The following is a 57276-nucleotide window of genomic DNA, read 5'->3' on the forward strand; positions in this document are numbered from 1 at the left end:
GGAAAGGATAACCGCTGAAAGCATCTAAGCGGGAAGCCCCTCCCAAGATTAGTTCTCACTAGACTCTTGAAGTCTCTGAAGGTCCGTCGAAGACTACGACGTTGATAGGCCAGGTGTGGAAGCACAGCAATGTGTGTAGCTAACTGGTACTAATTGACCGTGCGGCTTGACCATATAACACCCAAACAACTTTATGTTGTGTGTTATGTCGCGTCAAAGATGCAACATTAACTTTATTACAGCATTCAAATTGAGGTTTGAAGAAGTACGGGGACAGTATACTTAATTCCAACTGTCCTCCGTGGTCATAAGGGTATTAGCGGAATTAAGTATACTGTCCCCGGATTCTTCAGATCATAACCGAATTGCTTGGCAACCATAGCGTTCTGGACCCACCTGATCCCATCCCGAACTCAGAAGTGAAACGGAACAGCGCCGATGATAGTGTGGGGTCTCCCCATGTGAAAGTAGGTCATTGCCAGGCATTAAACTTCAAAACCCCAGCCGACTTCGTCGACTGGGGTTTTTTCTTTTTTGGTTCAGTGGCAATGACCTACTTTCACAGTAAGGAAGGTCAGACCCAAAGCGTTCGCTACGCTCACGGGGCCGGCCCTTGCCAGGCATTAATTCGAAAGCCCCGTACCGTTGGTACGGGGCTTTTTTTATGCAGTGGCCGCACTGCCAGTTTCTGATTATCACGAGACTTCTAAAGGCTGGATGAAGTCAGCCGACATGATAAAGCCGGCGATGTGGGTTACGCTTGGCCAATCTTATTTGACGAAGATAACCAGCAGAGAGAGTAATGGCATACGTATTGGCGGTAACCTGGACCGCGAAACCGGGTCACGAGGCGGAAATCAGTGAAATCTTGCAACAGCTCGGTGAAGCGTCGCGCGAGGAAGCAGGCATTATTACCTACACGACGCACGTTGATCCGGATAATCCGCGAGAGTTCTTTATCTACGAAAAGTATCACGATGCCGATGGGTTGGCCGCCCACCAGGAAACCGCGCATTTCAAGGAACTCGTGCTGGAAAAGGCAATCCCCTTACTCGAATCCAGGGTTCGCAGGCAATTTGTTGATTTTTAAGGGCGGCACGGGCCAGGTCAATCAGATCCGATCGAGCGCATCGGTTAAACCGGTAATTGACCAACGTGGCTGGAATTGAACGTAATCATTGTACCGCCCGGCTCGCGCAGTTCGAAGTAATCGTGAATCTGGCCGTGTTCGATTTCGCCTGGCTCGAGGCCCAGTTGGGTATAGTGCTTGTGAGTAGCGTCGAGGTCTTCGACCATAAGGTCAAAGCTTCCCCTTATTAGTTTTGATTCCGCGTCCGTCGTCAGTACCAGGTGCGTGCCGCCACGCATTTCCAGTATCGCATATTCATCGCCACTGGCGATCAGGCGCATTCCCACGAGTTGCATGAACTCGCTGGATTCGCGCAGGCTTGAGGTGTGCATGGCCACGTGCCCAATCCAGACCGGGGGCCGTTTTTCAGTCGTATTCATGGGCCGATTTATCCTGTGTTTTATGTGGGACCAGCAACTGCCTTATGAATCAGGGGCACCAGGGTCTCGGGCAACTTGACCGCCCCGGACAATGCGAACTGGTGTGCATTGTCGGACATCTTGTGCCAGGTTTTCTGGATAATCTCTATCCACTTTTCCTCGCTGTAATCGGGGTGCTTGTCAACAAATTCGAGCATGTAGTGCTCCATGAAGCAAAGGTCCGTCACGTCCTCCAGTAGCTGCGTGTCCGGGTTACCCTTGATGTTTTTCTTGGCGACCGCGTTTCGAACCCGCTCTACATCCTCGTCGCCATATCCTGCTTGCTGCAATAATTCGGCGGCAGTATTCGCCTGGATCTTGTACAGGTCCTTGCGCCACTTCAGGTAGCCGATGCGATCCATGGGGTAAGCATTGCGTGGTGATTTCCAGCGCTCGATATGCTGTGCCCGTATGGCGAGCTTCATCGCGTCATCGGCATCGGGTCTGTAGCGCTTCAGCATGTCTGACATGCGTTCGGAGTAGAGGAGTTCCTTGGGCCATTCTTTACCGTCAACGGATACCTGGTTGGGGTCTGCGCTGTTAGCGGCATCGATTAACGCCCTGGCCTTTTCGTAGGTTGATTGATTTTGAGACATACAGTTATTTTCGATCAAGCAAATAGAATGTTATTAAACGAGCTCCGGTTTTCGTCCGCGCAAGTGGGTCGGGCGCAATTGCCCCTGGTCGATGGCAATGATCATCTTGTCCCAGACATCAATTTCGTGCTCCAGAAATTCGGTTCCGACCTTTGATGCCAGGCCATCGTACAGGACGCCGCCCATTTGTTCGCGTTCCTCGCGGGCCTGTTGGCGATACCAGTCATTGCGGTCGACAATTTCGATATCGGTAAATCCGGCGCTCTCCAATGCATCCAGATAGGTGTTGGCGGATGCGAGTCCGAAATCCAGGCCCTCCGCAATGAGATATTCCTGCATTTCCCGCGATGGTTCGCCATCATAGCCAGCCAGCCAGTCGCTGGCGACAAACCAGCCATCCGGCTTGAGCACTCGATAAACGTCGACGGCCAGATCATGTTTATTCGCAATGTGAATGATCGAATCCTTGCTGGTGACGATGTCAAAGCTCTCGCTATCAAACGGTAACGGACCAGGATCGACGCAAACGAACCTTGATTGAGCCACGACATTATACTTTTGCGCCAGTAGATTGCAGCGCTCAATCAGAGCCGGGTCGACGTCAATGCCGGTTACCAATGCTGCCCCATGCTGCTGCACCAGGTGAATGTCAATGCCACCGAGACCGCAGCCGATATCGAGCACAGATTTTTCATCGAGACTAATCCCGGCCAGGTAGCGATCAACCTCATCAGTACCACCGGGTGACATGAAGCCTTCCCCCCAGACGGCTTCCAGAAAAGCCATCAAATTTTCATCATATTCCTGGGTTGGCGGTTCGCTCATTACTTTAAATCCTCTGGTGTGATCGTAACTATAAAATTTCAGTTCCCAATATGAAAGCAGGTTTTCCATTAAAGACGCATAGCCAGTGGCAGATTTCCAGATTAGACATAATTATTCAGTCACGCCAAATATTCGCACCACTTGCCACGGAAGTTCGGCGCATTTTCCTCGAACAGCAACAAGCAGATATAATATGCGATTCCTGACAGCACACTAAAGTAGAGGATTAATTTGAAACCGGTTTTGTTGATACAGGGGGCAGAGCAGATTGAAGATGTGCCCCGTCTTGGTGAACTCTGCGAGCAGGCTGAACTGCGATTTGCGACAACTACCGATGAATTGCGTGCAGCGCTCTCCGGGGCTGAAGCCATGTTGGGCTGGAACTTTCGCGCTGACAGCCTGCGCGAGGCCTGGGATAGTGCAACCGAGTTGCGCTGGATCCACTGGGCAGGCGCGGGTGTGGATGCCGCGATGTTTCCAGAACTGGTTGACAGTGACGTTCAATTGACCAATGCGCGCGGTATTTTTGATGTGCCGATTGCCGAATGGGTGCTTGGGATGATCATTTGCTTCGCCAAGCAGATTCCCGAGACACTCGAGTTCCAGGCGCAGGCGCAGTGGCGGCATCGACTGACCGAAATCGTTGCGGGCAAGCGTGCCCTCGTGGTTGGAGTTGGTTCGATAGGGCGCGCGATCGGCCGCCTGCTGCAGGCGGCAGGCATGGAGGTTGAAGCCATTGGTCGCAGTGCGCGCGATGGTGGAGCGGATTTTAGCCATATTCACGCGGTGGATGATTTGCATGCGCACCTGGCCGGTGCAGATTACGTGGTACTGATCACCCCTTTGACTGAACACACCCGCAACCTTTTTGGCGCTACAGAATTTGCCGCCATGGCCTCGCACGCGCGCTTCATCAACGTTGGCAGGGGCGCGCTCGTGGTCGAGGATGCGCTGCTCAAGGCCCTGAACGAGCAACAAATTGCCGGCGCTGCACTCGATGTTTTCGTGGACGAGCCACTGCAGCCGGACAGCCCGTTCTGGAGCGCGACCAATTGCCTGGTTTCGCCCCATATGTCAGGTGACTATATCGAGTACGAGGCGGCGATGGCGAAACAGTTTTTAGATAATTGGACGCGCTACGCGGCCGGTAATCCGTTAAACAATATCGTCGATAAGAAGCTGGGTTTTGTGCCGGGATCCGCCGTCTGACCCGGCTAGTTTATGCTTAGCCACGACCAACCGTCGGGCAAAATTCGGGTGGCGCCCCAGATGCCGATTGCACCGCTTAAGTAACTTGGGATATGCTTGCAGCCATAAGGCGCAGCCGATTAATAATTAAACTGAATAAGACATTCCGAAGAGGAGGAGTCACAAGTGAGATCCAAAGACGATAAAAAAGTTGATCTGAGCGCGGGCGTGTCCGATCTCGAGGTCGCGGATAAAATCAAAGATATTCAGCAGTCATTCGAGTCGGGAAAACTGTCCCGCCGCAGTTTTATGACCGGCGCCCTGGCGATGGGTGTGTCGTTGACCGCGGCATCGGCCATTCTCAACAAGGTCGAAGCGGCAACCCCGAAAAAAGGCGGGCGTCTGCGGGTCGGCCTGACCGGTGGTGCTACCACCGACACCTTGGATCCAGGCCAGATTCTCGACCTGTACATGATTCATCTGCAGTTTGGCCAGTTGCGCAACAGCCTGACCGAGGTTGCCGCCAACGGTCAGCTGACGCCTGAACTGGCGGAAAGCTGGGAAGCCAGTCCGGACGCCAAAAACTGGCATTTCAAGATCCGCAAGGGCGTCGAGTTCCACAACGGCAAGAGCCTGACCTCGGAAGACGTGATCGCGTCGATCAACCATCACCTGGGCGAAGATTCGAAGTCGGCCGCCAAGGGCATCATGGCTGGTGTGGTTTCGGTCAAGGCCGACGGCAAACATGCGATAAACGTTGAACTCAGCGGCGGCGACGCCGATTTCCCGTTCCTGCTGACCGATTACCACATGAATATCTGCCCGGCTAATAGCGATGGCACGATCGACTGGGCATCCGGGATCGGTACCGGTGGGTACGTGTTGAAACAGCATGATGCAGGGGTACGTTCATTCACCACGCGCAACCCGAACTACTGGAAAGAAGGCTTTGCGCATTTCGATGAAGTCGAAATCACGCAGATCGCCGATGCAACCGCGCGCAGCCAGGCGTTGCAGGGTGGTCAGCTCGATGTGATCAACAACGTGCCGACCCAGACTATACACCTGATGAAGCGGGTTCCGGGAATCAAGATCGAGGCGACCACCGGTAACAAACAGATTACGCTGCCGATGCGCACCGACACGGCGCCATTCGACAACAACGATGTGCGCACCGCGGTCAAGTACATCGTCGATCGCGAAGAATGGCTGAGGAAGGTGGTGCACGGTTTCGGTCAGCTGGGTAACGATCATCCTATCGGCCCGGCCAATATCTACCGCGCCACCGAGGCCGAGTTGCCGCAACGCCAGTACGATCCGGACAAGGCAAAGTTCCATCTGAAGAAGGCCGGTTTGAGCAAGCTCGACATCGATTTTCATGCGGCCGAAACCGGTTTTGGCGGCGCCCTCGATGCCGGGCAATTGATGGCCGCTTCGGCCCGTGCGGCCGGTATTAACATCAATGTTGTGCGCGAGCCGGACGATGGATACTGGAGCAACGTCTGGATGAAGAAGCCTTTCAGCGCCTGTTACTGGAGCGGCCGCGCCACCGAGAACTGGATTTTCTCGCAAATTTATGCTGCGGACGCGAGCTGGAACGATACTTACTGGAAGCATGATAAGTTCAACAAGCTGTTGGTGTTGGCCCGCGCCGAACTCGATCCGAACAAGCGGCGGATACTCTACGTCGAGATGCAGCAAATCGTGCACCATGAAGGCGGCGTCTGCCTGCCATTGTTCCGCAGCGATGTCATGGCATATAACGAACGCCTGCACGTGCCCGAAGTGATCGGTAACAACTGGGAGCTCGACGGTGCCAAGAACTCCGAGCGCTGGTGGTTTGCCTAGATACCGCGACCGTTAAAACGCAACGAAAAAGGGGTAGCATTGCTACCCCTTTATTTTATGTATAAAGACCGGCTGGTTTAATTGCGGTAGCTATCCGGCAGCGCGTAACTGTCGCCCTTAAACTCACCGAACATCTCAGGGACCTGAGGGTGATTAACGGGTTCGCCGCTTTCGTCGCTTAAAAGATTCTGTTCAGACACGTAGGCTTCGTAAGCCATGCTCTCGTTTTCCGCCAGCAGGTGATAAAACGGCTGGTCCTTGTGAGGCCGTAGCTCTTCCGGAATCGATAGCCACCATTCCTCGGTATTGTTGAATTCGGGATCGACATCGATGATGACGCCACGAAAATCGTACAGTCGGTGTTTGACGACCTGTCCGATTGTAAACTGTGTATTCGTTATGCTCATAGAGTGTATATATATGCAATACGAATTATATCAAGGGTGACGTGTTTCGCATTTCCCTGGAATTCTCCATATTGCGGCTAGTTTAGCCCCAGTTTGGCTCGCGCTGCGCCAGGGCCCAGTATCCGGGCACCCATACGCTCGATTATTTCAACCGCCCGTTCGACCAGCATGCCATTGCTGGCGAGCACTCCGCGATCGAGATAAATATTATCCTCCAGTCCAACGCGGACATTGCCACCCAGCAGTACCGCCTGGGCCACCATCGGCATTTGCATTTTGGAGATCCCGAAACCAGCCCAGACTGCATTCTCGGGGAGAGCCTGTTTCATCGCGGCCATGGTTTCGGTGTCGGCGCCGGCGCCCCAGGGTATGCCGAGACAGATCTGGAACATGGGTGGTGCATCGATCAGGCCATCGTCAATCAGGCTGCGCGCGAGACGGATCTGCCCCAGGTCGAAGACTTCCAGCTCCGGTTTAACGCCCAACTCCTGTGTGATTTTTGCCATTGTGCGCAGGTAGGGCGCGGTATTTATGTAAGTGTAGTTGCCACCAAAATTCATAGTGCCGCAGTCGAGGCTGCAAATATCGGGCTTGCATTCAACCACGTGCGCCAGTCGGTCTTCGGGCCCGATCATATCGGTTCCCGGTCCCGGCAGCGACGGGTCCCCGTCGCTCGGCACCCAGTCACCACCCATGCCGGCGGTCAGGTTGATAATCATATCGACCCTGCTGTCGCGAATCATGTCCACGGTCTCCTTGAACAAAGCGGGATCGCGGGACCCCTGGCCGGTTTCCGGGTCACGCACATGCACGTGGACCACCGCGGCGCCGGCTTTGGCGGCCTCGATCGCCGAGTCCGCAATCTGGCGTGGCGTTACCGGTACCAGGTTACTGCGGCTGGTGGTGTCGCCGGCGCCCGTTACGGCGCAGCTGATGATGACGTCGTTATTCATAGATCAAGTTCTCCCGGTTGGTAATAGCATTACTGGTTTTTTAATTTTCGTTTCATTTTCGCAATTTCGACCAGCCCGTCATTCATCTTTTTGCTTAAACTCGCAAAATCCTGGCCCGCGGTCATCTCGACGCAACCGTCGATCATGGCTTTCCTGAGATCATCGGTCAGTTCCGGCGCTATCAGGCGCGTCCACGGCAGCTTCAGCGCGGGCCCGAACTGATCGAGGCAGTAGGCCATGCCGCCCTCGCCACCGCCGACATGAAAGATTTCGCAGGGTCCCATCAGGGCCCAGCGTGGTCCCGGGCCGTTGACCACCGCCTGATCGATCTGCTCGACGGTAGCTTCACCATTGGCAACCATGTGCAGCGCCTCGCGCCAGATGGCTTCCTGCAGGCGCGTGGCGATGAATCCCGGGATTTCCTTCTTCATGACCAGTGGTGCCTTGCCGGCATGTCGGTAAAATTGTTCGGCCCATTCGACCGTGTGCGGACTGGTTTTTTCGCCGCCGATCATTTCAACCAGCGGTAACAGGTAGGGTGGATTGAAGGGATGCGCGACCACGGTGCGTTCTGGTGTCGCGCATTCGGCCTGGATATTGGTCATCGACAGCCCGGAGGTGCTCGACGCGATTACTACGTTGGCGTCCACTATTTCACCCAGGATCTTGTACAGGCCCTGTTTCAGCGTCAACACCTCGGGCACGCTTTCCTGGATAAACTCGGCCTTTTCGGTTGCCTTGCCGAGGTCGGTCGTCCAGCTGAAGTTGTCCATCGAGGCGCCGTCGGCGAGACCAACTGCCTCGAGACTCGACCACGCGGTTTCGAGCAGCCGCATCAATGCATCGTACTCGGATGCATCATGCAGGTAACTGGTGACAAGGTATCCCTGGGCCAGGAAGTGCGCAGCCCAACCGCCACCAATCGGGCCGGCGCCAATACAGGCGATTCGACGCACGTTTTCGGGTGCCTGGTTTAACATGTTAACGACCCTTGAACTTAGCGTCGCGCTTTTCCACGAAAGCCTTGACTCCCTCGCCGGCATCCTCCGAAGACAGCATTGCGCGGTAGGTCGGAAGATCTTCGTAACGCATTTTGTGAAACGCTCGCTCGGTCGGTTCGCATTCGATAGCGCGCAGTACTTCTTTAACCGATTGCAACGCGAGGGGTGCAACCTGTGACAATTGGTCGGCCCAGTCGCGCGCCGAGTTCATCAATTGATCCGCCGCGACGACCTTGTTGATAAGGCCGTAATGCATCGCTTCGCTGGCGCTCATGCGACGACCCAGGTACAGCATTTCGAGCGCGATATTGTAGGGCAAGCGTTTCGGCAGGCGCTGCACGGCACCGGCGTCGGGGATCAGTCCGAGCGGTAACTCCGGCAGCGCAAACTCAACATGCTCGGCCGCGATGATCAGGTCGCAGGCGAGCGCTATTTCGAAGCCTCCACCGATAGTCAATCCATTGAGTGCGGCGATGACGGGTTTGTTGAGGTTCCACATTTCGGTGATTCCGGCAAAGCCGCCCAGTTCCGGGTCCTCGGCCTCCCACCAGTTCTCCAGCGGCGTATCGCCGCTGTCCAGCGCTTTCAAATCCCAACCCGCGCAAAATATCTTTTCACCGGCACCGGTAACGATGGCTACCTTGAGCTCAGGATTATCGCGAAAGTAGACAAATGCCTCGCCCAGCTTGCGGCTGGTAGGTAGATCGATTGCGTTTGCCTTGGGGCGATCGATGGTGATCACCATCACCGAATTATCGACGGTAACCCGTACCTCGTCATCACCTGGAATCATCGTTATCCTCAATCAAAGCCTTGCTGTCGGATCCACGCAGTTTAGTAGACTCGAATAACAAATGGTATAAGATTGGCAGCGTTTGTTAGTCCACCGGGACCAGGCTTTATGAATTACAATCTGACCGCCGAGCAGGACATGATCATCCGTTCGCTGCGTGCTTTTCGCGAGCAGGAACTCGAGCCGCACGAGGCCGAGGTAGATCGAACTGGCGAAGTACCCGAGGAACTGGGTCGGCATATCAAGCAAAAGGCCATTGAAATGGGTTTTTATGCACCCAATCTGCCCGAAGAGATAGGCGGTGGCGGTCTCGACTATAAAACCTTGGCCCTGTTCGAACGCGAACTGGGGAAAACCAGCTATGGCTTGCACGGGTATATCCACCGACCCTCGGAAATCTTGATGGCCTGTCGTGACGACCAAGTTGAGAAATATTTAAGACCCTGTGTCACTGGCGAAAAGAAAGAGGTTTTTGCGCTAACCGAACCCGGCGCCGGCTCGGATATTCTGTCGATGGCAACCACCGCCAAACGCGATGGCGACGATTTCATTATTAACGGCTCTAAGCACTTTATCAGTAGCCCGGTAATTCCGGATTTCGCGATACTGTTTGCCTGGACCGGGGTGCAGCAAACCAAGCGCGGCGAACGCAAACTGGTTACCGCATTTCTGATCGATCAGGGTGCACCCGGCTTTGAGATCCAGCGTGGTCCGCGCTGTGCGGCCCAGCGTGCCTACCACACCTGGCAGTTGTCATTTAACCAGTGCCGGGTACCCCGGAGCCAGGTCCTCGGTGAAGAGGGTCAGGGATTCGATCTCGCCGACAAGTGGCTCAAGATGGGGCGTGTCTGGGTGGCTGCCGCCGCCTGCGGAAAAATGGAACGCCTGCTCGAACTGGCCACCCGCTATGCCACGGAGCGCAAGCAATTCGGTCAGGCGATCGGTAAATTCCAGGGAACCTCGTTCAAGCTTGCCGATATGGCAACCGATCTGCAGGCCGCCGACCTGCTGGTGATGCATGCTGCCGCTAAAGCCGACCAGGGTATCATGGAGCCTGACGATGCGGCCATGGCCAAGCTGTTTGCGTCGGAGGCAGTCGGGCGAGCGGCCGACTGCACGATCCAGATTTACGGTGGTATGGGATTGATGGAGGAGTTGCCGATCGAACGTCTGTGGCGCGACGCCCGTCTCGATCGGATCTGGGACGGCACTTCGGAAATTCAACGCCATATTATTTCACGCTCATTACTGCGCCAGTATGAATCCTGATGCCGGGATTGCCTGAGAACCTGCGCCGGCTGCTATCTCCGAGGCATATCGCCTTTATCGGCGGCAGCGATGCCGATTTCAGCGCACGCCAGTGCGCGGCGCAGTTCGATGGCCCCGTATGGGGTGTTAATCCCCGGCGCAAGACGCTCGGTGGCGTGCCCTGTTACCCCAAGGTCGAAGATCTTCCGCAAGTGCCGGATGCAGTGTTCCTGGCGACGCCGCGAGCGGCGGCGACCGAAATCGTTGAACAACTCAGTCGTATCGGTGCCGGTGGCGTGGCCTGTTTTACCGCGGGCTACGGCGAACTTGGCAAGGCCGGTCAGCGTGCCGAGGCTGAACTGGTGGCAGCGGCCGGCGACATGGCCCTGGTCGGACCGAATTGTTACGGCCTGGTCAACTATACCAATGGCGCCGTGCTATGGCCTTTTGGCGCCGGCAATCACCGTTGCCATCGGGGTGTTGCGCTAATCATGCAAAGTGGCATGCTGCCGGCGAACATGATCATGAACGATCGCTCGGTGCCGATTACACACGTGATTTCTGCTGGTAACCAGGCTTTGCTCGCAATCGAGGATTACATCGACGTGCTGGTGGATGACCCGGCCGTGGTCGCGATCGGCTTATACATCGAGGGGATACGCAGTATCAAGAAATTTGCCGATGCCGCGATCAAGGCGATCACCACTGGAAAACCAATCGTAGTGTTAAAGGCCGGTAAGTCGAGCCTGGGCGAGCAAATTTCGATAACCCATACCGGTTCGCTGGCTGGCACCGATCAGGCGTTTCAGGCGCTGTTCGACCAACTGGGAATGATCCGGGTCGGATCGCCGGTTGAGATGATGGAAACACTCAAGTTCCTGTCGATTTCGGGCGCGCCAAAAGGTAACAAGCTCGCGGCTTTTACCTGTTCCGGTGGTGATGCAGCGCTGGTCGCCGATTATTGTGATCGAGTCGGTCTTGCCCTCGTGCAACCCTCGAACACGGCTAAAAGTGCGCTGGTGGAACTCTTGCCCGATATCGCTACCGCGTCCAACCCGCTCGATTACACAACACCGCTTTGGGGCAATACCGAGGTCATGCCCGAAGTTTTCCATACCATGGTCGGTGATGGTTACGATGCCGCGGTGGTGATACAGGATTTTCCACCGGCACATATCCATGCGGACAATAGTTATTATCGTAACGATGCCAAATCCTTTATCAAGGCTTGCCAACCGCTCGGCGTTCCAGCCGCTGTTTGTAGCGATCTGCCCGAAAATATCGACCGCGAATCGCGCGAGATCATGATCGCAGGCGGCGTGACCCCGCTGCAGGGTCTCGATGCCGGTCTCGATGCAATCTCAAATGCGTGTCGCTTCGGATTGATGCGCGACCAGGTTCTGTCGGATGTGAGAACCTTTGATTTCGGAGTTATCGAAGTCCCGGGCAGAGAGGACGCTACTCAAGTCGTCGACGAGTGGCAGGGCAAGCAGAGGCTGAGAGAGTGGGGGATCGAAGTACCGACAGGACAGATAATTGATATTGATGCTGTCGACGGGATAATTGAAGATCTGCAGTATCCGCTGGTAGTGAAGGCTGTTTCAGCAGAATTGCCGCATAAATCGGAGTCGGGGGCGGTTAAAATCAATTTGCAGGATGCTGCGCAGCTTCGCAATGCAATCGAGGAAGTGCAAAATTCGGTTTCGAAAACTGTTCCCGGAATCGTGCTCGAGCAGGTCATGGTCGAATCCATGATCGAGGATGTCATCGCCGAGCTAATGATCGGCATCAATACCGATCAGCAATTTGGTCAACTGTTGGTGATTGCCAGCGGTGGTGTGTTGGTTGAGTTAATCAGTGATATAAAAACCTTGCTCTTGCCGACCAGCGATACACAAATTCTTAACGCCTTGCAGGGCCTCAGGTGTTTTAAATTGTTACAGGGTTTTCGCGGTAAACCGGCGGTCGATATCGACATGCTAGTCACCAGCATTCGCGCGCTGGTGAATTTTGCGGCTGCCCAGAATCGTAGCCTGGTGGAAATGGATATTAATCCGTTGATGGTGACCCTTGATCGATGTATCGCCGCCGACGTGATGATACGAGAGGTCGACGACCCGATTTAATTACGATAGTCGCCGAGAAATTGCCTGATATCGGCCAGCAAGGGCACGATCTTCGAGATTTTATCTTCTGCAAAATGCTTGCGCACCGCGTCGAGGTCCGGGGCAATATCGGCGATCGCCTGGTCGCGAAACGCGCGTCCAGCCGCGGTGATGAATACGCATTTGCTGCGTTTATCTTTCGGATTAGGCCTGATATCAATTAACTGGTGTCGTTCCAGTACCGTCAGGGTATGCGTCATCGTCGTCTTCGGTACCTGGAATGCACGTGCAATGACCAGCGGTGTCTGCCCGTCTTTTACGCGGATCAAATGATTCAGTACGCTGAAGTGAGAAACCAGGAATCCGCGCGGTAATTTTGCTTCCAGCGTTGCGCGGCTGTGTCGCTCGATAATAGCGATCTCGTTGAAAAAAACGAAGTAAGGCCCGAGGTCTGGATTATTCATTGAGCAGTTTGGTCTCCGGCGACTAACGCAATACGGGATTTGCTGATGCGAAAAATCGGGTGATCTTAGCCCGGCTATTGTCTCGCTGGAAGTTCAGATTGGATGCCGATATTGCGTAAAACAGCACCTTATTAGTGGTTTTTTCGAATTTTCCGGCATTTTTCGAGGCTTTCATTGCAGTATAGAGTCTCCTGGCGGTGACAAAGACGCTTGTACCAATATCTGCCGGGGCAATAAAACCAGCAGCGGATACCGCTAGTATTTAACGAAAAAATATTCTCATGAATATTGTCAAAAATAGTACGATTTCGCACAATATAATGTGACATCAAAATGAAATCAATAAAATGTTCATCTCATTATCACATTGATTAGTAATCGCCCAGCGCGAAAATTATTGTTACGATTATGCGAGCGTAATCCAAATCAAAGAAATTAAAAGCGCTAGATCAATAATAAAGGAGGACTAATGTCAATGATCCACAAAATAAAACCACAATTACGGCACCTGTTAACGATTCTTTTTGCCAGTTTTATAAGCATGGCCTTGATTCTACCTAGCGGCCAGGCAGCGCCAATGATCGACTCAATTCATTTTCTAATTCCAGGTGGCGCAGGTGGTGGTTGGGACGGTACCGCACGCGGCACCGGCGAAGCTCTAACCAAATCCGGTCTGGTCGGTACGGCTTCGTTTCAGAACCTGTCCGGCGGTGGTGGCGGAAAAGCAATCGCTCATATCATCGAGACTGCCGATCAACAAAAGGGAACCCTGATGGTGAATTCAACGCCCATCGTGGTGCGTTCCCTGACCAAGGTTTTCCCGCAATCATTTCGTGATTTGACCCCTGTTGCCGGCACAATCGCGGACTACGGCGCATTCGTGGTGCGTGCAGATAGCCCGATTAAAAGCTGGAAAGATGTTGTAGCCGGATTCAAGGAGAATCCCCGAAAAATGAAATTTGCCGGTGGATCTGCCAAGGGTAGCCTGGATCACCTGGTGCCGGCTGCTGCAATCAAGGCCGAAGGCCTGGATCCGAAGACCCTGCGATATATTCCCTATGATGCGGGTGGCAAGGCGATGGCGGGCCTGCTATCCGGTGAAGCCCAGCTACTCTCAACCGGTTTGGGTGAAGCGCTCGAAATGAGCAAGGCGGGCCAGGTTCGTATTCTTGCGATCACCGCGCCGGAACGGGTCAGTGATGCACCCGATGTTCCGACGCTGGTGGAAATGGGTAATTCGACGGTGTTTGCCAACTGGCGTGGATTTTTCGGCGCACCCGGGCTTTCCAAGGCCGAGGCTAATGCATATGCGGAGGTACTCGGCAAGATGTATGAAACTCCGGAATGGGAAACTGTGCGTGCCCGAAATGGATGGGTAAACCTCTACAAGCCAGGCGCCGAGTTTTACAGTTTTCTTGAAGAGCAGGAGAAACTGGTCGGCGACTTGATGCGCGAGCTGGGATTTCTGTAAGCGGGCAAATTCAGACTGCTTAATGCGGCCGTCGCTCTCGTAATCAAAGCCCGTTTGGCAGCGCCTGGCTTAGGCTGTTGTGATCGAGAGCGCCCGGCCCCCAACTAATCGGAATCGCATTATGATCCTTTCCAAAGAACGTATCGGTGCGCTGTTTTTTCTCGTCGTTTCAATTACTTATGGCTATTTGGCCAGCGAGATAAAACTATACCCGGGTGATGAGCTTGATCCGATGACGGCTCAGACTCTGCCTTATGTGTTGGCGGGGATGGGCGTCGTTTTGTCGCTTTTCCTGCTGGTTAGTGGGGATCATAAAGCAATTGAATCAGGTGGCGCGCGGCTTAACTGGAAGCCGGTGATTTTGCTGATGTTGCTTACCCTGTTCTACGGATTTTCACTGGATTGGCTCGGCTTTCTGATTTCGACGACCGTTTTTCTGATCGCCGGGTTTCGTATTCTGGGTGAAAAACGCATCAAGGTATTGTTACTGGTCGCGGTCCCGTTTGTTTTTATTTTCTGGTTTGGTTTAACCCAGCTGCTTGATATCTACCTGGCACCCGGGCGAATATTCGGGAGTTAAAGATATGTTAGATGGCATTATTACCGGTCTGCAGACTGCTCTGCTACCCACCAATTTATTCATGGTGGTACTGGGTTGTTTCGTCGGGACCTTTATCGGCATGCTGCCGGGGCTTGGCCCGGTTTCGGCGATTGCGCTAATGATACCGATCACCTACGGGATCGATCCCGCGTCTGGCATTATCCTAATGGCCGGTGTTTATTACGGCGCTATATTTGGCGGCTCGACGTCATCGATTCTGATTAATGCACCCGGTTGCTCGGGTACTGTTGTCACAGCCTTTGACGGTTATCCGATGGCTGCCAAGGGGCAGGCGGGCAAGGCACTGGCACTGGCGGCTTATTCTTCGTTTTCAGGTGGAACCATATCGGCGATTTTCCTGCTGTTGGCGGCGCCGACGCTGGCGAAGGTTTCGCTTAGCTTTCAGTCTGCCGATTACTTCGCGTTGATGGTGCTAGGACTCTCGGCCGTAGCAGCCTTTAGTGGTAAAGGCCAGATCCTCAAGGCACTGATCATGACGGTTTTCGGGCTGATGCTTTCAACCGTTGGCACCGATCGAGCGACCGGCGTCGAGCGCTTTACCTTTGGTTCAATCGACCTGCTGGACGGCATCAGTTTCCTGCTGCTGGCAATGGCTACCTTTGCGCTTGCCGAGGCGATGATGTCGGTGCTGGAACGGGTTGACGAGGGTGCGGAAACGCAGGATATGACACAGCTCGGCAGTATGAAACTGAGCAAGGAGGAAGTGAAGGAGGTCGCACCGACGGTCGCGCGCTCCTCGGTACTGGGCTTCCTGGTGGGCGTACTGCCTGGCGCGGGTGCGACGATAGCCGCCTTCCTGGCATACGGGGTTGATCGTAACCTGGCCAAGGGCGACAAGAAAGACGAGTTTGGCAGCGGGTCGTTACGCGGGCTCGCTGCTCCGGAATCTGCCAACAACGCTGCCTCGTCCGGTTCCTTCGTGCCGCTGCTGACCCTCGGTATTCCGGGCTCCGGAACCACTGCTATCATGCTGGGCGCGTTGATTTCATACGGCATCCAACCGGGCCCCAGGTTATTTGTCGATAATCCCGAAGTGTTCTGGTCGGTCATCATCTCGATGTATGTTGGTAACGTGGTGTTGTTGATACTCAATTTGCCGCTGATTCCCTATATCTCGCGCCTGCTCATTATTCCGAAGCCGATCCTGGTACCGATGATCCTGTTATTTTCGATAACCGGTGTTTACCTGGTATCGTTTAACTCGATGGATATTCTGATCATGGCCGGAATCTGTGCGCTGGCCATCTTTCTGCGCCTGCTGACCTTTCCGATGGCGCCGTTGCTACTCGGATTCATACTGGGCGGCATGATGGAGGATAATTTACGACGCGCCCTGTTAATCAACGATGACAGCCTGAGTTTTCTATGGGAGCGCCCGATTACACTCACTATCATGCTGATTACCTTGCTGATCCTGATTGCCCCGTTATTCCAGAAAACGATTAAAAGGATTTTTCATGTTGAATCGAGCGATGAAATCCTGACGATCGACTAGTGATTGCGAAATTCGTCGTTCGCTGCTCCAGCGTTTATTTGCGCCGTAAATCAATAATAATCCGCTGTGTGCCCAGACCGGCCTGAACTGAGCGGGCCGGCAAGTAATTGAGCGAGAGCTTTTGTCACAGCTAGAAAGCAATATTCGTTTGTATCCCTGGTTTCGTGCCGCGTCCGACGGGCATGCCTGGATTACCGTGTTCTTTTTGTACATGAGTCAGACGTTGTCATTGGACCAGGTGATCCAGCTTTCCGCGGTCTACTACCTGTCGGTTTTCGTGCTGGAAGTTCCGTCGGGTTATTTTTCAGACCGTATTGGTCGGCGCACCACCCTGTTGATAGCAGCCTGTGCACTGATCCTTTCTTACAGCTGTTTTATCGTTGGTGCTAACTTCTGGTGGTTTGCAACGGGCCAGTTCCTGTTAGCGACGGGGATCGCGATGCAGTCGGGCACCGATACCGCGTTACATTATGATTCACTCAAGGCCCTGGGCCGGGAAAGCGAGTATGCACGGCGCGAGGCCAGGGCGGAACAATGGGGTTTGACGATGCTGGCGCTTGCGACGCTGTCAGGTGGTGTACTGGGATTGATTGATCTGCGCCTGGCCTATGTTTTTTCATTGCTGAGCGCGCTGATCATGGCCGCTTTGGTATGGAGATTTTCTGAGCCGCAGCATGCGGATGAGACCACGACGTTACCGCAAAGTTTTTTCACCGTTATCCTGAGCTGTCTCGCAAGACTTCGAGATCCATTGCTCGGCTGGGTGTTTCTTGTAGTAATCGTGTTGTACGCAATGGCGCATATCGTCTTCGAGTTTTACCAGCCCTATATCACCTTGCTCCAGCTACCGCTGCTAGAAGCATCTGCTTATGCACCTTTAATATCCGGCCTGGTTATATCGACCTCGATGTTTGGTGGCGCGATCGGTGCCAGGGCCAGTATTGCATGGCAATCGAAACTGGGCCTGGTGGGCGTGTTGGCAGCCGCGATGTCGATTCAACTGGGTATCGTTGCAGCCATGGCGATCACAATCAGTCCGCTCGTGCTGGCGTTGGTGTGTGTGCGCAATTTCCCTATGGCACTGGTGCATGCCCCAGTCAGGGCCGCTATTGCGCCACGCATTACGCGCGCGCAACGCGCAACTTATCTATCGTTGCAGGGTCTTTCCGAGCGCTTGTTTTTCGCACTGCTACTGCTTGGACTGGCCTCGGGACTGGAGAAGGGTGCTCCGGTTGAAAAGATGACGTTGCTGGATATTTTAACCTCGACCTTATGGATCGGTATTGGCATGGCAGCCCTGTTGTTTCTTTTCTCTGAAAAGATTCAGCGTGCCATTAAGACCGATTCACGGGACGGGTAGAACTCGCGATCAGGACTCTTCAGTTATCGGAATCAGCGATAACTCGACCCGTCGATTTAGGGATCTTCCTTCCGCTGTCGCGTTATCAGCAATTGGCGTATCCTCGCCGAAGCCGACCGCCTCGATGCGCGCTTCGATCACTCCCTTCGAGAGCAGATATTTTGCTACCGAATTGGCGCGTCGTTCGGACAGGGCCTGGTTGTACTCGTTCGATCCCTTGCTGTCGGTGTGGCCGGCTGCCACGATTATGGTTTGATTGAACTCCTGTAAGACGATGATCACCGAGTCCAGCACTTCGTAAAAATTAGCATTAAGATCGTGACCGTTGGTGACAAAGGTAATGTTACCGGGCATAACCAGATTGATATTGTCACCATCGCGCTCGACGCTGACACCGCTGGCGCGCAAGGTTTGTCTGAGCTTGGCTTCCTGCGAGTCCATGTAGTAGCCGATGCCACCACCGGTGATTGCTCCGATCCCAGCGGCCTGGAGCATCTTTCTTTTGCGCGTTTTGCTGCTTTCGTCCTTGTTTGCAAGATAGCCGAGTACGGCACCAATTCCGGCACCTATGCCGGCGCCCTTGGCAGTACTGGAGGTCTTTTTCTCACCGGTGTAGGCATCGAATGTTTCGCATCCGGACAGAAAGGACAGGCTAACGATGCTGATTATAACGAGTAGCTTTTTCATGGGTATTCCTGCAGGTAAAAGGATTGATGGTCGATCTGTTAATCGACAGAGTATAGGCAATCGGGGCGAGATTATAAAAATAATTTTTTACCAGTACAGAGCTTAAAAAATTATTCGGAACCTGGAAGTTTGTAGGCTTCGAGCTTGATAGATTTCAGTGTCATGCCTTCCAGAACTAATCGCCCATGATAACGTCGATCGCCGGTCGAAGAAAATTCAAACTGGTAAGTTCTTCTGAAAGCAAGGTTACCCCCGGAAGTGCGTATCGGCCAAAAGCCGGTAATGACCATGCTTTGATCCAGCAGTTGCAAATCCAGTTGACGACAATGCTCCGTGGCTAATTGACGCGCTTTGCCCTTGAATAGTCCGCTCTGCCACCAGTAGAACGCTCCCAGGCCAGCCAGGACCAGGAGCAGCAAATTAACGAGGCTGAACACAGGGGATTCTTAACTTATCCATAATTAGGGAAATGCCGGCGGCTGTTCCCATATTTTAACGCGAACGCCGGTCAGGCCTGTGTTGATTCGATAGACTGAATTATTGATTTCATTTTCCGGGCAGCCACTTCGCTGCCTTCATCGCGTTGCCATTCGATGTATTGCGAGCAGAATGCAGCCACTTCGGCCTTGTCGGTCAATGCATTCAGATCTTCGACAGTGCGAACACCAAAGCCGACAGCCAACGGTAAATCGGTATGTTTGCGGATTTCGGCGATATAGTTCTGGAACTTTTCCCCCCATTGAGTTTCGTGACCGGTAACGCCCATGCGTGACACCACGTAAATCATGCCGCGTGAAGCCCGGGCGATTTTTTCCACACGTTCCGCCACAGTATTGGGTGTGACCATCAATATCGGCGACAAACCGAGCTTATCGAGGGTCGGCAACCAGGATTCGATCTCTTCTAGCGGCCAGTCAGGCACGATCATGCCCTTTATGCCCGCCGCCGAGGCCTGTTCGAACAATTCCTGTAAACCATAGCGGTACAGCGGGTTCAGGTAACTCATCAGGATAAAAGTCACCTCTGGGTGACGCGCGCAGACGATCTTCGCCAGGTCCAGCGTTGCCTGCACCGAGCCACCGTGTTTGAGAGCCTCGTAACAGGCATTGACCAGGGTGTGTCCGTCGGCGACGGGGTCGCTGAAAGGGACCTGTAATTCGATCAATTTAACTCCGGCCTCGGCCAGACCCGCGATCGCTTTTTCGTTTTCGTCGAGACTCGGAAATCCGATCACGGCGTGGGACATTATTTGCAGGTTTTCGTATTGTGCTGGAAACATGGTTAATGTCCTCGCTTTTGCGCCAGTGCTTCGGTCGATCGCGCTGCTTCACGTTGCAGGACCTCGGTCCACTCACGTTGCGGGAAGGCACGTGCCACCGTGAAGATGTCTTTATCGCCACGTCCGCTCAGGTTGATGACGAGATTCTGATCCGGCTTCATCTGTTTTGCACGCTTGAAACCACCGGCGAGCCCGTGGGCCGATTCCAGTGCCGGAATAATGCCTTCAGTTTTCATTAGCAGGCTGAAAGCCTCGGTGACCTCATCGTCGGTAGCCGATTCCGGGACTACGCGACCCTGTTGCGACAGGTAGGCGAGAATCGGTGAAACTCCGACGTAATCAAGACCGGCTGCAATACTGTGTGTATCGCCAAGCTGGCCATCGTCGTTTTGCAGGAACAGGGTTTTGTAACCCTGCGCAATGCCGATTTCACCGGTGTCCTGCGATAGGCGTATCGAGTGTTTACCTTCTTCGAGACTGATTCCGCCAGCTTCAACCCCCACCAGGACGACCTCCGGGACTTCGAGAAATGCACCGAAAGCGCCCATGGCGTTCGAGCCACCGCCGACGCAGGCGACAATTTCGTCAGGTAAGCGACCCATCTGCCGCATCGACTGTTCCTTGATCTCATCGCTGATGATACTTTGAAAATAGGAAACCAGTTCCGGAAAAGGTGCCGGTCCGCAGGCGGTGCCAAGCACATAGTGGGTGGTTTCAACCGATGCCGCCCAGTCGCGTAAGGCTTCATCCAGGGCTTCTTTCAGGGTTTGCGCACCGGTGGTCACGCCAACCACGTCAGAGCCGAGTTGACGCATCCAAAATACGTTGGAATATTGCCGCTCGATGTCTTCTGCGCCCATGTAGATGGTCGCTTCAAGACCGAGACGTGCCGCCATAATCGCAGTCGCAAGCCCGTGCTGTCCGGCGCCAGTTTCCGCGATAACGCGTTGCTTGCCCATACGCTGCACCAGCAAGCCCTGACCGAGGACATTATTGACCTTATGCGCGCCAGAATGATTCAAATCCTCGCGTTTAAGCCAGATTTGAGCACCGCCGAGCTGCTTCGACAGGCGTCGTAACGGCGTGAGTGGCGTTGGCCGGCCGCTGAATTCCTGGCAAAGCGTGACGAATTCCTGCCAGAAAGCAGGATCGTCGCGCAGGCTGAAGAATAAATCTTCGAGCTCGGTGAGAGCAGGTAGCAGGATTTCGGGGACAAAGCGCCCACCAAATTCGCCAAAAAAACCATTTTCGCTGCGAATCATCGTAGCCTCCGGGCATAAAGCGTATTCAAGTAATGACATATACTAAACGGTTTAGTATAGTTTGCACAAATCCTGTCGGGAATCAACCCTGTAATGGCGCAAAAATCCAAGAAAGATCACATCGCCGCTGCCGCGCTACCCCTTTTTATCGAAAATGGTTTCAAGGGGACATCGATTGATATGGTCGTTAAGGTGAGCGGAGTCTCGAAACCTACTGTTTACAACCATTTTCCCGACAAATCTGCGTTAATGCTTGCCGTACTGGCGCGCTGGATCGACAACAACAAGCCGTTGATTTTGCCGATCAAGGATCTAGCCGAGCTGGAAGCCTTTGTTCGTAATCACTGGCTCACTGACGAAACGGTCAGACTCTACGCGATCGTTATCGGTGAAGGCTGGCGTTTTCCGCTGGCCAAAAGGCTGTTTTGGGAACAGTTTGACAGGCTTTGGCGCATTGCCTTCGACTACGTATGTGAGCATTCGCCGCAACTTGATCGGTCGGTAATCGATCGACAACTCGATCGGCAGTTACTAGAACGTTTGCGAGCACTGTAAAACCCGAATTACCTGGAATCGTGTTTTTTATTCACGGCATCTGAACCTTTTGTTGCGCCCTAAAAAGGATTCCCTGGCGGATCGCAATCGCTATACTGGCAACTTCCCATCAGAATAAAATTACGGTGATGAATCAGGACGAGGTGCGCAGCAAGCTCGAACTCGACGAAGGGCGCGTTGTCATTCCGACAGATGAAATTGTCGCACTGGTAAGCGGGATCTTCGAAAACATCGGTTGCAGCGTCGAGGTATCCCGCGAGGTGGCCGGGCACCTCGCCGATTCAAACCTGTGCGGCATGGAATCGCATGGATTGATGCGTACGCTGCAGTACGCCGACCAGTTCGAATCAGGGTATATGCAGCCTGACGTGAGTCCTGAGATCAAGATGACCGATCGTGGTGCGACGATTGTCGATGGTAACGGCGGTATTGGAATCCCCGCAATGCGCCTGGCGATTGAGGAGGGATGCCGGGTTGCCAGGGAGCAGGGTGTCTCCGCGGTCGCGATTCGTAATGTCGGTCATACGGGCAGGCTGGGTGCCTTCACCGAGGCTGCTGCCTACCAGGGATTCCTGAGCATCTGCTTCGGCGGCGGCGGCCGTGATAAATGGCGCCAGGTCGCTCCTTATGGTGGCAAGCGCGGGATGTTACCGACCAATCCCTACAGTATCGCTGTTCCGGGAGGAGATCGCGGTCCGATGATGTTTGATTTCGCGACCTCGAAGATTGCCGGCGGCTGGATTTACGCGGCACGCAGCGCCGGGGCGAAGCTACCCGATAACGTGTTGATGGATCCCGAGGGTAACGTGACGCGAGACCCCGAGGATTATTTTCGCGGCGGCGCGATCATGCCTTCCGGTGGACACAAGGGATACGCGTTGGCGCTGGCGGCCGAGATCGTCGCCGAAGCCATGCTGGGTCCGACCGAAACCGAGGGCAGCTGGCTTTTACTCAACGTGGATACTGCGCGTTACCGCGAACCGGGCCGGCTGCAGCGAATTGCCGAGGAAATCCTGGACGAATTACGTAACTGCCCGCCAGCGCCAGGGTTCGAGCGCGTCGAAATTCCGGGAGAGCGTGAGCGCGAGTACCGCGAGCGGATCCGGGACTCGGGTATTCCGTTGCCCCGGCAAACTCTGCGGCAGATCCAGGCATTATCGAAGCGGCTCGAGGCGGCTAATTGAATTGCAGCTCGATCTAGTATTCGGGCAGTTCGTGCATATTGACCGACACCGGGTATTCGCGCATGCGCTCTTTGATATAGTCGATCGTTGCCTTCTGCGGATCACCGCCCCGCAACGTCGCATCGACACTAACCTTTACCTGTTGAATTTTCCAGTCATCTCCGGCACGCAGGTCGAGTTCAATCTCGGAATGATCCAGTAACAAACCGCGTTCACTGCAGTTGGCGTGAAAGTATGTGTGTTGGCAAATCAAGAAGGAATAAACAAAAATCAGGAAGCCGGGCGACGAGTTACCGATTTCCAGGTTGTTCCAACTGTTATCGGAGCAGGCCTGCGCGCTGATCTGATCGATATTGTTGTCGTCACCACTGTAGTCAAACGATGCCCGCAACTGAAAAGGATGGTCTGACATGCAATTGCCTCGGTCGATTCGTAATGGAAGCTAATCAATCATTACGCTCCGAGGCTGTTTATACAATATCCAGGAAAGGTTAGTGGTTTCCCGAACAGGGATAGGGTCGTGCTGCACGGCCACCCGGTTTAGACGAGATCGACATCAGGTTCTACCCTGGATTCGTCGCGCGGGTACTGCTGAATTATTTGGATCAAGTCAGGCCCATAGAGCTTTAGCTTACGCTCGCCAATGCCCGGAATCGATTCCAGTTGCTCGATGCTTTCTGGCCGATGTTCGCAAATCGTCGTGAGGGTCTTATCGTGCAGGATGACAAAAGGCGGTACACCCTGCGCTTGCGCCAGTTGTTTGCGGTGCAGTCGCAGCGCCTCGAATAGCGGCGTATCGACGCTACCCAGTTCGGCGGCAATTTTGCCCGCGCTTACCTTTTTCACTTTTGTCGGCTTCGCGAACTTGCGCAGCAGCAACTGTTTTTCACCTCTGAGCAGCGGTCTGCAGTCGGGGGTCATCTTTAACGCGCCGTAATTATCAATATCGGCAAAGAGGTAACCGAGTGCAATCAACTGACGGAACAGGCTGCGCCACTCGTTGTTATCCAGCTCACCAATACCAAAAGTACTGATTTGATCATGTCGGTTCTGCACGATACGGTCCCTGGCATTGCCCATCAGGACGTCGATGACGTAATTTACACCAAATCGTTGGCCGGTCCGGTAAACGCAGGACAGCGCCATGCGCGCGGCTTCGGTCGCATCCCAGGTCACCGGTGGGTCAACGCAATTGTCGCAGTTGCCGCAGGGCTGTTCCAGGATCTCGTCGAAGTAAGCCAGCAGGGTCTGGCGACGACAAACGGTTTGTTCGCAAAAACCCAGCATCGCTTCCATCTTCTGGTGCAGGACACGTTTAAATTGTTCATCGGCATCGCTTTGCGCCATCATCTGGCGCAGCGTAATGACATCCTGCATACCGTAGGCCATCCAGGCATTGGCGGGATCGCCGTCGCGTCCGGCGCGGCCGGTTTCCTGGTAATAGGATTCGAGGTTCTTGGGCAGGTTCAGATGTGCGACGAAGCGCACATCGGGCTTGTCGATGCCCATACCAAAGGCGATGGTCGCGACGACGATAACGCCCTCCTGCTGCAGGAAGATGCGTTGATGCTCGACGCGGGTGTGCTTGTCGAGTCCGGCATGATAGGGCAGGGCGATGCGGCCCTTGTCACCCAGCCATTTGGCCGTTTCCTCGACCTTCTTGCGCGACAGGCAGTAAACGATACCGGCGTCGGTCGCGTGGTTGGCCTGGATGAAAGACCACAGGCGCTGCCGGTTGTTATCGCCCTGGGTGACGCGATAAAAGATATTGGGTCGGTCGAAACTGTGCACGAAACGCTGCGCCTCCCCGAGCCTGAGTTGTTGCTCGATTTCCCGCAGCGTGCGCCTGTCGGCAGTTGCCGTGAGGGCAATGCGGGGAACGCCTGGAAAGCGCTCGTGCAAGCGGGTGAGCTTCTGGTAATCGGGTCTGAAATCGTGCCCCCACTGCGACACGCAGTGCGCCTCGTCGATGGCGAATAGCGCGATCCTGCAATCGGCGAGCATATCGAGAAAGTCAGCGCCGAGCGCTCGCTCAGGCGCCACGTAGAGCAAATCGATATCGCCGCTGCGCAATCGTTGCCTGACCTGTTGCTGCTGCTCGAACGATTGGGTCGAATTCAGAAACGCCGCGTTGATCCCGTTTAGCGCAAGCGCGTCGACCTGGTCCTGCATCAGCGCAATCAGTGGTGAAATAATAATGCCGGCACCGTCGCGCACCATTGCCGGGATCTGGTAACACAGCGATTTGCCCCCCCCGGTCGGCATCAACACCAGCGCATCCTGTCCTGCAATCAGGGAGTCGATGATCTGCTGCTGTTGAAAACGAAACTGTGTGTAGCCAAAGCGGCTGCGCAGAATATCAAGTGCTTGAGACATGGTGATATAGTCTTCCTTTTATCAATTGTTTATGAACTGTCCTTGTCATTCCGGTCAACTTTTTGACCAGTGCTGCGGTCGATTTATATCACATCGCGAGCTGCCTGAAAACGCGGAGCAGCTAATGCGTTCTCGATATAGCGCCTACGTGCTTGATGATGTTGAATATTTATCCCAAACCTGGCATTCGGATTTCAGACCCCGGGAGTTGACAGTCGACCCCGACATCCACTACATAGGGCTCACGATTAACACCAGCGATCAACAGGGCAAGCAGGCGGTAATAGATTTCGAGGCGCGCCTGCTGGCAAATGGGCAGGTACAGGCGATGCATGAAAAAAGCACCTTTGTTGAAAATGATGGGAAATGGATGTATACCATCGGTGAGATGTTAACGCCCAGTTTTCAGCCCTGGAAACCGGGAAGAAACGAAACCTGCCCCTGCGGCAGCGGCAAAAAGTTTAAACGATGCTGTACCTGACGCCCTAGAGCAGACGGTCACGAATACCATGCAGTACGATATCGGTATACCCGACTATGCCGATCACCTTGCCACCCTCGAGCACCGGTGCACGACCGATGCCGAAGTTTTCGAACAGGCGCGCGCAATAGCGAATATCCATCCCCGGGTCAACACTGACCACGGGTTTCGACATGATCTCGTAGATATTGATTCGTTCTGGCGCCTTGTTCTTGGCGAGCACCTTCCTCGCGATATCCGATAACATTACGATCCCGTATTCGTCGTTCTCATGTCGAGTATCGACGATGAAACACTTGGATTCGGGGTGACTTGATTTCTTTAGGACCTCCGCCACGGTATCCATACCATCGACGAGATCGAAATCCGGCGTCATCACATCCTTTACTCGAACGATAATTTTTTCACTCATATCTCTTCCTCAACAATTCCAGACAATTGGTTGACCTGTTGCATTACGCCGACCGCATCTTCGACATCGATACTGAAAGCGATACCGGAACCAGGATTGGCTTCAAACTCCCCGGTAGCTTCGATGCTTTCGAGGATATCGCGACACATATGTTCTTCGACCAGTAGCAATACCACATCTCTTTGTGTTTCCAGGCTCAGGCCGAGAAAAGTCTTGGCAACCTGCATCCCCTCGCCGCGGGCGCTGGAAATAACGGTTGATCCGGTGGCGCCTTTATTCCTGGCGGCTTCGACAACTTTTTCAGTGATCGAATCCTCGGTCAGTGCAATGATTAGTTTAAAGTGCATGATGATTTCTCACGAGGTTGTGGTCTTCTTGCCGCGCCTGGCGCTCCATTCAGACAACTGGGCATAGGCAAGTACAGACATTATCGGAAACAGGCTGGCAAAGGCAATCAAGCCGAAGCCGTCGAGCAAAGGGTTGCGACCGGGCACGGTACTGGCAAGCCCGAGCCCGAGTGCCGCCACCAGAGGTACCGTCACGGTAGATGTAGTAACACCGCCGGAATCGTAAGCCAGCGCGATAATCAGGCGCGGCGCAAACATGGTTTGTATCAACACAAACACGTAACCCGTAATTATGTACCAGTAAAGCGGCGTGCCGGTGACAATGCGGTAAACCCCGAGGGCGATGCCGATGGCGACACCGATCGCAACCGCGATGCGCAGGCCCCAGACACCGATACTGCCAGCCGAGACCCGGTTGGCCTTGATCGCGACCGCGAGCAACGAGGGTTCGGCAATGGTGGTCGAAAAACCGATGGCGAATGCAAACAGGTAAACCCACTGGTAATCCCACCATTCGAGTACCCGGCCGATATCATCTCCGGCAATGAAGGCGGGGTCGGTCAACTGCTGCGCCATCAATTTGCCAAGCGGAAACAGCGCCGCCTCAAGGCCCTCGAGAAAAAATGCGAGGCCCAGTAGTACCAGTAAAAAGCCGGCGATTGCTTTTTTTCGATTTGCGATCGGTTTGCGAAATGCGAGGCGTTGGAAGCCGAACAGGATTACCACGATGGGTAACACATCCCAGACGGTTGCCACCAGCGTGTGAAATAAATCGATGAAGATCTGCATCATGGGTGTCAAACCACCATGCCGTAGGCCATGACGAAAATCATCGGCGTCAACGATGCAAACGCGATCAGGCCGAAACCATCGACCATCGGGTTGCGCCCCTTGATTGAGCTTGCGAGCCCAACCCCCAGCGCGGTTACCAGGGGTACCGTGATCGTCGACGTGGTAACGCCGCCGGAGTCATAGGCGATGCCGATTATTTCTTTAGGTGCGAAAAACGTCATGATGACGACCCCGGTGTAGCCAACCACGATCAGGTACTGAATCGGCCAGCCCTTGATGATTCGAAAAACGCCAATCACGATCGCAAAACCGACCGAGAGCGCAACCGTTAAGCGCAGGCCCGTTGCATAGGAAGCCATGGATTTTTCGCTGGCTTCGATCATGCCGCCAGTAGCCGCAATCTTTGCGGCCTCGCCGGCTACCGCGATCAGCGCCGGTTCGGCAACCGTGGTACCGAATCCGAGTGCAAAAGCGAAACTTAATAACCAGAACAGGCTACCCTTGCTGGCGAACTCGAAGGCCATGGTTTCACCGATCGGGAACAGACCCATGTTGAGCCCCTGCACAAACAGGGTTAAGCCGATGACTACAAAAACAACTCCGAGGACTATTTCGCCGAAATTCGGAATCGGTTGTTGTAATACCGCAAACTGAAAAAAGCCGATCACCAGGATGATCGGCAGCAAATCGCGCAAACTGTCAAGCAGTGCGTTTAGTATCGACCTCAGTAATTTCATTTAAGCCCGTCTATGAAAGGCCCGATGGTTCACTATATCAGGACCTCGGACATAGACCCATGCTCGAGTCAAAAAAAAAGCCCACCTAAAGGTGGGCATGATAAAGTGAGCGCCTGACCCGGTCAGTTGATCGGCACGGATTCAGGGTTGATTAACCTCGGTATTGCTATCGACACCACGCTCTTCGAGCAGGGTTGTCAACCAGTCCGGGTCCATTTCCGGTACCGAGGACAGCAACAGGTCGGTGTACGGGTGATGTGGTGGCGTGAACATTTCATCTTTCGGCCCCTGTTCGACCACCTTGCCATACTGCATGACCACGACTTCATCGGCAATAGAACGCACTGTTGCGAGATCGTGGGTGATGAACATGTAGGCGAGGTTCATTTCTTTTTGCAGCTTGTCGAGGAGGCGTAGAATACCTTCCGCCACTAGTTGGTCCAATGCACTGGTCACCTCGTCGCAGATGATGAACGTGGGTTCTGCCGCGAGGGAACGGGCTATGCCGATACGCTGTTTCTGGCCGCCGGAGAGCTCCGGTGGATAGCGGTTGTAGTACAGCGAAGGATCCATTTCGATTAAATCCAGTATTTCGTCAACGCGATTTTTAAGCTCCGGTCCATGCAGGCCACTGTAAAAAGCAGCGGGGCGTCCAATGATCTCGCTGATTTTAACTTTTGGATTGAGCGCGGTATCCGCCATTTGATAAATCATTTGCGCCTGGCGCAGCTGATCCTTGGTGCGATCCCGGTAATCTGGTGGCAGCGGCGTACCCTGGAATAAAACTTCTCCCTTGGTCGGCGGTAACAAACCGGTGATGCATCGGGCCGTGGTCGATTTGCCCGAACCTGACTCACCCACTACCGCAACCGTCATTCCGGAATAGATATCGAACGATACATCTTCCAGCACGGGTGTATCTCCGTAAGCTGCGTCAACATGCTGTACCGAAATCAGTGGAACCGTGTCAGCGGGGCGTGGCACCTGATCCTTTTTAAAATCACGCACCGCCCACAGCGACTTGGTGTAGTCATCCTGGGGATTTTCCAGCATGGTCCTGGTATCGGCTTCCTCAACCTCGTCTCCCTTGAGCAGCACTTTAATGACATCAGCCATCTGCGCCACGACCGCCAGGTCATGGGTAATGTATATGGCCGCGGTATTAAACTGATCAACGATATCGCGAATCGCCGACAATACTTCGATCTGGGTTGTGACATCGAGTGCAGTCGTCGGCTCGTCAAAGATGATCAGGTCGGGTCGACAGGCCATCGCCATTGCCGTCATCGCGCGCTGTAACTGCCCGCCCGATACCTGGTGTGGATAACGAAAACCGATTTCCCTGGGGTTGGGCAAACGCAAACGCTCATATAGCTCCATTGCGTCTTCCTGGCTTTCCAGACGTTTCTGTATCCGATACTGTAACGGTGCCTCGGTATGTTGGTCGATCAATTTATGCGCCGGGTTGAATGAGGCGGCAGCCGATTGCGCGACATAGGCAATGCGTGCACCCCGTAAAGACTGAAGATCTGATGCCGGGGTTGTGGTCAGCTCCAGGCCATCGAATTCGATCGAAGAGCCTTCCGATATACGACAACCATCACGGGTAAATCCCATCGCTGCCAGTCCAATCGTCGATTTTCCGGCACCCGACTCACCGATCAAACCCATGACCTCACCACGGTGCAGCGTCAGGTCAATACCATGCACGATTTCGATCCAGTGTTCGTCGGAGTACCCTTCGATACGTAGATTCTTAATATTGAGCAGTATGCTTTTATCTTGACTCATTTCGATTACTCCTTCAGACCGGACGAGCGGTAAAGCATCCAGTCGACAACAAAGTTAACGGCTACCGTCAGCAGCGCGATTGCTGCTGCTGGTATCAGCGGGGTTATCTCCCCAAAGGAAATCAGGGTTGCGTTTTCGCGCACCATCGAGCCCCAGTCCGCGGTCGGCGGCTGAATGCCGAGGCCGAGGAAGGACAGGCCTGCTACCAGTAGAAATACGAAACAGAATTCGAGGCCGAACTCGGCGATCAACGGTGCTGTCGAGTTCGGTAGTATCTCTTTGCGAATCAAATACCAGGTGCCTTCGCCCCTCAGCTTGGCAGCTTCAATATAATCCATGACCACGACATTTCCGCCGACCGATCGTGCCAGCCTGAATACACGCGGAGCGTAAATGATCGCGATAACGATTATCAGGGTAACGGTATTGGTACCGAAAATACTGAGCAGCAGCAGAGAGAATATCAGCGATGGGATCGACATGATGACATCCACGACCCGCCCCAGAAACTGGTCGAGTTTGCCGCCCTTGGTGGCCGCATACAAACCCGCGGTAGCCCCCATGGCAAATGCCAGGATTGTAGCCAGTAGTGCCAGGCCGACCGTATTCCGGGCCCCGTAGATGATGCGGCTGAACATATCGCGCCCGAGCTGATCGGCACCCAGCAGCATATTTTCATCGGCCGGTGCGAACGCGGATGAAATCACTTCGGCCTCACCGTAGGGTGCAATAATAGGCGCAAATATGCCTGATATCGCATAGGTGAAAATCACGAATAATCCGAATCCGGCAGTTAGCGGTGCGGTGCGCATCTCCTTGGCGAAGTCCTCAGGTAGCAGAATAATCAGGAATTCACGGAAGGAGTAAGATACGCCCGCCGAAAAAGCAATTAATCCGGCAAGTATGGTTACGCTCCACAGCATCGCTTCGCCGCCAACGATACCCATGACAAAAGATACCAGGGTCAGCGAAAATAACAGAATGAACATAGTGCGCTTTTGATAAAAAGCGGCCAGCGTGGAAGCACCGATGACCAGGGCGTAAAAACCAATAATAAAATAATTCATGATTCAGCCCTCACTTCGGATGACGCAAACGCGGGTTGGTCAGAATCGACCCCACGTCGGCGGCCAGGTTTAACAGGATGAAGGTTGCCGCGAAGATCAGGCAGCAGGCCTGCACTACCGGGAAATCCCGCTTGGTGACGGCGTCAACCAGCAATTGCCCGATGCCGGGATAAACGAATACCACTTCAACCAGAACCACCCCGGTGACCAGGTAGGCGAGGTTCAAAGCGATGACGTTGATGACCGGCGCCCATGCATTTGGCAGCGTGTGCTTGACGATGACCTTCCATGCCGGCACACCTTTGAGGCGCGCCATTTCAACATAGGGCGATGCCAGTAGGTTGATGATCGAGGCCCGGGTCATGCGCATCATGTGGGCTACCACGACCAAAACCATCGTCAGCGCGGGCAGGAAGGTCCGATCGAGCCTATCGATTAAAGTCATGCCATCGTCTAACTTCGCGATTGCCGGGAAATACTCGCCCTTGACGGCAAGAAATAGAATCAGAATATAGCCCAGGAAAAACTCTGGAGACGAAATCGACGTCAGGGTAACCACATTGGCAACCCGGTCGAAAACCGAGTTCCTGAACAATGCCACCAGCACACCCAGGAAAATAGCGACTGGAACCGCTATGATAGCGGCATATAATGCGAGGAAAAGAGTATTGATAAAACGAGCGCTGATCGTTGCCGTAACTGGTTGTTGCGATACCAGCGACACGCCGAAATCCCCCGTTACGGCATTACCCAGCCACTCGACGTAGCGGATCGGTGCCGCGCGGTCGAGCCCGAGCTGCTCGCGAAAAGCAGCAAGGTTTTCCGGGGTAGCTCCCTGTCCCAGCACCGCCTGGGCGATGTCGCCGGGCAACAGTTCTACCGCACCGAATATAATGATTGATATGACCAGGAGTGTTACCAAACCCAGGCCGAGTCGTTTTGAAACAATGGATAATATGTCGCCCATAGAGCTATTCCCCCTTAAAGTGACCTCAAACTTCTGAAGCACCTTAGATTTATTATTAAGCTTACCTGGGCCCTCCGGCAATGCCGGGGACCCAGATTCACCTATGCCATCTAGTTGTCCCTAATTAACCAACACCGGGGTAGATATCAGGCAAACCACCAGCGATGTGATCCGCGACCACCATCGAGCTCCCATGCAGATGCGAGGTTGGGTCCGTGTTGTACCTTTTTGTTTCGCGCATAGACAAAGTTGGCGAAAAATGGGATCACGGTGCCACCGTCATCGCTCGCGATCTGGCACATTTCGCGATACTGCGCGGCGCGTTTGGTGTCATCAAGCTCTGCCTTAGCCTGCAGTAACAACTCGTTAAACCGTTTATTCTGCCAGTGCGCCTCGTTCCATGGGGCGTCGTCCTTGTAGGCCAGGGTAAACATCTGGTCGGGAGTCGGGCGAGCACCCCATTTGACGAATACCCAGGGTTTTTTCAGCCAGACATCCGACCAGTAGCCGTCGTTCGCCTCGCGTACGACATTGATATTGATGCCGGCCTTTTTGGCATGTTCGCTGTAAAGCACACACATGTCCACGGCGCCCGGTAAGATACTGTCCGCGGCAGACAAGTCCACATTGAGCGAGCTATGTCCTGCCTTTTTAAGGTGAAACTTCGCCTTGTCGAGATCATAAGGCCGTTGCGGGATATCAGTCGGCGCGTACGGCATGGCGGGAGACACATGGTAGTCATTGCCTATCGTTGCCGTGCCAAACATGATTTTCTCGACGATGTCCTTGCGATCGATCGCATATTTAAGTGCCAGCCTGACATCGACATTGTCAAAGGGCGCGACGTCGCAAAACATCGGCAGTGTAATGGCCGAGCCGCTGGGCACGTTTTCGACGATGAGATTCTTGTTACGCGCCATCAAGGCCATGGTTTTCAGATCGACCGAGGTGATCGCATCGACATCACCGGTAATCAATGCGGTCTGGCGTGCGTTTGGATCGTTGAGTCCGATAAATTCGATTTCATCGAAGTACGCGCCTTCACGATGCCAGCCGTCATGCCGTACCAGCTTGGTGCCGATGCCCGGTTTATGCTCGGTAATTTTATAAGGACCAGCACCTATTTCACCTTGCCATGCCAGTGTGCCATCGGCATTGGCGGGACAAATAGCGAGGTGGTAGTCAGTCATTACAAAGGGTAGATCAGCAAATCCCTGGTTAAGCTCGATGACGATGGTATGGTCGCCTTTCGCCTTGATATCGGTGACCGACGATAACAGGGCCGCTGCTGCCGAAGTTGAATTTTCACCGCGGTGGTGATTCAGCGATGCAATGGCGTCTTTGGAGGTAAACTTCTTGCCATTGTGAAAAGTGGCATTCTTGTTCAGCTCGAAAGTCCAGACCTTTGCATCGGGTGTCGCACTCCAGGAATCCGCCATATCCGGACCAAGTCCGTTTTCGGGCGTAATTTCGGTCAGGTAACTGCGGTGGGTATGCGCGAGTTGTATCATGCCGACGCTTAAATAGGTACCTGGATCGAAGGTGTCGGACGTATTCACATCATGTGCGCCAATTCGGAACTTGCCGCCTCTTTTCGGGGTAGCCGCTGCAACCTCGCTGGTCCAGAGTCCGGATGCCAGGGGTATCGTCATACCCGCCGCCACGGCGAAACGCATGAAGTCACGACGACCCAGCTTGCCGCTTTTTGCGTCCGCGGTCAGCAACTCTTTGAAATCTTTTTTAGTGCTCATTGAACATCTCTCCTCGGTTTTACTTTAACTAGTTTTTATAAAATTATAATTATGCAAACAAAATATGTTTACATTTATTAAGGTTATTACAGAAGGGATATTACCTGATTGTTACCAAAGTTTCGAGTCCTTAGGTTTGATCCCTGCTGAACCCCGGCTTTTCGCTTAAGATCCGTGGATTTAGGGTGGCAGGAGAGGTTAGCGAATAATCAGGGTTTCGGGGGTACGGTGTGTCAGATTTTCCGCGCCTTTCTCGGTCAGCAGTACGGTGTTGGAAATGAAATAATCGACGACATCGGTGTTGGTGAACCACGAATGCGCATGAAAGGTCATGCCGGTTTTAAGTTCTCTGGTACTGCCGGGTTGCAGGCTGGTCACCATGCTGCCACCGGTCCAACTCGGTGGAAAACCGATGCTGACCATGTAACCGCAATGATGTCGATGGTAGTCCTTGAGGCCAGCGCTGTCGGCGACATCTTTCCAGGCCTGGTAGACCTGTCCGGCAGTAGCTCCGGGTTTGAGCGCATCACAGATGGCCTGCATTCCCCGTATGGCAAGCTCTGCCGATCGCTCAGCACCTGGCGGTGCCGATCCCACGTAAACCAGGCGTCCCATCGGCGCCTGGTACTTACGGTAGGCCCCGCCGACCTCGAGGAATACGGCGTCGCCATTGTGAAAAACATCACCGCGCCAGGTCGTGTGTTCTTCGCCAAGACGGGTAGTCGGCCGAATAAACGGACCAAAACCAGGATATTCACTACCTGCCAGGATCATGGCTCGATTACATTCGGCGGCGACTTCATAGTCACTGGCGCCATCCCGAATCGCGTCGATTGCGGCCAGGGTTCCGGCATCCGCCGCCGCGGCTGATTTGCGGGTGTATTCCTGCTCCAGCGGCGATTTGACCAGGCGCAGGTTGTCGACAATTCCGGATCCATCTGACCACTCTGCTCCGGGGACAGCTGCGAGAATCAATTCGTATATGCGCGGCGTCATGAAAAGACTGCGTTTTTCGATGCCAAGCTTTTCCCTGGATAATCCCCGATCGGTCAGTATTTTCAGCACGTAGTCCGACAATTCTTCAGTATCGCCATGACCGTAAAAGTCGGCATTGTCGACCTGGTTTTCGATCGTGATGCGCTCCATCGCCCGGCAGGCCAGCGCCATGCGACCTTCAGCAGGCACGACCAGTACATGGCAGGCGAAGAAGCCCCAGTGATCGAGGCCCGTCAGGTAGTAGATATTTTCAGGTACCGAAACCACGAGTGCATCGAGGCCGCGCTCTTGCATGATGCGCCTGACTTCGGCCAGTCTCTGATTAAGTTCGGTTTCGGGGAATACATTGTGATCCATACGCTTTGTGCTTTATTGGAACCTTTGTCGACAGCATATCGAGAGCGAGTCATTTGCCCAAGCGAAATTCACGTTGCCGATGAAATTCCTGGCGAATGGTCAACGATAGGGATTAGCTTTATTCCGCGGCGACGAGCTGACTGGTCAAATTATAGCGATTTAGGAAACCGATGGCTTTGTCTTCTGCATCACCACCGAACAGGAACATGGACATATGACCGCGCCAGCGATGCAGATAGAGTTCGGCGTCGACATCGGACGCACGCAGGGCCTCGTAATAGTCGCTCGCCTGGTCTTCGCTCACCAGATTATCGAGCTTGCCATGGTAGAGAAAAACAGGCGGATCGTCGCTGGAAATGTGGAAGGCCGGTGATGCTTCGGCGTAACGTTCGGGCATTTCATCGCGGTCGCCACCCATGAAGCGAATCACTATCGGGCTGCCGGTGTATTTGCGCAGATCCGCAGGGATACCACCCGCCACTACGGACCGGATAGCCGGCAAAGGTTTGGCGTCCGCTGCCAGCGGATCACCGTGATCAATAGCGCCGATCAGGGCAGCAAGATGGGCGCCGGACGAGTAACCCCAGGTATTGACGCGCTCGAGGTCGAGACGGTATCGATTCGCATTTCCAGCGATCCACGACAAGGCCTGTTGCAGGTCGTGAACTTGTGCCGGATAGGTATATTGCGGGGCAAAACGGTAGTTCACATTGATCACCGCATAACCCTGGCGCACCAGTTTACAACTGATACCGGCCATATCATCACGGCTGCGGTTTGCCCAACCGCCCCCATGGATCATCAGCACAACCGGTCGCAGCCCTCGTTTTTGTGGCAGGTACAGGTCGGCGTGGAGCGGCTTTGGCCAGACAGCGTTGGTATAGACGATATTTTCGATCTTGCGATCGAGGGTAAAGGTAACGTCAGCCGATGATTCGCCGGGCTGACCGTTAATGTAGGTGTAACAACCGGATAAAGCAGCGACAGCGAGTAGAATGACGGCGGGTATGAACGGTGGATTATTTAACATGTCCTGGGGCTCAAGGTCGGGTATTGGATCATTTCATACCAATGGCTACGCACCCGAGTGCTAACTGGATCAATCCCGGTATAGCGAAATAGTTCATATGCCTGAGAAAAATCAGGTATTTATGAAAACCGTTTGCCGGTTGCCGTGACACGTTCGCGCCATGCGGTAATGACACCGGCGGACCCGATCAGGATCATGCCGATGATTGACTGGCCGGTCGGCCATTGATCGAAGATCGCGCGACTCCAGAACGCGGCGAAAATCAGGTAACTGAAATCTATCGGCGCAAGCCAGCTTGCGTCCGCGGTCTGGTAGGCCCGACTGAGGCAGATGTTGCCGGTCAGGTTGAGTACCGATGCGAATAACGCAAATCCCACAATCAGCACGGTAAGTTCGGGCCAGCCGATAGCGACAAACGGTATACTGGCGCGAATTTCCGCAGATAAAGGGAATATCGACAACAACAGAATACCGAGTATGCCGGAAAAAATAAAAGCAACACCCACCGCGAATGCTAGCGCCAGCGTGCTTTCCTGGCGGCAGGCTTTACGCAGCGTCAATATATTCGTGGCATAGAAAAAACCGGCCACGATGGGAAGGATCTGAACCGCCGAAAAGTCCGCATCCCAGGGACTGAGTATCACAGCGGCACCGATTGCACCGATCAGTAGTGCCGCCGTGCGCCAGGGACCCACGGTTTCACCCAGGATCGGCCCCGCCAGCAGTGATACGAACAGGGGGTAGGTATAAAGCCCTGCCGCCATCTGTGGCACTGTCAGGGAGGGCGCGCCGGCGAAGAAAAAGAACATACAAACCGTTAAAAATACAGCGCGCAGATAGACCGGGCGCCAATTTCTGGGAATGATGAGGCCGAGGCTACCGCTTGCCATCGCCAGAATTAGGATGAAACTGAGATTGCCAATCGAGCGCAGGGTTTGAAACTGCCAGAACGAAGTGTCCGACGACATTAGTTTGATCAGAGAATCCTGCAGTGCGAGCGCAAACACACCCAGCAATAGCAGGGCGAGTGCGACCACTGGCCGGTCGCCTTGAGGCTGTTCAAACAGGCTTTTCATTTCAGAATGGGTTGATTTTTTATTTCTGCCGTATTGCAAGAATGGGGAGTGTAAAACAAAAATCTGGCGCGGAGCCAGTTCGGTGCGAACACCGCCGCGCGATGCATCCGCGGATGCCTGTGACGGGCTATAGCCGGGGTATGACTTGGCCAGCTTTGGTCAAAGACTGCTAGCCGGCTGGAGTGTCTTCGATCAGGTGGCCGTAGTAGCGGTAGAACAGGCGCAGCCAAAAGGGAGTGAACAACGTGGTGTAAGCGATGACAATGACCACGGTGGTGTAGATTTCTGTGTTGAACAGGCCCGTGTGGCGGCCAATTTCGGCAAATACGAGACCGACCTCACCACGCGGAACCATCGACATGCCGATGATGACGCGGCGTGGCAACTTTTCGCGAATCAGCAGCCCGGCGCAGATCTTGCTCAGGATCGCCACGCAGGCAAGCGAAATCGAAAATATCCAGAAAAACAGGGAAGTCCAGTCCAGCGTGCTTAAATCCAGCGAAAGCCCGACAGCGGCGAAGAATATCGGTGTGAATAGCTGTATCACCGGTTGCATCTGCTTGTTAACGCGTTGTGAAAATTTGGGATCGGCCTTGAGGGCAACGCCAAACGGCAGAAAAAACCGTCGCGACAGTGCAAGTCCGGTAGCAAATCCGCCCAGTAGTTCAGGAATACCGATCGCGTGCGATAACCAGGCCAGGAAAAGCACGAGGGATACGACCGTCGTCGGCACCATACCCGGAGTCTCGCTAACCTTTTCCCAGCGCCGAATGATGTAACTGATCGATTTTGCCATTGCAGGTGCGATCAGAAAGAAGACAACCATGAATAGCAGGACTTTAAATGTGCTCACCATATCGACCGATCCGCTGGTGATAAAATTGAACAGGATCGCCAGCAGCAATACACCCATGATATCGTCAAGCACCGCGGCGCCGAGAATGATGCGCCCCTCCTTGCTCTGTCCGCGGCCCAGGTCCGACAGGGTTCGCATCGTGATGCCGATACTGGTTGCGGTCATGGTACCCGCGATCAGTAACGACACCATTTGGTCCAGCTCAAACCAGTAATGGCTGAGGGCAAAACAGGTAATGAAAGGCAACACGAACCCGGTGATCGCAACGACAACGGACTTGGCACCGGAGCTGACGAGTTTACCGATATCGGTTTCGAGTCCGATCTGGAACAGCAGCAGGATGATTCCGATTTCCGCCAGCACCCAGATCAGGCCCTCGGCTTCGATCAAACCGAGCATCGATGGCCCAAGAATAATTCCGGCCACGATCTCCCCGATTACGGAAGGAACTCCAAAGCGTGCAGCGACCTCGCCCATGACACGCGCAGCGATCAGGATCGTTGCTACATGTAATATGGCCGTCGAAGTATCCATTTTTTATTTAAACAACATTCCGAAGTTCCAGCATTTGACGATGGCCTCGTTTCCCAGTGCGAAAGTTTCCACGCTCATATCGGGTAACGATAGAATCATGCAGCTATGGTTGAAAACCGAGCTCCCCGGATTAACGACCAGCACCTTGCCGATCTGCTCGGCATAGACCTGGTGGGTATGGCCGACGATCAGCACATCATAGTCAAATCCGGACAGGGCCAGCGCCCACTCGTTTATTCTCTCCTCGATAATCTCGCCATGCTGATCGAGCAGTTTTATTCCGCCATGCTGTTCGCAGGGGGGATTGGCGTGGACTGCGTACAGGTGCTTCTGCTCAATTTCCAGGGCCAGGAAAAGCGGCAGATTCTGCAGGTAGTCTCGAATCGAATGATCATCCTCCAGGATTGGCTTTTCGAGGTATTCCTGATCGTGGTTGCCGGCGACGGCCTTGCAGTTGGACGCAATCAGTAACTCGATAGTCGGCAACAGGGTATCGTAATAACCGGCAATATCCCCGGTGCAGATAATTTCATCGACCTGTTCTCTGCGGAAAATTTCCAGCGCCTGCCGAAGCGGCTCCGGGCTGGAATGAACGTCACTTACGAGCCCTATTCTGGTAGTCATTCGATTAATATCAGGGTGGCCACCTTTAGCCGTCAGGATTTGTTACTGCACAGAACGCTGATTTGCCCTGAGTTCCCGTTTCAGTGCATGGATCTCGGCCTGGGGTTTCCAGGCGTAACCGATATCTGCCAGCGTTGGTGCCCAGTACAACTGACCGGAATGACGCCAGGAATCGAGCACCAGCCCCCGGTATATCGATTCTCCCCGGGCGCTGACAATAACAGTGCTATGCTCCAGCCGAAAGGCGGTTTCGTAGTTTGCGATAGCCCAATGCAGGTCGAGGCTGTAGAAACGCTCCTGTTTCAGGCGGGTGAGTAAATCGGTTGTCCAGTCGATGCAAAGTCCGCGTTGTTTTATTCCCAGGTTCACGAGAAAATTATGCATTACTGGCGATGTCGAGATTTCATATTGCCGTGCCAACTCGTGGCTGTACTCGATCGATATCAGCGCTGCACGCTGTGCCTCGCTCGGATCGATCGAATCACCCAGGTTCAATATCGCGTTACTTAAATCCTGGATGCGTTGCGTTTCAACCATCGGTGGCAGCTCGACCGGCGGTCGCGAGCTCGCACAGCCCTGAACCAGGATTAATGCAAGGGCCAGGATGCAAATCGTTAATTTTGACTGAAGGTCAACTGCCATAAAAATAGTTTAGTGTATCGACAGGGCAAAGGTATCCCAATAAACATTAATTTGTCGAGCGATTGCGAGAATATCTCTGGTACACTTTGGCCACATTCTTGTAGCGCACCGATACAATCATGAGCAGCCTGAACGAGCGTCTGGATAAAAAAGAAATTCTGCTACTCGACGGAGGAGTCAGTACTGAAATTCGCAGGCGCGGCGTCGCACTTGATGCAAATGTCTGGAGTGGGCTGACCACGAAAACCAATCCTGATGAAGTGTGCCAGGTACACGAGGATTATATCCGGGCAGGTGCGCAGATTATTACGGCAAACACCTATTCCACGGCTCGGCATGTGCTCGAAAGTATCAATCTGGGTCACGAATCGAAACTGTTGAATTTCAAGTCGGTGCAATTGGCCCAGCAGGCACGCGAAAACGCGGCCCAGGGGGATGTCTATGTTGCGGGTTCGATGTCGAGTATGCCGCCGCTGACAAGTCATCGGGAGGTAGCGATTGACGGCCAGGTCGAATCCAGCTACCAGGAGCTTGCCGAAGTACTGGCTGAAGCCGGTGTCGATCTCATCATTGCCGAAATGATGCGTGATATCGAAAACGCGGGCATCGTCATCAAGGCCGCAGTCGCAACCGGGTTACCGGTATTTATCGGCTTTAGTGCGATGATGGCCGATAACGGTGTCGATGTGCGCAGCCTGCGCTGGAAGAACATCGACGATACCACCTCGGCGCACGATTTCGGCGACATGATCGAGGCACTGAAACCACTGGGTGGCCAGGTGGCAGGGATCATGCACACCCGGGTCGAGGATATCGTGCCTGCACTTGAGGTCCTGAAGCAGCACTGGTCGGGTCCCCTGATGGCCTATGCCGAGACCGGTAAACTGATTTTGCCCGATTGGCGCTATGAAGCATCCAGCACACCAGAGGATTATGCGCATGAAATCGAAGGCTGGATTCAGAATTACGGCGTTCAGGTGGTAGGCGGGTGTTGCGGTACCGGTCCGGAACACATTCGAGCACTGCGACGATTACTGGATAGGCTTGCCGACTAATCCTGGCAGCATTCAATCCGTTTAGAAGCACCAAGCGGCTGTCTGCCTGATTCCTCACTGATTCCTTTCACGTCCGGCGCGGTCGTCATCGGGGTGGGTGCCAAGTAATAAAACCCTTTCGCTAGCTGATCTAGGTCAGTAAAAACCATTGCCTGATGGCTAGAATTTGCTCCCATATAGTCGCGCCAAAGGGAGTTCTGTGTCGGTGTTATCCGGGCTTGAGACCAAGTATGTAACGCGTGCCGCTTTACTCGGCTCTGATTACCGTGGTGTCAATTTCGAAATGCTGTGCGAGGTAGGTGACGAGGTGAAAGTCGGCGCCGCAGTGATGCGCGACGTGCGACGGCCCCAGATAAAGTTTACTGCGCCGCTATCCGGCAGAGTCGCCAGCATCGAGCGGGGCAAGCGCCGCAAGTTGATTAGCCTGCAAATCGACGTGGACGATTCCATGGCTGTCGCGAGCCAGCAACCTCCTGCCGGCAATGACGGCGTATCGCTTCGCAATTTCATGCTTGAATCAGGTGCCTGGAGTATGCTGCGCACGCGCCCATTCGGTAATATTCCTGATCCTGACGCCGAACCCGCCGCAGTTTTTGTAACCGCACTTGACGCTGAGCCCCTCGCACCGGAACCGCGCTCAATTATCGAAACCTATCAGCAAGAGTTTAATAGTGCGGTAAATGTGCTTGCAGACTTAAGCGATGCACCGCTATACGTTTGCCATGCACCGAATCACGTGCTCGGCTTCGAAAACTCGAGCAAGATTCGGAGCGTCAGTTTTGCGGGAGGATACGCTGCGGGCTTACCCGGTGTACATATAAACGCGCTCTGCCCGATTGGATTTGGTGGTGGCGAAGTCTGGCATATCGGTTACCAGGATGTCATTTCGCTCGGGCACTTGCTACTTCACGGCGAGCCCTGGTTGCAGCGAGTCATATCCCTCGGTGGCAACGCGGTCAGAAATCCACGTGACCTGGCAGTTTATCCAGGCTCGAAGATCAGTGAATTACTGGTAAACGAAATCAGTGAAGTCGCGCCACGAACTCTCATGGGGTCAACGATTTACGGGCGCGAATCGGCTCCAGGCTCCGCTTTTCTCAGTGCACGACAACGACAGATTACCGTGTTCGACTCGACAACCGGCGAGGCGGCGGGCACCAAAGCATCGAGCCCCGGTGCATTGATTCCGAACGAGACGCTGGAAAGTTTAATACTGCCCGGTATTTACCCCGTGCCGCTGATGCGTGCATTACAGTTGGGGGATGCCGAGCGAGCGCGGGAACTCGGTGCACTGGAACTGGTGGAAGAAGACGTGATGCCACTCAGTCGTGCCTGCGTCTCCAGCAGCGACTATGCGATGTTGTTGCGCGATGTGCTCGACCAACTCGAGAGTGTCCGTTGATGGAAATATTGTTCTCGAATTCAGGAAACGGACGCAAGCGTATGCTCCAGCTGCAGCTGCTGGCACTGCTCCCGGTCGTCATTGCGGCCCTGGTAAATACCGGCTATCAGTACCTGGCGGCAATTGCGCGGAATCCCGCACTTGTCACCGATGACTTTCGCAGTCAGATTGCGCTTGGCCTCGGTGCCAACCACGAACGCCTCGGTTTGTACGATATGTTTGCGGCCGGTTTCGCACACTTCGTACCAGTCTTGCTGGTGGCTTTACTGGTGGGTGGTTTCTGGGAGCGAATTATCACCGAGCGGCGGCAAGCTTCGATCGAACCGGGATTCGTTCTGGTCGCCCTTTTGTTCACTTTGCTAATGCCAGGTGCTGCCGCCTGGGTTCACGTTGTATTCGGTATGTCATTTGCGATGCTGCTGGGCAGGGGGATTTTCGGAGGTGAAGGCAAAACCTTTCTGAGCCCGGCCCTGCTTGGCGTCGCTATCGTACAGGTCAGTTTTCCGGGTGTCGCGGATCAGCATCCGTTATGGAGCGGATTGGCCGGGTACGCGGGAAGTGATGCGATCGCGCTGTTTCACCGCGGTGGTGATGCGGCATTGAGCGCTGCCGATATCAATTTATGGACTGCATTTATTGGCAGGACTCCGGGGACCATGGGAACCACTTCGGTCCTCGCGGTCGCTCTCGGTGCTGTGCTGTTGCTGATAGAGCGCCTGATCTCGTGGCGCCTGCTTGCCGCGCAGATTATCGGATTGTTCGTGTTTGCTACGATATTCAATATCCTCGGAGCAGATACCGGCGCCAGCGCAATGCCGGCCTACTGGCACTTGCTGCTCGGAAGCTTTGCCTTTGGTGCGGTTTTTATTGCCTGTGATCCGGTCGCATCGGCCTGTACCAATCCCGGCAGGTGGATCCAGGGATTTCTGATCGCTGCGCTGGTGGTGCTGATTCGAGTGGCTAACACCACGCACCCCGATGCCGTTATCCCGGCCCTGCTGCTTGCGTCGATCGTCGCACCACTGATCGATCACGCCGTATTAGCCTGGAATATTCGTGGCAGGGCACGCCGCCATGTCTGAAGTTGCGCTAAAAGACAGCACTACCCGGGCGCTCGCCATGGCAATCACGGTCGCGTTTATCTGCGGTCTGCTGGTTTCCGTGGTCGCGGTCAGTCTGCGACCGATTTACAAGGCAAACATCGAGGCCGAACGCATCGCCCAGCTCGAACTGGTGCTGGGCGCACTGTCGGATATTGGACGTGTACTGACGATCGATAACCTCGAGGCCCGTATCGTCGACCTTGAGAGTGGCGAGTTCGACGATAGCATTGACGTTGCCACCTTTGACGCCGAGAGAGCGGCCGCGAAGCCTGCTACCAGTGCGACGATTCCCGCTGATCTCGATCTTGCCGGTCTCAAGCGACGCGCGCTGCACGCACCCGTTTACCTGGTGCGGGACGCCAGTGAACAGATAGACCTGGTTATTCTGCCGGTGTCAGGACGTGGCTACCAGTCGACATTGCGCGCCTGGCTAGTGCTCGATGGCGACACGCAAACCGTGCGCGCGCTCAAGTTTTACCAGCATGGAGAAACGCCGGGCGTGGGGGCCCGTATAGAGGAGCCGGAATGGGAGGCGCAGTGGCGTGATTTACGTGCTTTCGACGATGCCGGTGTACTGCGCATCGGGGTCCGGTCCCAGGCGGGTGGTGCCTACAGTGACGACGCCGAATACCAGGTCGATGGTATTTCGGGCGCGACACGAACCACCCAGGGTGTCGACGGCATGCTACGTTTCTGGCTCGGCGAGTTTGGATTTGCGACCTTTTTACAGCGTATTCGCGAGGAACGACTCTGATGCAGGATAACAACTGGAGAATCCTGACGCGTCCACTGATTGATGACAATCCGTTAACCCTGCAGATTCTCGGAATCTGCTCGGCACTGGCGGTAACAACCTCGCTCGATACCGCGTTGCTGATGAGCCTGGTGGTGGTTTGCGTGCTCGCCCTTGGTAGTGGCTCGGTGAGCCTGATTCGCGGTCATATACCGCATTCTGTGAGAATTATCGTACAAATCACGATCATCGCGACTCTCGTTATCGTGGTCGACCAGGTACTTCAGGCCTACGCTTTTGAACTGAGTAAACGCTTGTCCGTGTTTGTTGGTTTGATCATTACCAACTGTATCGTTCTCGGTCGAGCCGAGAGTTTCGCGATGCACAATGGCTTCGTCGCCAGCACGCTTGACGGAATCGGTAACGGGCTGGGTTATTCACTGATCCTGGTGATCGTCGGCGCCATCCGCGAGTTCTTTGGCAAGGGTAGCCTGCTGAATATCCAGATTCTGATCCCGACCAGCCAGGGGGGTGCGTTCGAACCACTGCACCTGATGCTGTTGCCGCCGAGTGCATTTTTCATCATCGGCGGCATTATCTGGTTCATTCGCCGCAAGCGGCCGCAGCAAGTAGAGAAACCCGAGTTTACACTGCGCGCACGAGAACAGGAGTCGAAATGAACGCCTTTTTCGAACTGTTTCTGCGATCGGTTTTTCTCGACAACCTGGCACTGTCATTTTTCCTCGGCATGTGCACCTTTCTGGCAGTCTCCAAACGCGTCGATACCGCTTTTGGCGTGGGGCTGGCAATGATGGTCGTGCAAACTGTAACAGTACCGGTCAACAACCTGATTTATAACTTTCTGCTGGCGCCCGGGGCACTGGACTGGGCCGGGCTCGGCGATGTCGATCTTTCGTTTTTACGCCTGATTGCGTTTATCGGTGTTATCGCGGCGATGGTGCAGGTACTTGAAATGACGCTCGAGTTTCACGTACCAAAGCTGCACCGGGCGATGGGCATTTTCCTGCCATTGATCACGGTCAATTGCGCGATTCTTGGCGGCAGTCTGTTCATGGTCGAGCGCAGCTACGGGTTTGCCGAAAGCGTGGTCTTCGGCTTCGGGACGGGGTTGGGCTGGGCGCTTGCGATCGTGATATTTGCCGCGATTCGAGAGCGGCTCAAATATGCCGATATCCCCGAAGGCCTGCAGGGACTCGGGATAAATTTTATCGTCGCCGGCATCATGTCACTCGGTTTCATGGCGTTTGCAGGGATGGGCTGATGCTGGAAGCGACACTCGGAGTATTATTCTTTACCGGCATCGTCTTACTGTTGACGCTGTTTGTGCTGGCGGCGCGGCGCGTACTGGTACCGCACGGCGAGTGTCAAATCGAGATCAATGCGCAAAAGAAAGTCAGCGCCCAGATCGGACAACGGTTGCTCGGGGTTTGCCAGCAAGCCGGCATTCACCTGCCCAGCGCCTGCGCCGGCGCCGGCACCTGTGGATTGTGCAAGGCCCGGGTCGTCAGCGGTGGTGGCGAGGCAGGACCACAGGAACTCGCGCACCTGAGCCAGCGCGAGGCGCGCAAGGGTACCCGCCTTGCCTGCCAGGTGGCAGTACTGGGTCCGATGTCAATCGAAGTTGACGACGCATATTTTGATGTCAAAACCTGGCACTGCGAGGTCCTGCAAACGCGCAATGTCAGTACCCTGATCCGGGAGATCGTGATGAAATTGCCCGCAGGCGAACCGATGGAGTTTCGCGCCGGGGGTTTTGTCGAGCTTACCAGCCCCGCCTACCAGGTCGCCTTCAGCGAATTCGAGATCGAACCCGAGTTTCACGATGTCTGGGATCGGTTTAACCTTTGGAAGCTTACTGCCGGCAGCGATACCGAGGTAACACGTGCCTACTCGATGGCCAACCATCCTGCTGAAAAGGGACTCATTATCCTCAACATACGCATTGCTTTGCCGCCCCCGGGGCACCCAGGGATACCACCCGGAGTGGTTTCGAGCTGGCTGTTTTCATTGAAGCCGGGTGACCCGGTATCGATTCGAGGTCCGTATGGGCACTTCGCGGTTGAACCCTCGGACCGGGAGCTGGTATTCATCGGTGGCGGTGCCGGCATGGCGCCGTTGCGGGCACAGATTCTCGATTTGCTCGAGACCCACGATTCACAGCGCAAGATAACTTACTGGTACGGTGCGCGTTCTCGCCGGGAGCTGTATTATGAAGACGTGTTCGACAAACTGCAGCATGAACACGACAATTTTGAATGGCATCCGGCATTGTCCGAAGCGGAGCAAAGCGATGCCTGGGACGGCTTTACCGGTTTCATTCACCAGGTTGCCTATGACAATTACCTGGCGCAACACCCGGCACCTGAAAGCTGCGAGTATTACCTTTGTGGACCGCCGATGATGGTGCAATCGGTACTTGCGATGCTCGATGAGCTCGGGGTTTCAATGGAGAATATTCATTATGATGATTTTGGCAGTTAACCACCAAGGGAGAGTCACGTTATGGCGACTATATTAATAGCGATCCCTCTATTTATACTGGCAGTGGTCGGACTGGGAATCGGTCTCTTGCTCAGGCAGAAACCACTTTGTGGTAGTTGCGGTAACTGCAGCGAGTGCGTGATACGCAGGGCCAGATCATGAGTACCGGTATCGAAAAATACATGGCCACCGAACTTGTCAGCTTTGCGCCCGACGATGATATTATTCATGCCATGCGTGTTTTGCTGGATAAGCATTTATCGGGTGCGCCGGTGCTTGATCAGGGCGGGCAGATGGTAGGAATTTTGTCGCAAAAGGATTGCCTGGCGATTGTTTACCAGGCCGCTTATCACCAGGACTGGGGCGGTAAGGTCGAGCAGTACATGAGCCGCGAAGTGGAACATATCGACGTCGAAACTACCATCTACGATGCCGCCGATAAATTCCTGCACTCGAGTTATCGTCGTTTTCCGGTATTGCGTGACGGGCAACTGGTCGGCCAGATAAGTCGGCACGATATCATGCGCGCGCTGGACGAAAACTACCTGCGCGACGCGCTTTGAAATTCACTTGCAGCATATCGTGCGTCGGGGATTTTTGACTGCGCGTCTCCCGGTATATCTAAATCGGGTTTCACCGGCAGTGTAAACATGATCGAGCAACCCTGCTGGTCACCGGCAGACTCCACGACGATACTCCCTCCATGAGCTTCGATTATTCGTTGCACCAGCGACATACCGATACCGGTCCCGTCGATTTCCGGATTAAGACGTTCAAACAAATTAAAGATGCGGTCATGGTACTTTGGATCGATACCGATTCCGTTGTCCTCAACCCTGCAGATAACATCGCTATCATTTTGGACCGCGCTTATCCTGATGCGGGGTACCGGTTGATCACCCATGAATTTTATCGAGTTTTCAATCAGATTCTGAAAGACTTCTAACAGGCGTAAACGATCTCCCCAAAATCGCGGCATATCGGTGTCTATATCGAGTTCGACACCCCGGTTATCCAGCTTTTTCTGAACAGTTTCAACGGCCTGTTTTACCAGGTCGGTAAGTGAACCAGTCTCGGGAGGATTGACGATACGGCCTATCCGGCTTAATTCAAGTAATCCATCGAGGAGCTCTCCCATGCGATTAGCCGCCAGGGTGATCTGATTCAGATCGTTGTTTATTTGCTTGGAGTCATTGGCGGCTATCGCTTTTTGTAACAGGCCGATGAATCCGTTAATCGTTACCAGCGGCGTTTTCAGATCGTGCGAAGCCGTATATACAAATCGCTCGAGTTCAGCATTCTTGACTTCGAGTTCAGTAGTTAAGATTTCCTGTTCTTTGCGGATCGCTTCCTCGGAAGTGATATTGCGAACGATGCAGAGCACTTCGTCATCGCGGTATTTGACAATGCGCGCTTCGTATACCTGATTGGATTGGGGTAATTCTATTGCATAGATGTAGGTCCCGGCAGTCGTTAGCCCAATTTTAACTGCTTGTATTAGTCCCCGTTGCACCTCAATAGGGATCGATAACTCGTTCAGGAATTTGCCAACAATATTATCGTCTGCAATTTCCAGTATTGTGTGACTGCCGATGGCCCCCAGGATCTTCCCATCAGAGTTCAGGCGCAGTACCGAATCGGGGAGTGCCTTTAGCAGGTTGTTCAGTTGTTGTTGGCTATGCAGCAATTGCTGCTCAGATGAATGCAGCTCGGTAAGTGAACGATTGATCGAGTTCAGAGCCCACCGAATTAAAAAATAACTCAGCAATGCAAGTGTGATCAGAAAGGCCACCAGACTCCAATTGTCGCGACGGCTAACTAAATCCAGTCGTTTAACCTGTTCCTTGTACTTAAGATCATGGGATCTCTCGAATTGCTCCACGCTCAACATCAGACCTTGAAGCATTAATCGTGCGTGAGCGAAAGCGTCGCTATTAACCGGATTACTTTCCGGTTGAGGTAAAAACAGTCGGTCGAGCTGAGATCCCAGCTTTATTGAAAGCGGATCAGCCGAGCCGAGTTTATTTTGCAGTTCGATAACATTCCCGAGATGGATTTGAAGTCTGTGCAGTGAAATTGCCGGGTTAAATCGGCCTCCGTATAAATCCTGGGAATGTATTCCTGATTTCGTGCCCGTTAACATTAGTTGTGCCAGGTAAAGTTGCATATTAGCCAGCTCTTCCTTCATTTTTACGCTATTTACAATGATGAGCTGGTGAATCGCGATCTCATCAGATATCTCGAGTTGGCTTCTTTCCTGCCATAAAACCGTGGCAATCGCGCTGGCCAGAATAAATAGTGTGATCCCCATAAACTGGGTCAGCCGTTTTATGGATAATAATTTTGTCGGCACTGGAGGCCCCTAGTTTGGCTTGTCTGTATCTAACAAAGCTTCACTGTTCCTGGCAATTGTTGACAGCGAGTCAAAATATTCCGGATCCGCCGGTATGTATCCTATCGCGTTTAAGTGTTGTAGAACGATAGCGTGATCTGCATTGTCAGGCGATAGTTGCAAAAATGCGTTGCGAACTCTCAAATTGAAGCTATCGATAAATTTTCGATGCGTAGCCCAGACATAGTTTGCGTATGGCGGCGTTTCCCACAAGATCCGGATTTCATTGGACCTGATCAGTTTACTATCCATCAGGGAACGAATCGTTGTTGCATTAACAACACCGACATCAACTATGCCGTCTCGCACCCAATAGGCAGTTTTGTCGTGTGAGCCCGAGTATTGAACCGAGCTGAAAAACGATTCCGGATGAATGTTTTTCTGTTGCAGAAAGTATCGCGGCATCAGGTGACCGGATGTCGACAGGCGTGAACCGAAGGCAATTCCTTTGCCCTCTAGGCTTTCCAGTGTCTGCGCCGGGCTTTCTGTATTTACTATGAACAGGCTGGTAAAGCGAGTGTCAACCAGGCGCATTACCAGCGGTACTGCATGATCATTTTGCCGGGCTTTGATGAAACTGTAGCCGCCAAAATATGCGAGATCGATTTTTTGCTCATGAAAAAGTTTCAGCATTTCCTCGTAGGATTTTGGCACAATCAATTCGCAGCGTAGCTGTAAATAATTTGAAAGATAATCTAGTACCGGCTCAAACCGCTTTTTAAGCATTTCTGGATTTTGGTTCGGTAAAACACCGATACGCAGAATAGCAGGGGGCTCAGTCATGCCAGTAGAGGACTCATTGACATCAGGCATAAATAAAAGTATGCCAATGATCAGGGCCGATATAACGGTCAAACTCAAAACCGTTTTAAAAGTTCTCTTTATTGGATTACCTGATTTATTCGGTTGCATTAATTATCAGGAGTCTATTTTGTATCGACCTTAGATGGAAACGAAACAGCGGATATTGTAGCAGGGGACCGCGGCCCGCGTTAATTATTATGCCTGGGCGTCGAGGTAATTTTTGCTCCTCTTTTAATCAGGTTAAAGCCTGGTAGACCGCATCACGAAAATCCTTTCTGCCGGCGTGATGCAGCGACGGCATGTATTGTTGCATCAGGATTGCAACCAACGCCTGCTCCGGATCCACCCAGCAGTAAGTGTCTGCCAGACCTCCCCAGCCAAAATCACCACGCGAACCCGACGCGGCTGTGGCCGACGGGTCCATGTTGATGGCGTAGCCGAGGCCGAAACCATAACCCCGAAAAGGCCCGGGTGCGACGCCGTTGAAGCTGAGCGGCAGCAGGTTCTCGGGGAGCTGGTTCCTGGTCATCATGGCCACCGTCTCTGCCGCTAGGATACGCTGCCCGTCCATTTTCCCGCGATTCAACATCATCTGCGCAAAGCGCCAGTAGTCGTTCGCCGTCGATACCAGGCCGGCGCCACCGGAGTGCAGTCGTACGGGAATGCCTGAAATTGACGAGATAAAAGGAGACCGATCGTTGGTTTCGAGCTGTGCCAGGGGATTATCTTCGTGGTAGCCATACAGGGTAGCAAGGCGATCGATCTGGTCGGCGCTCACCTCGAACGCGGTATCAACCATTTGCAGCGGATCAAAAATAGTGGATTGCAGGTAATCGGCAAACGGCATATCGCTGATCAGTTCGACGAGGTAGGCGCAGACGTCGGTCGCGATACTGTAATGCCACAGCGTACCCGGTTGGGCAACGAGCGGAAATTCGAGCACCTTTTGCATAACCTGTTGCAGCGTCTGATCCTGGATGCGCTGGCGCCAGACTTCGGCATAAAGCTTGTCGACCGGGGACGTTTCCGGTTCGAAGCCGTAACTGAAACCTGCTGTATGAGTCAATAGTTGACGAATCGTAATATCCGAATCGAGCTTGCCCTGCCCATAAACTTCGAGTTTGCCGAGTGCGGGGATCCAGCGTTTCGCGGCATCGTCGAGCCCAAGATCGCCCCGCTCAAACAGTGTCATCAAGGCCACACTGGTGATCGGTTTGGTCATGGAGTAAATTCGGAAGATTGTATTCTCGCGAATCGGGGTAGCGCTTTCGATATCGGCATAACCGCGGCCGGAAATTTGTACGATTTCGCCGCCGCGACTGACCAGCGTCAACATACCGGCCGATTTGCCGTCAGCGATATAGGTTTCCATGAGTTCCTCGATGCGCTGGAGACCCCTGGGAGAGAATTTCGGGTGGCTGGTTGCCGGTTTTGTCATGGTGCGAATTTTTTCAGGGCGACATCGATCGCCTTCAGCGTGATGTCGGCATCGGCCCGTGAAAAAGGCAACGGCGGGCGCAACTTCAGAACCTGGCCGAAACGACCCGAGGTGCCGGTAATCACCCCCTGCTCGACGATCAGGCTACCGAGGTGACGCATCTGCCCTGCAGGCATCGGCGCCCTGGTTTCAGGGTCGGTAACCATGTCGAGTCCCCAGAAGAGACCGCGCCCCTGGACATCCCCGATACGGCTATGGTTGTTGGCAAGTTCACGCAAACCGGCCTCGAGGTAAGCACCGGTGCTCGCGGCATTTTGCAACAAGCCTTCCTCTTCGATGACCTCGATCACAGCCTTTCCCACCGCGGCTGAAACCGGGTTGCCACCGAAGGTATTGAAGTAATGGTATTGCTGCGAGTAGTCATCGATGATTTCGCGCCGGGTCGACATCAACGACAGTGGATGACCAGCACCCATGGGTTTGCCACAGGTCAGGAAATCGGGTTTGAATCCATAGACATTGCAGGTCCACCAGTCCCGGCCGCTGCGGCAATATCCGGATTGAACCTCGTCGGCAATGACCAGGCCACCGCGTTTTCGCACTTCCTGGCAAAGCCCGAGCACGTAATCATCCGGTGCCACCAGCGGACCGTTGGAATCCCAGACCAGGTCGATCATGACCGCGGCCGGTTTGTGGCCCCGCTGTTCCAGCTTGTCGAGTTCCTGCCGTGCCTGTTCAAGGTATTTTTCTCCTGCCTGCGCATCCTCGCGTCGGTATGGACCGCGGTACAGGTTGGGTGGCTCGATCACGGCAAGCCAGTCCGGTCTGTCCTGTGGTAGATAACTGTCAGTCGAGAGCCTGCGCGTCAGTTCCGAGACACCGTGGTAGGATGCCTCGGTAACCACAACACCCTGATTGCCAGTGACGTGGCGCGCGATTTGCACCGCCAGATCATTGGACTCACTCCCGGTGCAGGTAAATATGCAGGTGTCGATCTCGGCGGGTAGCCTTTCGACCAGCATCTCGCCGAGTTCGACAATACCCGCATGCAGGTAACGCGTATGGGTATTTAACGTGGCAGCCTGTTTGCAAAGTGCTTCAACCACTCGCGGGTGGCAGTGACCGACCGAGACGACATTGTTATAGCAATCGACGTATTGCCTGCCGTCGGCATCCCACAGGGAAGTACCCGCACCGCGCACGAGGTGCAGGGGTTCGTCGTAGAAATTTTGATAGGTGGGGCCGAGGGTTGCCTTGCGCCTCTTCAGCAGGTTCCGGTCGTTCATGTTCGGTATTCGGTTTTTTACGGTCAGTCGATTTCGATCCGGGTCTCACCACCAAGCACCGGCTTGTTTAAATGGATGCGCATTCCTTCGGCGGCGCAAATGCTGCGGGCGGGTGCCCGGTGAGACTTGAGGTACTTTTCGTTTTCGATCTGAATTTCATCGAGGTCTGAATCGCTACGATCAGGATCATGATGAAACATGACAAGTGCGCCGACCTCGGCGTCGGTAGCCAGTTGGCGCACCTGTGAAATCAACGAATGCCCCCAACCGTGCTTGTGCGGCATATCGTTCTCGGTATATTGCGCATCATGGATCAAAACATCGACCCCGTGCAGGTAATCGACCCACTGGTCGTAGTTGGTGCTCGGTGCATAAGGTGGGTCGAGCTCATTGTCCGTGACATAGGCACAGGTTACGCCGTTTTCGGTAATCTTGTAAGCAACCCCGCCGCCGGGATGGTTGAGTGCCTGCGTGATTAACTCGATTCCCTCACTTTCGTAAAGCTCGCTCTCGATTCCCTTGAACCTGGGAACGTGGATCGAGGGCAGGTCCTCTATCCTGACCGGAAAGTGGGTGCCGTCCATTTGTTGAAACAGGGTGCTTAGCAGTTTACGCCCGGATTCGACGCTGATATAAACATTGATAATCCGGTCGGGCTGATAAATCGGCTCGAAAAACGGGTAGCCCTGAACGTGATCCCAGTGGCCATGTGATAACAGGATATTGGCGGGCATCGTTTTTTTTGCGAGCTTCTGTCCCAGTAAACGAATACCGGTGCCAGCATCGAGGATCAGGTCATGGCCGTTTTCGAGCTCGATGTGAACGCAGGAGGTATTGCCACCATACCTGGCGGTATTTGGACCGGGGACCGCGGTCGAGCCGCGCACCCCGTAAAATGTGATGATCACTTCAGGCTCCTGTTAATAGGACTCTTCCACGTTGACGGAATTGTTAACATCGGCAACCTCAGTTTCATCGTCGGGATTTACCAGCATTAATCCGAGCAACATAACGATAACCGACAGCCAGACCCAGATGCTATGTTGTTCGGAAAATATCATGATACCCCAGATTACCCCTGAAATCGTCACCGCGTATGCGCACTGGCTCGCAAAAACAGGCCCCGAGATTTTGATCGAGTAAAAGAACATCGCGTAGGCAAGCCCGCTGCCAATGGCAATACCGGCTATTGCAAGTCCGGCATCGGTGGCAAGCCAGGTCCAGGATTCATCGACACCCAGGAAGATCGCAAGCGGGAACTGAATCGCAGCGGCCACCAGGTTCGAACCTAATAACAGTTCGCGCACGTCGGTGCCCGGGACGATGCCTTTGCTGATGTAAACGTTTTCGACCGCATAGAGGATTGCACAAACGATAACCAGCAGGATCCAGAAGCTCGCATCATCGGTGCTGAGTCCCTGGTCTGGAATCACCAGCAGCAAGATCGCGATCATGCCGAGCACGATTCCCGAAAGGCGTCTTGCTACCACTGATTCGAAACGCAGCACCAGCATGATGGCGTAGGTGAACAGGGGCACTGTGGAAACTGTAATCGACAGGATACCCGCGGAAAGATGGGGTGCGGCATTGTAATAAAGCAGGTTGGGCACGGTAATCCCAACAATGGCCAGCACAACGTAGTAATGCATGTTCTTGAAATTGAAAAGCGTGATTCCCGAAACCAGGCAAACCACCAGGAAGAACGCTGCAGTTAGCACCACCTGCCAGGCGGAGAGGCCAAGCGGGTGGGCGCCCTGGGCGGTCGCAATCAGCGTCAGTGAAAATACGAGCCCCCAGATTATGCCGGCGGCCAGGATAAGGAAGTATGGAAATAGTCGATGTTCGGTCATACTGCCGATCAGTCCCGTCCTGGCCCGTGAATGCAGGGATTATAAGTATCAAAGCAGTTCACTGAAATGGTTATTTTTATTGAAAGTGCCGACATTAGCCCAATATAAAAAATCCTTGCAGTTAAATTTGCTTCACGGCACATTTTACATCCGTTAAAATTATCGCTTAACTCAGGAACGCTTCATGATGGATCACCTCAAGTTTTATATCGACGGCGAATGGGTAGACCCGGTCACACCGGCAACCATCGATGTGATCAATCCTGCGACGGAAAAACCCTTTACCCAAATCAGCGCCGGTAGTCCTGCCGATGTCGATCGAGCCGTGGCCGCCGCGCGCAAGGCTTTTATCGAATATTCTCAATGGAACGTCCAGCAACGGCTCGAGTTGCTGGAGAAAATCCGCGTGGTTTATAAAGACTATTTTGACGATATCGCACAGGCAATATCCGACGAAATGGGAGCGCCCGTGGACCTGGCCCGCGGGTCGCAGGCCAAGCTCGGAGCGGGCCATATAAAAAGCGCGATCAAGGCGCTGCTGAATTTCACCTTCGAAACCATCGAAGACGATATGATTCTGCGTTACGAGCCGATTGGTGTCTGCGGCATGATTACGCCCTGGAACTGGCCCATGAACCAGGTCGCCGCCAAGGTGATTCCAGCCCTCGCCGCGGGTTGCACCATGATATTAAAGCCCAGCGAGGAATCGCCGCTCGATGCGATGATTTTTGCCGAGGCACTGCATCAGTCGGGCGTACCCGCGGGTGTATTTAACCTGGTGAATGGCTACGGTCCCGTGGTCGGCGAGGCAATGTCGAGCCACCCCGGTATCGACATGATGTCGTTCACTGGTTCAACCCGCGGTGGCATCGCGGTAGCCAAAGCCGCTGCCGATTCCGTCAAGCGCGTAAGCCAGGAGCTCGGCGGCAAGTCAGCTAACGTGATCCTGAAGGACATGGATATTTTCAAGGCGGTTACCGAAGGTGTGCATTACATGATGAACAACAGTGGCCAGTCCTGTAACGCGCCGACTCGTATGATAGTGCCGAACATTGATATGCATGTCGCCATCGAGGCAGCGAAAGTGGCTGCCGAAAGCATTGGTGTCGATGACCCGAAGAAGCACGGTGAGCATATTGGCCCGGTGGTTAATCAAACCCAGTTCGATAAAATTCAGGCGCTGATCCAGCAGGGTATCGACGAGGGAGCCACACTGGTGACCGGCGGTACCGGGCGACCGGATCATTTGCCGACTGGTTATTATGTCAAGCCGACCGTGTTCGCCAATGTCGATAACCACATGACCATCGCACGCGAGGAAATTTTCGGCCCGGTGCTCGTCATCATTGGTTACGATACCGAGGATGAGGCGGTCGAAATTGCCAACGATACCGAATATGGGCTGGCAGCCTACGTTTGCTCAACCGAAACCGAGCGGGCCAAGATGGTAGCCCGGCGATTGCGCGCGGGGCAGGTCGCGATCAACTATGTCGGTGGTACCAGCGATACACCGTTTGGTGGTTACAAGCAGTCCGGTAATGGTCGTGAGAAAGGCAAATGGGGGCTGATGGAATTTCTGGAGCTGAAAGCGATTACCGGAGCGAGAACCGCCTAGTTTCGGATGAGCACGGCCGCCGCCAAGTTTGATTTCAGCAATCAACGCGTATTGATTACCGGCGGTACCTCGGGCATCGGCGAGACTACCGCAGTTGCCTTTGTCGAGGCGGGGGCCCGGGTGGTCATTACCGGTCGCAACAAGAATCGCGCTCGCGCCATCAAGAAGCGCTGCAAAAAAGCCGCTGGCAGCCTTGCGTTTGTTGCGGGCGACATAACCAGTCGGCAGCAATGCGAACTGATCGTGACCGAGGCAGTCGGTATTCTTGGTGGCCTTGATATCGTCGTCAACAGCGCCGGCGTTATCTTTCATGCTACGGCGGAAGAGACTACCGACGAGCAGTGGCTGCAGACCATGGACGTCAATGTCAACGGCATGTTCTATATCTGCCGGGCCTCGATACCACAGCTGAGATCCAGCAAGGGCATCATTATCAATATTGCCTCGGATGCGGCACTATCCGGCAGTTACCATCTAACCGCGTACTGCGCCAGCAAGGGTGCGGTGCTGCAGATGACCCGGGCGATGGCACTAGATTATGCGCAGGAGGGGATCCGTATCGTGCCGATTTGTCCGGGTGATGTCGATACACCGATGCTGCGCGGAGAATTTCACGACCGTGATCTGAGTGTAAAAACCGGGCTAAGAGAATCTGCTGCAGCGGTGCCGTTAAACCGGGTCTGCAGTGCCCAGGAAGTGGCTGACATGGTGCTGTTCGCCTGCAGTAATTCAGCCGGCTTTATTACCGGCTATCCGCTGGTGCTGGACGGTGGTAATCGCGCCTGACGAGGACTGTCAGCGCGCCCGCTGCTAAAACCCGATCTGTTCACTCAGCAAGGCCATCACCCGGCGCCAATGGTGCGCTGGATGATTTTGTTCTTGCTGCAGCTGTCGATATGCCGCGTGGTATTCGGATCAACACGTTGAGCCCGGAAGTGCTCGAAGTGTCACGAGAAAAATACCACGGATTTTTTCGTGGCCACGCGCACGTGTCTAACGAGGCCGTGGGCCTGGCTTACAGCAAGGCCATTGAAGGTTGCCTGACCGGCCAGGTGTTTACCGTCGATTGATCCGCAGCGAAATTCGAAGGCGCTGGTGAAATCTAAGCTTGATCGACTCCATCCGGCGAGCTGTCCATTCCCAGAAAATTAGCCAGTAACGCGTTAAAAAGATGTGGTTTCTCCAGGTGTACGGCGTGTGAGCATCCTGGAACAACGGCCAACTGGGCACCTGCAATTCCGCGCCAGAGTTGTTCCGGCTGGCTCCACGGGTAAACCTGGTCGCCGTCACCCCAGAGCACCAGGGATGGCGTTGCAATCTTGGATAATGCTGATACACCTGACCAGGCTTCCATTGCAACGAGACCTGC

At 54.0% G+C, this 57276-nt stretch carries 58 protein-coding genes and 2 rRNA genes (1 of these 60 only partly in view); 25 read left to right on the forward strand and 35 right to left on the reverse strand.

All coding sequences use genetic code 11. From position 1 onward, the window contains the following. The 3 genes from OES20_09530 to OES20_09540 form a co-directional block, all read left to right on the forward strand. Positions 1–174: ribosomal RNA gene (locus OES20_09530) — 23S ribosomal RNA — on the forward strand; the annotation flags it as partial. A gap of 194 nt (positions 175–368) precedes the next feature. Then, positions 369–484 (forward strand): 5S ribosomal RNA (rrf, locus tag OES20_09535). A 318-nt stretch (positions 485–802) separates the two neighbouring features. Next, positions 803–1090: an antibiotic biosynthesis monooxygenase gene (locus OES20_09540; protein MDH3634934.1), complete on the forward strand. Its 288-nt coding sequence runs from the start codon at positions 803–805 to the stop codon at positions 1088–1090. Positions 1091–1134: 44 nt separating this feature from the next. Here the strand turns inward: OES20_09540 and OES20_09545 are convergent, their stop codons facing one another. Genes OES20_09545 through OES20_09555 form a run of 3 tightly spaced genes read right to left on the reverse strand, consistent with a single transcriptional unit; the run spans position 1135 to position 2969 of the window. Beyond that, a complete protein-coding gene (locus OES20_09545) occupies positions 1135–1509 on the reverse strand; it encodes a VOC family protein (GenBank protein MDH3634935.1) in 375 nt (124 codons plus the stop codon). A 20-nt stretch (positions 1510–1529) separates the two neighbouring features. Beyond that, positions 1530–2144, reverse strand: coding sequence for a DUF4202 domain-containing protein (locus OES20_09550; GenBank protein ID MDH3634936.1), 615 nt, complete (start codon positions 2142–2144; stop codon positions 1530–1532). A 33-nt stretch (positions 2145–2177) separates the two neighbouring features. After that, positions 2178–2969, reverse strand: coding sequence for a methyltransferase domain-containing protein (locus OES20_09555; protein MDH3634937.1), 792 nt, complete (start codon positions 2967–2969; stop codon positions 2178–2180). A 231-nt stretch (positions 2970–3200) separates the two neighbouring features. On the opposite strand from OES20_09555, the gene OES20_09560 reads away from it, so the two are divergent. Continuing rightward, a complete protein-coding gene (locus tag OES20_09560) occupies positions 3201–4178 on the forward strand; it encodes a D-2-hydroxyacid dehydrogenase (protein ID MDH3634938.1) in 978 nt (325 codons plus the stop codon). A 165-nt stretch (positions 4179–4343) separates the two neighbouring features. Further along, positions 4344–6005 carry an ABC transporter substrate-binding protein gene (locus OES20_09565; GenBank protein ID MDH3634939.1) on the forward strand — a complete coding sequence of 554 codons (1662 nt, stop codon included), beginning with the start codon at positions 4344–4346 and terminating at the stop codon, positions 6003–6005. A 77-nt stretch (positions 6006–6082) separates the two neighbouring features. Here OES20_09565 and hspQ read toward each other — a convergent pair whose 3' ends face one another. The 4 genes from hspQ to OES20_09585 form a co-directional block, all read right to left on the reverse strand. Beyond that, positions 6083–6412, reverse strand: a complete 330-nt coding sequence (gene hspQ / locus OES20_09570; protein MDH3634940.1) for a heat shock protein HspQ — start codon at positions 6410–6412, stop codon at positions 6083–6085. A gap of 77 nt (positions 6413–6489) precedes the next feature. Beyond that, on the reverse strand, positions 6490–7365 hold the full coding sequence (locus OES20_09575; GenBank protein ID MDH3634941.1) for a 3-keto-5-aminohexanoate cleavage protein: 876 nt from the start codon (positions 7363–7365) through the stop codon (positions 6490–6492). A 29-nt stretch (positions 7366–7394) separates the two neighbouring features. Further along, positions 7395–8345 (reverse strand): 3-hydroxyacyl-CoA dehydrogenase NAD-binding domain-containing protein, encoded by a 951-nt coding sequence (locus tag OES20_09580; protein ID MDH3634942.1) that lies wholly within the window; start codon positions 8343–8345, stop codon positions 7395–7397. A gap of 1 nt (position 8346) precedes the next feature. After that, positions 8347–9159 carry an enoyl-CoA hydratase-related protein gene (locus OES20_09585; protein MDH3634943.1) on the reverse strand — a complete coding sequence of 271 codons (813 nt, stop codon included), beginning with the start codon at positions 9157–9159 and terminating at the stop codon, positions 8347–8349. A gap of 108 nt (positions 9160–9267) precedes the next feature. Between OES20_09585 and OES20_09590 the strand changes: the two genes are divergently transcribed. Both OES20_09590 and OES20_09595 read left to right on the forward strand, forming a co-directional pair. Continuing rightward, on the forward strand, positions 9268–10428 hold the full coding sequence (locus OES20_09590; protein ID MDH3634944.1) for an acyl-CoA dehydrogenase family protein: 1161 nt from the start codon (positions 9268–9270) through the stop codon (positions 10426–10428). Further along, positions 10428–12533 carry an acetate--CoA ligase family protein gene (locus tag OES20_09595; GenBank protein MDH3634945.1) on the forward strand — a complete coding sequence of 702 codons (2106 nt, stop codon included), beginning with the start codon at positions 10428–10430 and terminating at the stop codon, positions 12531–12533. The genes OES20_09590 and OES20_09595 overlap by 1 nt, the downstream gene beginning before the upstream one ends. Here the strand turns inward: OES20_09595 and OES20_09600 are convergent. Next, positions 12530–12976, reverse strand: a complete 447-nt coding sequence (locus OES20_09600) for a MarR family transcriptional regulator (GenBank protein MDH3634946.1) — start codon at positions 12974–12976, stop codon at positions 12530–12532. The genes OES20_09595 and OES20_09600 overlap by 4 nt on opposite strands. Before the next feature lie 541 nt (positions 12977–13517). On the opposite strand from OES20_09600, the gene OES20_09605 reads away from it, so the two are divergent. From OES20_09605 to OES20_09620, 4 genes are all read left to right on the forward strand, one after another. Then, positions 13518–14447 carry a tripartite tricarboxylate transporter substrate-binding protein gene (locus tag OES20_09605; protein ID MDH3634947.1) on the forward strand — a complete coding sequence of 310 codons (930 nt, stop codon included), beginning with the start codon at positions 13518–13520 and terminating at the stop codon, positions 14445–14447. Positions 14448–14568: 121 nt separating this feature from the next. After that, positions 14569–15027, forward strand: coding sequence for a tripartite tricarboxylate transporter TctB family protein (locus OES20_09610; GenBank protein ID MDH3634948.1), 459 nt, complete (start codon positions 14569–14571; stop codon positions 15025–15027). Positions 15028–15031: 4 nt separating this feature from the next. Further along, positions 15032–16564, forward strand: coding sequence for a tripartite tricarboxylate transporter permease (locus OES20_09615; protein MDH3634949.1), 1533 nt, complete (start codon positions 15032–15034; stop codon positions 16562–16564). Between the two features lie 121 nt (positions 16565–16685). Further along, entirely contained in the window at positions 16686–17924 is a 1239-nt protein-coding gene (locus tag OES20_09620) for an MFS transporter (GenBank protein MDH3634950.1), read from the forward strand. A 9-nt stretch (positions 17925–17933) separates the two neighbouring features. On the opposite strand, the gene OES20_09625 is transcribed toward OES20_09620, so the two are convergent. From OES20_09625 to trpB, 4 genes are all read right to left on the reverse strand, one after another. Continuing rightward, positions 17934–18611 (reverse strand): OmpA family protein, encoded by a 678-nt coding sequence (locus OES20_09625; protein MDH3634951.1) that lies wholly within the window; start codon positions 18609–18611, stop codon positions 17934–17936. Positions 18612–18721: 110 nt separating this feature from the next. Further along, a complete protein-coding gene (locus OES20_09630) occupies positions 18722–19048 on the reverse strand; it encodes a DUF3301 domain-containing protein (protein ID MDH3634952.1) in 327 nt (108 codons plus the stop codon). A gap of 71 nt (positions 19049–19119) precedes the next feature. After that, entirely contained in the window at positions 19120–19890 is a 771-nt protein-coding gene (gene trpA / locus OES20_09635) for a tryptophan synthase subunit alpha (protein ID MDH3634953.1), read from the reverse strand. Between the two features lie 2 nt (positions 19891–19892). Continuing rightward, positions 19893–21152, reverse strand: a complete 1260-nt coding sequence (gene trpB / locus OES20_09640) for a tryptophan synthase subunit beta (protein MDH3634954.1) — start codon at positions 21150–21152, stop codon at positions 19893–19895. A gap of 93 nt (positions 21153–21245) precedes the next feature. On the opposite strand from trpB, the gene OES20_09645 reads away from it, so the two are divergent. Both OES20_09645 and OES20_09650 read left to right on the forward strand, forming a co-directional pair. Continuing rightward, the gene (locus OES20_09645; protein MDH3634955.1) at positions 21246–21707 is read left to right on the forward strand and encodes a TetR/AcrR family transcriptional regulator; all 462 of its coding nucleotides are present in this window, start codon (positions 21246–21248) and stop codon (positions 21705–21707) included. Positions 21708–21835: 128 nt separating this feature from the next. Further along, positions 21836–22891, forward strand: a complete 1056-nt coding sequence (locus OES20_09650) for an Ldh family oxidoreductase (GenBank protein ID MDH3634956.1) — start codon at positions 21836–21838, stop codon at positions 22889–22891. A 13-nt stretch (positions 22892–22904) separates the two neighbouring features. Here OES20_09650 and OES20_09655 read toward each other — a convergent pair whose 3' ends face one another. Beyond that, positions 22905–23303, reverse strand: a complete 399-nt coding sequence (locus tag OES20_09655; protein MDH3634957.1) for a hypothetical protein — start codon at positions 23301–23303, stop codon at positions 22905–22907. Positions 23304–23431: 128 nt separating this feature from the next. Beyond that, positions 23432–25267: a DNA helicase RecQ gene (recQ, locus tag OES20_09660; protein ID MDH3634958.1), complete on the reverse strand. Its 1836-nt coding sequence runs from the start codon at positions 25265–25267 to the stop codon at positions 23432–23434. 124 nt (positions 25268–25391) lie between these two features. Here recQ and OES20_09665 point away from each other — a divergent pair, with 124 nt between their 5' ends. Further along, positions 25392–25748: a YchJ family metal-binding protein gene (locus tag OES20_09665; GenBank protein ID MDH3634959.1), complete on the forward strand. Its 357-nt coding sequence runs from the start codon at positions 25392–25394 to the stop codon at positions 25746–25748. 4 nt (positions 25749–25752) lie between these two features. Here OES20_09665 and OES20_09670 read toward each other — a convergent pair whose 3' ends face one another. From OES20_09670 to OES20_09735, 14 genes are all read right to left on the reverse strand, one after another. After that, a complete protein-coding gene (locus tag OES20_09670; protein ID MDH3634960.1) occupies positions 25753–26160 on the reverse strand; it encodes a CBS domain-containing protein in 408 nt (135 codons plus the stop codon). Then, positions 26157–26507, reverse strand: a complete 351-nt coding sequence (locus OES20_09675; GenBank protein ID MDH3634961.1) for a P-II family nitrogen regulator — start codon at positions 26505–26507, stop codon at positions 26157–26159. The genes OES20_09670 and OES20_09675 overlap by 4 nt, the downstream gene beginning before the upstream one ends. A 9-nt stretch (positions 26508–26516) precedes the next feature. Next, positions 26517–27296 carry a DUF1538 domain-containing protein gene (locus tag OES20_09680; protein ID MDH3634962.1) on the reverse strand — a complete coding sequence of 260 codons (780 nt, stop codon included), beginning with the start codon at positions 27294–27296 and terminating at the stop codon, positions 26517–26519. 8 nt (positions 27297–27304) lie between these two features. Beyond that, a complete protein-coding gene (locus tag OES20_09685; GenBank protein ID MDH3634963.1) occupies positions 27305–28036 on the reverse strand; it encodes a DUF1538 domain-containing protein in 732 nt (243 codons plus the stop codon). A gap of 141 nt (positions 28037–28177) precedes the next feature. After that, positions 28178–29827, reverse strand: a complete 1650-nt coding sequence (locus tag OES20_09690; protein MDH3634964.1) for an ABC transporter ATP-binding protein — start codon at positions 29825–29827, stop codon at positions 28178–28180. Positions 29828–29832: 5 nt separating this feature from the next. Beyond that, the gene (locus OES20_09695; protein ID MDH3634965.1) at positions 29833–30894 is read right to left on the reverse strand and encodes an ABC transporter permease; all 1062 of its coding nucleotides are present in this window, start codon (positions 30892–30894) and stop codon (positions 29833–29835) included. A 10-nt stretch (positions 30895–30904) separates the two neighbouring features. Then, entirely contained in the window at positions 30905–31861 is a 957-nt protein-coding gene (locus OES20_09700) for an ABC transporter permease (GenBank protein MDH3634966.1), read from the reverse strand. 146 nt (positions 31862–32007) lie between these two features. Continuing rightward, positions 32008–33612, reverse strand: a complete 1605-nt coding sequence (locus OES20_09705) for an ABC transporter substrate-binding protein (protein ID MDH3634967.1) — start codon at positions 33610–33612, stop codon at positions 32008–32010. 198 nt (positions 33613–33810) lie between these two features. Next, a complete protein-coding gene (locus OES20_09710) occupies positions 33811–34965 on the reverse strand; it encodes a Xaa-Pro peptidase family protein (GenBank protein ID MDH3634968.1) in 1155 nt (384 codons plus the stop codon). 118 nt (positions 34966–35083) lie between these two features. After that, on the reverse strand, positions 35084–35995 hold the full coding sequence (locus tag OES20_09715) for an alpha/beta hydrolase (GenBank protein MDH3634969.1): 912 nt from the start codon (positions 35993–35995) through the stop codon (positions 35084–35086). 119 nt (positions 35996–36114) lie between these two features. Beyond that, a complete protein-coding gene (locus OES20_09720; protein MDH3634970.1) occupies positions 36115–37071 on the reverse strand; it encodes a DMT family transporter in 957 nt (318 codons plus the stop codon). Positions 37072–37240: 169 nt separating this feature from the next. Further along, positions 37241–38461, reverse strand: a complete 1221-nt coding sequence (locus tag OES20_09725) for a cation:proton antiporter (protein ID MDH3634971.1) — start codon at positions 38459–38461, stop codon at positions 37241–37243. Between the two features lie 3 nt (positions 38462–38464). Next, the gene (locus tag OES20_09730; GenBank protein ID MDH3634972.1) at positions 38465–39085 is read right to left on the reverse strand and encodes a YfcE family phosphodiesterase; all 621 of its coding nucleotides are present in this window, start codon (positions 39083–39085) and stop codon (positions 38465–38467) included. Between the two features lie 42 nt (positions 39086–39127). Beyond that, complete coding sequence (locus OES20_09735) at positions 39128–39727, reverse strand: hypothetical protein (GenBank protein MDH3634973.1); 600 nt, start codon at positions 39725–39727, stop codon at positions 39128–39130. 119 nt (positions 39728–39846) lie between these two features. Between OES20_09735 and OES20_09740 the strand changes: the two genes are divergently transcribed. The 8 genes from OES20_09740 (at position 39847) to OES20_09775 (ending at position 47085) form a co-directional block, all read left to right on the forward strand. Then, positions 39847–40782, forward strand: a complete 936-nt coding sequence (locus OES20_09740) for a homocysteine S-methyltransferase family protein (protein ID MDH3634974.1) — start codon at positions 39847–39849, stop codon at positions 40780–40782. Between the two features lie 199 nt (positions 40783–40981). Further along, positions 40982–42184 carry a hypothetical protein gene (locus OES20_09745; GenBank protein MDH3634975.1) on the forward strand — a complete coding sequence of 401 codons (1203 nt, stop codon included), beginning with the start codon at positions 40982–40984 and terminating at the stop codon, positions 42182–42184. Next, positions 42184–43266, forward strand: a complete 1083-nt coding sequence (locus tag OES20_09750) for an RnfABCDGE type electron transport complex subunit D (protein ID MDH3634976.1) — start codon at positions 42184–42186, stop codon at positions 43264–43266. Before OES20_09745 ends, OES20_09750 begins: the two co-directional genes overlap by 1 nt. After that, entirely contained in the window at positions 43259–44041 is a 783-nt protein-coding gene (gene nqrC, locus OES20_09755) for an NADH:ubiquinone reductase (Na(+)-transporting) subunit C (GenBank protein MDH3634977.1), read from the forward strand. Before OES20_09750 ends, nqrC begins: the two co-directional genes overlap by 8 nt. Then, complete coding sequence (locus OES20_09760; protein MDH3634978.1) at positions 44041–44700, forward strand: NADH:ubiquinone reductase (Na(+)-transporting) subunit D; 660 nt, start codon at positions 44041–44043, stop codon at positions 44698–44700. Before nqrC ends, OES20_09760 begins: the two co-directional genes overlap by 1 nt. Continuing rightward, on the forward strand, positions 44697–45302 hold the full coding sequence (gene nqrE / locus OES20_09765) for an NADH:ubiquinone reductase (Na(+)-transporting) subunit E (protein ID MDH3634979.1): 606 nt from the start codon (positions 44697–44699) through the stop codon (positions 45300–45302). The genes OES20_09760 and nqrE overlap by 4 nt, the downstream gene beginning before the upstream one ends. A gap of 2 nt (positions 45303–45304) precedes the next feature. Then, complete coding sequence (gene nqrF / locus OES20_09770) at positions 45305–46522, forward strand: NADH:ubiquinone reductase (Na(+)-transporting) subunit F (protein ID MDH3634980.1); 1218 nt, start codon at positions 45305–45307, stop codon at positions 46520–46522. Positions 46523–46656: 134 nt separating this feature from the next. Then, positions 46657–47085 carry a CBS domain-containing protein gene (locus OES20_09775; protein ID MDH3634981.1) on the forward strand — a complete coding sequence of 143 codons (429 nt, stop codon included), beginning with the start codon at positions 46657–46659 and terminating at the stop codon, positions 47083–47085. Here the strand turns inward: OES20_09775 and OES20_09780 are convergent. The 6 genes from OES20_09780 to OES20_09805 form a co-directional block, all read right to left on the reverse strand. Then, entirely contained in the window at positions 47064–48833 is a 1770-nt protein-coding gene (locus OES20_09780; protein ID MDH3634982.1) for an ATP-binding protein, read from the reverse strand. The genes OES20_09775 and OES20_09780 overlap by 22 nt on opposite strands. 51 nt (positions 48834–48884) lie before the next feature. Beyond that, positions 48885–49826, reverse strand: a complete 942-nt coding sequence (gene phnD, locus OES20_09785) for a phosphate/phosphite/phosphonate ABC transporter substrate-binding protein (protein ID MDH3634983.1) — start codon at positions 49824–49826, stop codon at positions 48885–48887. Positions 49827–49953: 127 nt separating this feature from the next. Continuing rightward, complete coding sequence (locus OES20_09790; protein MDH3634984.1) at positions 49954–51156, reverse strand: beta-lactamase family protein; 1203 nt, start codon at positions 51154–51156, stop codon at positions 49954–49956. Further along, on the reverse strand, positions 51153–52442 hold the full coding sequence (locus OES20_09795) for an aspartate aminotransferase family protein (GenBank protein ID MDH3634985.1): 1290 nt from the start codon (positions 52440–52442) through the stop codon (positions 51153–51155). Before OES20_09795 ends, OES20_09790 begins: the two co-directional genes overlap by 4 nt. A gap of 23 nt (positions 52443–52465) precedes the next feature. After that, complete coding sequence (locus OES20_09800) at positions 52466–53350, reverse strand: MBL fold metallo-hydrolase (protein ID MDH3634986.1); 885 nt, start codon at positions 53348–53350, stop codon at positions 52466–52468. 12 nt (positions 53351–53362) lie between these two features. Next, entirely contained in the window at positions 53363–54292 is a 930-nt protein-coding gene (locus OES20_09805; protein MDH3634987.1) for a DMT family transporter, read from the reverse strand. Between the two features lie 184 nt (positions 54293–54476). On the opposite strand from OES20_09805, the gene OES20_09810 reads away from it, so the two are divergent. From OES20_09810 to OES20_09820, 3 genes are all read left to right on the forward strand, one after another. Next, positions 54477–55907: an aldehyde dehydrogenase family protein gene (locus tag OES20_09810; GenBank protein MDH3634988.1), complete on the forward strand. Its 1431-nt coding sequence runs from the start codon at positions 54477–54479 to the stop codon at positions 55905–55907. 6 nt (positions 55908–55913) lie between these two features. Further along, on the forward strand, positions 55914–56693 hold the full coding sequence (locus tag OES20_09815; GenBank protein MDH3634989.1) for an SDR family oxidoreductase: 780 nt from the start codon (positions 55914–55916) through the stop codon (positions 56691–56693). Positions 56694–56803: 110 nt separating this feature from the next. Next, positions 56804–56977, forward strand: coding sequence for a hypothetical protein (locus tag OES20_09820; GenBank protein MDH3634990.1), 174 nt, complete (start codon positions 56804–56806; stop codon positions 56975–56977). Positions 56978–57009: 32 nt separating this feature from the next. Here OES20_09820 and OES20_09825 read toward each other — a convergent pair whose 3' ends face one another. Continuing rightward, positions 57010–57276 carry the 3' portion of an alpha/beta hydrolase gene (locus OES20_09825; protein ID MDH3634991.1) on the reverse strand. Its footprint extends 486 nt past the window's final position, so the window shows 267 of its 753 coding nt (coding positions 487–753); its start codon lies off the right edge, out of view; its stop codon occupies positions 57010–57012.

Source organism: Gammaproteobacteria bacterium (assembly GCA_029862005.1).
Classification (GTDB): Bacteria; Pseudomonadota; Gammaproteobacteria.

What these genes read in the sequence shown, in the direction of transcription:
- OES20_09760 (MDH3634978.1), top strand. Translation starts at nt 44,041, where the DNA reads ATGCAGGATAACAACTGGAGAATCCTGACGCGTCCACTGATTGATGAC.
- OES20_09670 (MDH3634960.1), bottom strand. Translation starts at nt 26,160, where the DNA reads ATGAGTGAAAAAATTATCGTTCGAGTAAAGGATGTGATGACGCCGGAT.
- phnD (MDH3634983.1), bottom strand. Translation starts at nt 49,826, where the DNA reads ATGCAACCGAATAAATCAGGTAATCCAATAAAGAGAACTTTTAAAACG.
- nqrE (MDH3634979.1), top strand. Translation starts at nt 44,697, where the DNA reads ATGAACGCCTTTTTCGAACTGTTTCTGCGATCGGTTTTTCTCGACAAC.
- OES20_09615 (MDH3634949.1), top strand. Translation starts at nt 15,032, where the DNA reads ATGTTAGATGGCATTATTACCGGTCTGCAGACTGCTCTGCTACCCACC.
- OES20_09650 (MDH3634956.1), top strand. Translation starts at nt 21,836, where the DNA reads ATGAATCAGGACGAGGTGCGCAGCAAGCTCGAACTCGACGAAGGGCGC.
- OES20_09580 (MDH3634942.1), bottom strand. Translation starts at nt 8,345, where the DNA reads ATGTTAAACCAGGCACCCGAAAACGTGCGTCGAATCGCCTGTATTGGC.
- OES20_09590 (MDH3634944.1), top strand. Translation starts at nt 9,268, where the DNA reads ATGAATTACAATCTGACCGCCGAGCAGGACATGATCATCCGTTCGCTG.
- OES20_09585 (MDH3634943.1), bottom strand. Translation starts at nt 9,159, where the DNA reads ATGATTCCAGGTGATGACGAGGTACGGGTTACCGTCGATAATTCGGTG.
- OES20_09625 (MDH3634951.1), bottom strand. Translation starts at nt 18,611, where the DNA reads ATGAAAAAGCTACTCGTTATAATCAGCATCGTTAGCCTGTCCTTTCTG.
- OES20_09730 (MDH3634972.1), bottom strand. Translation starts at nt 39,085, where the DNA reads ATGACTACCAGAATAGGGCTCGTAAGTGACGTTCATTCCAGCCCGGAG.
- recQ (MDH3634958.1), bottom strand. Translation starts at nt 25,267, where the DNA reads ATGTCTCAAGCACTTGATATTCTGCGCAGCCGCTTTGGCTACACACAG.
- OES20_09540 (MDH3634934.1), top strand. Translation starts at nt 803, where the DNA reads ATGGCATACGTATTGGCGGTAACCTGGACCGCGAAACCGGGTCACGAG.
- OES20_09675 (MDH3634961.1), bottom strand. Translation starts at nt 26,507, where the DNA reads ATGCACTTTAAACTAATCATTGCACTGACCGAGGATTCGATCACTGAA.
- OES20_09750 (MDH3634976.1), top strand. Translation starts at nt 42,184, where the DNA reads ATGGAAATATTGTTCTCGAATTCAGGAAACGGACGCAAGCGTATGCTC.
- OES20_09820 (MDH3634990.1), top strand. Translation starts at nt 56,804, where the DNA reads ATGCCGCGTGGTATTCGGATCAACACGTTGAGCCCGGAAGTGCTCGAA.
- OES20_09795 (MDH3634985.1), bottom strand. Translation starts at nt 52,442, where the DNA reads ATGAACGACCGGAACCTGCTGAAGAGGCGCAAGGCAACCCTCGGCCCC.
- OES20_09645 (MDH3634955.1), top strand. Translation starts at nt 21,246, where the DNA reads ATGGCGCAAAAATCCAAGAAAGATCACATCGCCGCTGCCGCGCTACCC.
- OES20_09600 (MDH3634946.1), bottom strand. Translation starts at nt 12,976, where the DNA reads ATGAATAATCCAGACCTCGGGCCTTACTTCGTTTTTTTCAACGAGATC.
- OES20_09735 (MDH3634973.1), bottom strand. Translation starts at nt 39,727, where the DNA reads ATGGCAGTTGACCTTCAGTCAAAATTAACGATTTGCATCCTGGCCCTT.
- OES20_09610 (MDH3634948.1), top strand. Translation starts at nt 14,569, where the DNA reads ATGATCCTTTCCAAAGAACGTATCGGTGCGCTGTTTTTTCTCGTCGTT.
- OES20_09685 (MDH3634963.1), bottom strand. Translation starts at nt 28,036, where the DNA reads ATGAAATTACTGAGGTCGATACTAAACGCACTGCTTGACAGTTTGCGC.
- OES20_09815 (MDH3634989.1), top strand. Translation starts at nt 55,914, where the DNA reads ATGAGCACGGCCGCCGCCAAGTTTGATTTCAGCAATCAACGCGTATTG.
- OES20_09780 (MDH3634982.1), bottom strand. Translation starts at nt 48,833, where the DNA reads ATGGGGATCACACTATTTATTCTGGCCAGCGCGATTGCCACGGTTTTA.
- OES20_09550 (MDH3634936.1), bottom strand. Translation starts at nt 2,144, where the DNA reads ATGTCTCAAAATCAATCAACCTACGAAAAGGCCAGGGCGTTAATCGAT.
- OES20_09695 (MDH3634965.1), bottom strand. Translation starts at nt 30,894, where the DNA reads ATGAATTATTTTATTATTGGTTTTTACGCCCTGGTCATCGGTGCTTCC.
- OES20_09680 (MDH3634962.1), bottom strand. Translation starts at nt 27,296, where the DNA reads ATGCAGATCTTCATCGATTTATTTCACACGCTGGTGGCAACCGTCTGG.
- trpA (MDH3634953.1), bottom strand. Translation starts at nt 19,890, where the DNA reads ATGTTTCCAGCACAATACGAAAACCTGCAAATAATGTCCCACGCCGTG.
- OES20_09710 (MDH3634968.1), bottom strand. Translation starts at nt 34,965, where the DNA reads ATGGATCACAATGTATTCCCCGAAACCGAACTTAATCAGAGACTGGCC.
- OES20_09655 (MDH3634957.1), bottom strand. Translation starts at nt 23,303, where the DNA reads ATGTCAGACCATCCTTTTCAGTTGCGGGCATCGTTTGACTACAGTGGT.
- OES20_09790 (MDH3634984.1), bottom strand. Translation starts at nt 51,156, where the DNA reads ATGACAAAACCGGCAACCAGCCACCCGAAATTCTCTCCCAGGGGTCTC.
- OES20_09555 (MDH3634937.1), bottom strand. Translation starts at nt 2,969, where the DNA reads ATGAGCGAACCGCCAACCCAGGAATATGATGAAAATTTGATGGCTTTT.
- OES20_09700 (MDH3634966.1), bottom strand. Translation starts at nt 31,861, where the DNA reads ATGGGCGACATATTATCCATTGTTTCAAAACGACTCGGCCTGGGTTTG.
- hspQ (MDH3634940.1), bottom strand. Translation starts at nt 6,412, where the DNA reads ATGAGCATAACGAATACACAGTTTACAATCGGACAGGTCGTCAAACAC.
- OES20_09665 (MDH3634959.1), top strand. Translation starts at nt 25,392, where the DNA reads ATGCGTTCTCGATATAGCGCCTACGTGCTTGATGATGTTGAATATTTA.
- OES20_09545 (MDH3634935.1), bottom strand. Translation starts at nt 1,509, where the DNA reads ATGAATACGACTGAAAAACGGCCCCCGGTCTGGATTGGGCACGTGGCC.
- OES20_09810 (MDH3634988.1), top strand. Translation starts at nt 54,477, where the DNA reads ATGATGGATCACCTCAAGTTTTATATCGACGGCGAATGGGTAGACCCG.
- OES20_09595 (MDH3634945.1), top strand. Translation starts at nt 10,428, where the DNA reads ATGCCGGGATTGCCTGAGAACCTGCGCCGGCTGCTATCTCCGAGGCAT.
- trpB (MDH3634954.1), bottom strand. Translation starts at nt 21,152, where the DNA reads ATGATTCGCAGCGAAAATGGTTTTTTTGGCGAATTTGGTGGGCGCTTT.
- OES20_09690 (MDH3634964.1), bottom strand. Translation starts at nt 29,827, where the DNA reads ATGAGTCAAGATAAAAGCATACTGCTCAATATTAAGAATCTACGTATC.
- OES20_09575 (MDH3634941.1), bottom strand. Translation starts at nt 7,365, where the DNA reads ATGAATAACGACGTCATCATCAGCTGCGCCGTAACGGGCGCCGGCGAC.
- OES20_09705 (MDH3634967.1), bottom strand. Translation starts at nt 33,612, where the DNA reads ATGAGCACTAAAAAAGATTTCAAAGAGTTGCTGACCGCGGACGCAAAA.
- nqrC (MDH3634977.1), top strand. Translation starts at nt 43,259, where the DNA reads ATGTCTGAAGTTGCGCTAAAAGACAGCACTACCCGGGCGCTCGCCATG.
- OES20_09725 (MDH3634971.1), bottom strand. Translation starts at nt 38,461, where the DNA reads ATGGATACTTCGACGGCCATATTACATGTAGCAACGATCCTGATCGCT.
- OES20_09715 (MDH3634969.1), bottom strand. Translation starts at nt 35,995, where the DNA reads ATGTTAAATAATCCACCGTTCATACCCGCCGTCATTCTACTCGCTGTC.
- OES20_09740 (MDH3634974.1), top strand. Translation starts at nt 39,847, where the DNA reads ATGAGCAGCCTGAACGAGCGTCTGGATAAAAAAGAAATTCTGCTACTC.
- OES20_09605 (MDH3634947.1), top strand. Translation starts at nt 13,518, where the DNA reads ATGGCCTTGATTCTACCTAGCGGCCAGGCAGCGCCAATGATCGACTCA.
- OES20_09720 (MDH3634970.1), bottom strand. Translation starts at nt 37,071, where the DNA reads ATGAAAAGCCTGTTTGAACAGCCTCAAGGCGACCGGCCAGTGGTCGCA.
- OES20_09805 (MDH3634987.1), bottom strand. Translation starts at nt 54,292, where the DNA reads ATGACCGAACATCGACTATTTCCATACTTCCTTATCCTGGCCGCCGGC.